Raw genomic sequence first — 55,634 nt, 5'->3', positions numbered from 1 at the left:
GGCCTGGGATCATCCGGCCGGTGAATCGGTGGTCATGGCGGCGAACCAGGTGTTGGATCACCTTCGATAAGGCATCTCAATCGGGCGGCGTCTTTCCTACCGATCCCGGACTGGAAGATATTCAACAACTGCAAACGCGTCAGCGATGTTCATGTTTCACTCGGCAGCGGGTGTCCTGTTGTTGCCTGTGCGCCGTGTTGGGCAAACTAGAAGCGTGGCAAGCGATGGGCGATACACCGGCCGGCAGGACGCCATGTCCACATGCAGGTGATAGTTCGCAAGCAGTTGGCGCATAGAGTCGGTGAAGTCGATGCCATCCCATAGTGCGGAGATTTCGCCCCGATGGGACATGACTCTTTCGTTGATGATCCGCTGGATGGCTTCGTTGCGCCCAGGGCCTGAAAGGTTCGAGATCGGGTAGACGAACGGGGGGTTGTCTGGCCATTGCGGAGCGAGGTACCCCACCGGACCGTTCACTAGATTGAGAACCAGCGACTTCTGCGGCAGCTTGGGAAGCTCGGTGGAAAAATACAGGTTCCCATCCATCGGCGTTCTTCCCCAGTTCGGGGATCTCGTCAGGATGGCGGCGGAGCCATATACCAGCACCGCAATCCAGAGTGCTTTTCGTCGGTGGCCGCTATCGATCGCTTCCCCAATTACCATACCCGCCATCAGGATCGACAGTATCTCCAGCAGGATGGCATATCGGTAAATGCCAAACATCGTCATCCAGAACAGGTACATTCCGACAAAGGTGATGCTGAGGAATAGCTTAAATTGAGATTGGCTGTCCACGGCGCGATTTCGAAGCCAGAGGGCCGCAGATTTTGAAAGCCATAGTAGGGCGATGACCCCGCCAATCAGCAGTCGCGGATCACGCATGTTCTCTTCTGTGTGAAGCCGATTCTTCTCAAACGCAGTCTTTATCGGGAACCAGAGATATTCGACCCATGTTCCCGGCAAGAACCTTGTGTCCAGCATGGTCGCCTCATCGAGGAGTGGCGAGCGAAACAAACTGTTGAAGAACGGGAATAGCGGGTTCTGATAGTCCCGATACAAAACCCACATCCACGGCCCGGCGACTGCGGCGAATGAAACGCATCCACTTACGGCGTAGAGCGCCAAGTCGTTAGCGGTCGCGCGCGGGCTCCGCCACGACAGGGAGCAAAGCAACGCAAGTGTGATTGCCAGGGTTGGAATGGCTGCCGTGAGTTTGAGTCCTGTAGCCATCCCGAGCGAAAGGCCGGCAATGACCAGCGCCATTCTGGTAGTCAGGTTCCCTCGATGCGAGGCGAAGATCGCCCAGATCGCCAGCAATGCAAGCGCGGTTGTCGTCCACTCGCCCGAAGTGGTATTGGCCTGGGAATACCCTGCAGCGCCGACCAGCGCAAGGAAGCAAGCCAACCCGCGATTGATTCTCGGGGCCCAGCCAGGCGCTCGATGGGCGACGCCTATGGTCCCAATGATGTTCCATGTGACAAAGACAGCCAGCCCGAATGGGATCCCCATGAGCAGCACCGAAACGTAGTCAGGGAACGTCGTGGCACAGTAGTAAAACGGAAGGTCAATTACTGGGTTGAAGAATGTTTGCAGTTGGGCTGGATACAGATCGACGCTCAGCCGATCGTTGAGCAGCGCCCATGGTGCATAGTAGTGATAGTTCAGCAGATCCCAGCTGAGGTCCTTGCCGCGAATCATGGAAATGATGCAGCCCAGAAGGATGCTTGCTCCCAGCTTGGTTATTCTGCAGGACGGGTGAATCCTTTGCTCATACCAGTTTGCGGCTACGGTCAGGCTTCTTCTCATGTTCGCTGTGCACATCCTCATCTCCTGGCAAGGGCGTGAGCGGCAGCACCCGCCGCGCCTTCTCGGCAACACGCCGGTGCTTGTCCTGCGCATCTTGCCACGTCGCGGAGGTGAATATCTTGTCGATGCCGGGGGCGATCAGGTGGGTCAGGAAAACTGGTTTGTCGGTCATCGTGTCCGACCATGGGCAGAAGCATGTCCAGACGCGGGCATCCTGCTCGGGAAGGTCAGTGCGCAGCACGAAACGTTTGAACCAGCCCCTCAGAAATTCATGATGGGCGTTCCCGTCCAGCGTATGGGCCGGCTGGCCGTAAGGGTTCAGGACGTACAGCCGCATGCTGAACGGATCGCCATAGGCATCCGGCGTGCCGCCACGCACGGCGTGGCGTAGCGCGCGAACCCAATTCTCTGGGGTGTAGGGGGGCATGGCGGTGCGCGGTACGGCTATTCAGCGGCGGGGGAACCGCGCGCGCAGCAGTGTCTTGACCGCCGGGCGGGCCACCTTGATCCGGTGGTGCTGGCCGTCCTGCTCGAAAGACAGGTAGTCGGCCGTCCACATCATCTTCTCAATGTGCCGCGTCTCGATGCCGTGCACGGTGACGGCGCTGGCCGTGACCGTGACGTGTTCGCAGTCGAGGCGCAGCTCGGCCGTGTCGCCGGGCAGGAACTGGGTTTCCAGAAAGATCGAGGCAGCCTGGTAGGTCACAGGGAACATGCCATCTCCTGACGGGTGGCGTAGTGGCGCTCGCCGCGAGCTGGAAGCTGAGCGAAGTGCCCTGGTAATGGAACGCCAGGCGGTCAATGGTCCACGGCAGCGCCATGATCGCCGAGGCATCGACCCCCGTCAGCGTGAGGGTGGCGCCCGCGGCCTGCGCGGCGGCCTCGACCTCCGGGTTCCAGGTGTCAGCGGTGAGCAGCGGATCGTCTATGGGCAGGTGGGAGCAGCGGATGGCCAAACGCGCCGCCCCATGGGACTGGCTGTACAGGTAGACTGTGTCCGGATCGCAGGTGAACATGGGCGCACTCTGAAAGTACTGTATGGATATCCAGTATAAGAGTCGTCCGAATGCGGGTGCCGAAAGTTGAGTTAACTGTATGGATATACAGTGTCGCGAGATGGTGTCGTGTCCATCAAAATATTTTCGTGGCACTGGACGTGGCACCAAGAGAATCATATTCGGAGAAATCGGCTTCCAGTAATAGATATAGCCGAATTTATGATTCCTGCTGGCGGACCATAGTACGGTTCGTAGAAGTTCTCTGAAGTCCTCCCCTCCCAAGTAGATCAAGGCCTCGCGGGCTTTCGACGTTCGCCGAAGTTCGCCGGGAGCCGTTGGCATCCGCGTGTTTTAGGGGCATTAGGGGCATCAATAAATGCCCCTATATTTGGTGCCCCTAAACGATGCCCCGTACCGTCTAGCCCTTAATCCTGAAGTACTAATCCCATTGTTGGGCGTGACTATCAAGCGTACATTTGTGCCAACTCTCCACCAAAATAGGACTCGCAATGACATATTCAGTCGCGGCAACTTGTCCGTACTGCAAGACTGTTCGTCGGTTCGGGGTAGAGATGACGGTGTTGGAACTGCCTATGACGGTGCGGCATCGGGTGAGGTGCGGCTGCTCTGAGAGCTGCGGCCAAGAATTTGACCTTGATATTCGCGTGAACTACGTCACTCAGGCTTCCAAGCTTGGGGAGGCAGTTGAGGCGGAGCAAAGTGATTCCTCGTCGCTACCGCCGCCGCCATTGCCTGGATTGCCCGAGTGCCCGACAGGTGGGGGTGTCCCTTTGGGCTAGCTTTGACGCTGGATAGGCGCTGGCTGATCCAGCCGCATATCCGCAGGGTGCAGTCGCATAAAGCTGCGCACCCGCACCCGCAACGGATCCCGGCAGGTCAGCCAGTCCTCCCATTCCGCTCGCGGCACGATGATGATCCCCCGTTCTTCCTTGCCTGGGGCGTGGAAGCGATTCATCAGCAGGTGCTTGTCCGCCGCTCGTGGGGCAGATCATGATGCCCGAGGGAAGGCCGTCGGCAGTTGGCCGTCCCGCAACACTGCTTGCATGACGCGTGAACGATTGCGRAAATCGCGAGCGTCTTTGGACGAGACCGACGAACGCGCGTCGCAATCGCAATACGCGCTCAAGAAACTACCCATGAGAAAAATAGCAACGGTCTTTCTGGCGTTTGCAGTCGCCGGCTGCGCAAGCCCGGCGGCGCCGAATTTCGTGAACGGGAGATATTACATGGCAGGCGATTCGACATGCGAACGATACAGGGTCCTTTCGCCAAGTCGAATCATGTGCTTTAACTCGGACGGTCAGGCAACTGGATACAGAGATGCAATGACCGATCAGCAGTTGCAGATGTATCAGTTCAATCAGCAGATGGCTGCCCAGCAAATTCAGCAGACCAATGCGCAATTGCAGCAGCAAAACCAGCAACTGCGGCAACAGCAGAACGCATGGCTTCAAACGCCGCAGTACGTGGCGCCGCAAGCTGCGCCTCTGACACCACAAGCCGGCAATCAGATCCGATGCATCAACACTGGCCCGGTTACTAACTGCCGATACTAGTGAAGGCGGAAAAGGCCAAGCGAGCCCAAGAGCGCCACCGCGGGCGGATCGACGCCATAGACGACGCGCAGCAGTTGGCGTTCTTTGGGGGGGGCGTGGTGGCGCGGCGCAGCTATTCAGCGGCGGGGGAACCGCGCGCGTAGCGGCGTTTTCACCGCTGGCCGGGCAACCTTGATCCGGTGGTGCTGGCCGTCCTGCTCGAACAACAGGCAGTCGGCCGTCCACACCATCTTCTCGATGTGGCGGGTCTCGATACCGTGACACCTTCGCGGTCGAGGCGCTGCTCGACCGTGTCGCCGGGCAGGAACCGGGTTTCGAGGAAGCTGGAGCCAGCCTGGTAGGTCACAGAGAACATGCCACCTCCTGACGGGTGGCATAGTGGCGCTCGCCGCGGGTGCGCAGGCAAATCGAGCGAGGACCTGTGAACTGGATGCTGTAGGCCAGCAGGAAGCTTAGCCAGGCGCCACGGTAATTGAACTCCAGGCGATCGATTGTCCACGGCAGCGCCATGATTGCTGCGGTGTCGATGCCGTTCAGGACGAGCGTGGCGCCGGTGGCTTGTGCCGCTGCTTCTGCCTCGGGATTCCATGTGTCGGCGGTCAGCAGCGGATCGTCCACGGTGATTCGCTCGCAAGGGAAGGGTGCGGCGACCGCATCGGCTGCGCGGCGGAACAGGAAGACGGTCTCGATATCGCAGGCGAACATGTCTCTCTCACTGGTACTGTATGGATATCCAGTATAAGAGCCGCCTGAATGTAGATGCTGAAAGTTGAGTTAACTGTATGGATATACAGTGCCTCAAGGCGGCGACGTATCCATCAAGATCATCTACATTCGTGGCACCACGAAAATCGTATTCTGGTAAATCGGCTTCCAGTATTGGTTACAGCCGGTTTTATGAATCCTGCCGACGGGGCATAGCCTGGTTCTGGTTCGCGAAAGTTCTCCGAAATCCCCCATTCCCAAGTCAATCAAGGCCTCCTTCGGCCGGTGGCGCTAGCGGCCCTGGGCGGGCAACGCCTTGATCGTGGCGGTGCCATCTTTCTGGACGTCGGCGCGTGCCAGGGTTTTGAGGGCGATCGTCCTGTTTGGCATCCTCAGCACGACGATGATCGCGTCGCCGTGGATGTTCTTCGCCCAGCAGCCGGTATCCCAGGTGCCGCGATTGGACGCATCGCTACGATAAGACGCATAGAAGCGCATGTGCGCGGCATCGACGAACGGCAGGTCGCACTTCTTGTTGATGAACAGGACGGTCGGAGATTGCAGCTGGACAGTTTCCCCGACTTTCATGTTCTCCGTCGGGTAGATGTACGCGTCCTCGGCTGACGCTGCGGCGCACAGCAGTGCTGTTGTGGCGGCCAGTATCATCTTCTTCATGTCGACTCCATGGGGAGAGCAGAGCGAGTTGACGATCCCGAAGCAACGCTTCGGGCAGCATATGAACTGTCAGGTGCACATCCCTTCTTGCAGAAATTGTACGGCTGACGTTTCCGGTCGGCCAGAGGCTTGCTTGGCTGCGGCCATCGCCTCGCCGCGCAACGGCGGCGGGCTTGCGCGACGCCGTTGCCTCAGTGCGCCGCCCCCATCTTCGAAAAGAGCTGGATCACCGCAACCCCCGCGATGATCAGCCCGATTCCTGCCCATGCCGCCAGGTCCGGTACCTGGCGATAGAGCACGCTGGCGATCAGCGTGACCAGCACGATGCCGGCGCCGCACCAGATGGCGTAGGCAATGCCTACCGGCACGGTCTTCATGACCTGCATCAGCAGGAAAAAGGCGCCGACGTATCCGGCTACCACCAGCAAGCTTGGCCACAGGCGCGTAAAGCTCTCGGACGCCTTGAGGCTGCTGGTGGCGATGACTTCGGCCGCGATGGCGAGGGCCAGGAGCACATAAGCGTTCATCGGTAAGTCCTTCTTTTTGGCTGCCGTTGGGGCCACATTTTCCCATACCATTACTGGCCCGCCGGATGCGCGGCAACCGCTGCGGGTGCCTGCGGTGTACAGTACAAACCACAGTCGGTGCGCGCGCACACGTTGGCGATCCCTCCTTTCGGGTGGTTGTCCGGCACCGTGATGCGCACTTCAATCGGTGTTGGGTGCTTCATTGCAGAAGCACCGGYGATCCGGTTGATCGCCTGCGGGGTGTTCGCGGTAGTCCCGACCAGTTGGCAGACGTCATAAAGCCAACGGCGGGGGAGTCAGGTTCTCAGGGGGGGGCGCCATGAATGGCGAGGATGAGGTACAGACCGTGTGGCCGCAGGTGGAGGGTCACGCGACGGGTCAGGGAGTATGGCGGAACACGATTGCGGCGGCGGATGTCGCGCTGGAAGAAGCCTCGCGCATCCAGCGCGGCGTGCAACATAACCTGAAGCTCCAGCAGGAGGTGAGGGCGCTGCGAGAGGAGCTGCGCAAGGCGCATGGCGAACTGGACCGCTATCGTGGCATGCATGCGCGCGTGGTGGTGGGCATGCGGCAGCTGGAAGAGGATAACGGCGCCGAAATCAGCCGCTTGCGCGCCGAGAGCGAAATGCTGATGGTGCGCCACCGCGTCTACAAGCTGCTCGCCGAACACTACGCGCTGACCGCATTGCGTTTCGAGCCGTCCACATTTGCAGAGCACCGCGACCGGGTGCTTCAGCACATCCTGTTCCAGCGGCGCAAGGGCACGCCGCTATCCGGCATCGGTTCGGCGGACATCGCCTTCCTGCTGCTTTAAGCGTTATCCGGCCCGGGGAGCGGTGCGCGGGCGCAGCACCAGCAGCGCCAGCATGCCACCCACCACGCCCCAGAAGGCCGAACCCACGCCGGCCAGCGTCATGCCGGAGGCGGTGATCATGAACGTGAGCAGGGCCGACTCGCGCTCCGCCGGGGTCTGCATGGCCGTGGTCAGGCCGCTGGCGATCGAGCCAAGCAAGGCGAAGGCGGCTACCGCGACCACCAGCGCCTTGGGAAAGGCGGCGAATAGCGCGGCAATACTGGCGGCCAGCACGCCCGCCACCAGATAGCCGAGTCCGCAAACCACCGCRGCCGTATAGCGCCGGTTGCGGTCCGGATCCGCTTCCGCGCCGGTGCAGATGGCTGCCGTGATCGCCGCGAGGTTGATGCCATGCGAGCCGAACGGCGCGAGCAGGACCGAAGCGATGCCGGTCACGGTGATCAGCGGTGACGCCGCTACGTGATAGCCGTCGGCGCGCAGCACCGCCAATCCGGGAATATTCTGCGAAGCCAGCGCGACGATAAACAGTGGCACGGCGATGCTGACGAAAGCCTGCAGCGAGAATGCCGGCGTGGTCCACACCGGCCGGGCCAGCGCGAAATGGAACGATTCGAAATGCAGCTGGCCAAGCGCGCCGGCCAGCGCCACGCCCACCAGCAGCACGCCCGGCACCGCGTAGCGCGCCCAGAAGCGCTTGCCCGCCAGGTACAACGCGAACATCACCAGCAGCAACAGGGTTTGCTGCTGGGCTTGCACGAACACGTCGACGCTGATGCGGAACAGGATGCCGGCCAGCAGGGCGGAGGCAATACTGGCCGGCAACGCGCGCATCAGTTTGTCGAACCAGCCCGTCAGGCCCGCCGCCGTCATCAGCAGCGCCGCCATCACGAAGGCGCCGATCGCCTCCGGATAGGGCACGCCGGGCAGGCTGGCGATCAGCAGGGCGGCGCCGGGCGTGGACCAGGCAATGACAATGGGAGCACGTGTCAGCAGCGTGAGCCCGATGGTGGTGACGCCCATGCCGATGGATAACGCCCAGATCCAGGAGGCAACCTGCGCATCCGACAGGTGGGCCGCCTGGCCCGCCTGGATCATCAGCACCAGCGAACTGGTATAGCCGGTCAGCATGGCAATCAGCCCGGCTACCAGGGCGGAGACGGAGAGGTCGGTCAGCTTCAGGGGGGCGGTGGCAGTGGACATGGAACGGGGACTTGGCTTGACGAGGCGGGCGCTCGAAAGCGGCCGGGCCGTCATCTTCGCACGAGTTGCGCMGTTCTTGCCCTGCCCTGGAGCATTGCAGGCTCCCCGCAGCCGCATGCGATGCTAGTCGGCAACCTTGTCGCTGGGGAACTTGAAGGAGTCGCGCAGCAGGTAGCTCATCGGGATGTCGAGGTTGACGCCGTGCGGCGGGATCGGCGACTGGAACCACTTCTTGTAGAGCTTTTGGGTCTCGAGCGAATAGATGGCCGAGACCAGCGTCTTGTCCACCAGCCGCTTGAACTCGGCGTCCTGCTTCGACAGCATGATGGCGTAGGGCTCGATCGTCAGCAGTTCGCTGGTGACGGTGTAGCTGGCCGGGTTGCGCGAGTTCGCGCGCAGGCCGTAGAGCAGCACATCGTCCATGACGAAGGCGTCGGCCTTGCCTTGCTCGACCATGGCGAAGGCTTCGGCGTGGTCCCTGGCTTCCACCACGCGGATCTGCATGGCGCCGGAGCCGTTGATCTGGCGAACCACGGCCAGCGATGTCGTGCCCGCCGTGGAGACCACCGTCTTGCCGCGCAGGTCGCCCAGCTTGCGAATGCCGGAGTCGGTCCTCACCAGCATGCGGCTGCCGGCGATGTAGTGCGGGATGGTGAAGGCCACCTGTTCGCGCCGTTCGCGGTTATTGGTGGTGGACCCGCATTCGAGATCGGCTTTGCCGTCGACGATCGCGGTGATGCGGCTGGCCGGCGTGACGGGCACGAATTCCACCTTGAGGGCGGGCAGTGTGAGTGCGCCGCGTAGCGCATCGGCTACCCGCAGGCAGAGGTCGACGGCATAGCCGTGCGGCTTGCCGTCGGCCACGAAGGAAAACGGTACCGAGCTCTCGCGGTGGGCGATGCGCAGCACCCCGGTCTGGGCAATGCGATGCAGCACCGGTGAGCCGTCGGACTGCGCCGCGGCAGGCCTGGCACCGGCGGACAGCCAGAATGTGAGCAAGGTTGATAGCAGGAGCAGCAGCGGCAGGCGGACCGGGCTGGGCGAAATCGCCAGCCCGGCGCCGCGCAGGCGCCGGCAAACCGGATGGATCATGGATGTCCCCGTACAAAGAAGCGAAAAAGGCGTCGAGCGGAAATGGCGTTGGGTCGCCTGCACCGGTTCGGACCGGTTTTTATGCTGCTACTGCCGTTGTGCTGCGGCCTGCTGGCCGGCAAGCATTGTTCCACGACGGCAAGCAGCCGGACAACGGTCGCGGCGTGGGGTGTTGCGTGGCGAGCAACAGGCCCGGAAGGATGCGGCCGGCCGCGGGCGTTGACGGGACTTTCCCTTACGGACTTGTCCGACTAGAGCCGGGCGGAGGCGCTTGCTATGCTCCGTTCGTGCCTTGCGAGCAGGGCACCGAGGAGAGACTCTTGGGCCCGCGCAAGCGCGGGCCCTTCTTTTTTTGGGCCGCGGCTCCGGGCGAGGGCGCACGGAGGTGGTCTACAATGCCGGCTACCTGGCACCCTGCCGCCTGCTTGCCGGCCGACGCCGGCGGGTGGCTGCGCGTTCAAGCCGCTTGAGTCGCCTTCCTTTCGCTGTCTCCTTTCGTATTGCTCCCATGGCCCTGTTTTCGATTTCCGACGCCCAGCTCGCCTTCGGGCACGTGGCCTTGCTCGACCATGCCGACTTCTCCCTCGAAGCCGGCGAGCGCGTCGGCCTGATTGGCCGCAACGGCACCGGCAAGTCGTCGCTGCTCAAGATCGTGGCCGGCCTGTCCGCGCCGGACGATGGCCTGATCGCGCGTCAGAGTGGCGTGACCTCGGCATATGTGCCGCAGGAGCCTCAGTTCGAGCCGGGCCAGACCGTGTTCGACGCCGTGTCCCTGGGTCTGGGCAAGGTTCACGACCTGCTGGTCGCCTATGAGGCGGCGCTGGCGGCGCTCGACGATAGCCACGATGAGGACTCGCTGGCCGAATTGCACCGCCTGCAGTCCGAAGTCGACGCCGCCGGGGCATGGGGCTTGCGTACGCGGGTGGAAACCACGCTGGCGCAACTCAGCCTTACTGCCGATGTGCGCGTGGATTCGCTGTCCGGCGGCATGCAAAAGCGCGTGGCGCTGGCGCAGGGACTGGTGGCAGAGCCCGACATCCTGCTGCTCGACGAACCCACCAACCACCTGGACGTGGAAGCGATCCGCTGGCTCGAAGACCTGCTGCTGGCTTTCCGCGGCAGCGTGCTGCTGATTACCCACGATCGCGCCTTCCTCGATCGCGTGGCCACCCGCATCGTCGAACTGGACCGCGGCCGGCTCGTTTCCTTCCCCGGCAACTTTGCCGCCTACCAGACGCGCAAGGCCGAGCAACTGGCCGCCGAGCAGGTCGAGCAGGCCAAGTTCGACAAGCTGCTGGCGCAGGAAGAAGTCTGGATCCGCAAGGGCGTGGAAGCGCGCCGCACGCGCAGCGTGGCCCGCATCCAGCGCCTGGTGACGATGCGCAACGAACGCGCGTCGCGGCGCGACGTGCAGGGCAACGTCAAGCTGGAGGTGTCGCAAGGCGAGCGCTCCGGCAAGATCGTCGCCGAGCTGACCAATGTCAGCAAGGCCTTCGGCGACAAGATGGTGGTGCGCGATTTCACCGGCGCCATCATGCGCGGCGACAAGGTCGGCCTGATCGGCTCCAATGGCGCGGGCAAGACCACGCTGCTGCGGCTGATCCTGGGCGAACTGGCGCCGGATACTGGCGAGGTCAAGAACGGCAGCAATATGCAGGTGGCGTATTTTGACCAGATGCGCACGCAGCTGGACCTGGAGCGCTCGCTGGCCGATACCATCAGCCCGGGCAGCGACTGGGTCGAAATCAACGGCCAGCGCAAGCACGTGATGAGCTACCTGGGCGACTTCCTGTTCGCGCCGGAGCGCGCGCGTTCGCCGGTCAAGTCGCTGTCCGGCGGCGAGCGCAACCGGCTGCTGCTGGCGCGCCTGTTCGCGCGCCCGGCCAATGTGCTGGTGCTCGACGAACCCACCAACGATCTGGACATCGACACGCTGGAACTGCTGGAGGAACTGCTGCAGGACTACAGCGGCACTGTTTTCCTGGTCTCGCACGACCGGGCCTTCCTGGACAACGTGGTGACTTCGACCATCGCCGCCGAAGGCGACGGGCGCTGGCGCGAGTATGTGGGCGGCTACTCCGACTGGCAGGTGCAGTCGGCGCGCAGCGCGGCCATGCAGGAAGCGCGCGCGGGCGAGCGCAAGGCAGCGGAAGCGCCGAAGCCGCGCGAAGCGCGAGCCCCCGGCCGCGTGGTCAAGCTGTCGTACAAGGAGCAACGCGAACTCGATACGCTGCCCGAGCGCATTGCCTCGCTGGAAAATGAGCAGAAGGCCGTCAGCGCGCAGTTGGCGGATGGCTCGCTCTATGTCAGCGACGCGGGCAAGGCCGCGCAGCTTGCGGCGCGSCACGATGAGATCGACATGGAACTGCTGGAGGCGCTGGAGCGCTGGGAAGTGCTGGAGGCGAAGACCAAGGCCGAGGCGCAGTAACGGGGCAGGGCGGTCGGGCGGGGGCGTCCCATGTGCCATGGGACGCCCGCCGTCCTTACCCGCACCAGGCCAGCACCATGTTAGTCAGATCCACCATGAACGCCGGCCGCAGGTAGGACATGAAGCCCAGCACCATCAACGCGGCCAGCGCCGCGAAGCCGCCGGCCCGCAAGGCAGCGGCGCGCGCGGCGCTCATGCCACTGCCGCCTGCGGGCGCGCGATCGCGTGCTCGCGTATCGGCAGGTTGACCAGCGCGGCGACGACGCCCAGCCCGATTGCGATCATCCACACCATGTCGTACGTGCCGGTGCGGTCGTACAGGAAGCCCCCCAGCCAGGCGCCCAGGAAGCTGCCGATCTGGTGCGAGAAGAACACCACCCCTGACAGCATCGACAGATACTGCACGCCGAATACCTGGGCAATGATGCCGTTGGTCAGCGGCACCGTGGACAGCCACAGGAAGCCCATCATGGCGGCGAACACCCAGGTGCTGGCGGCCGTCAGCGGCAGCAGCAGGTAGGCGGCGATCACCACCGAGCGGGTGATGTAGATCATCGACAGCAGGTGGCGCTTGGGCATGCGCTGGCCGAGCGCGCCGGCGCTATAGGTGCCGAACACATTGAACAGGCCGATCAGCGCCAGCGCCACGGTGGCGATCTTGGGATCGGTCAGGCCGCGGTCCTTGAGGTAGGGCGCCAGGTGCACGCCGATGAACACCACCTGGAAGCCGCACACGAAATAGCCCAGCGTCAGCAACTGGAAGTTGCGGTTGCCGAACGCTTCGCGCACGGCCTGGCCGATGGTCTGCTGGAAGCCGCTCCCGTGCCCCTCGCTTTGCGGCTCGCGCAGGCTGAAGGCCAGCGGCAGCATCAGGCAAGCCAGCACCGCCAGCACGAACAAGGCGTTCTGCCAGCCTGCCACCGAGATCAGCGTCTGCTCGACGGGGATCATCAGGAACTGGCCGAAGGAGCCCGCGGCGGCTGCGATGCCCATGGCCCAGACGCGTTTCTCTGGGCTGGCTACGCGCCCGATCACGCCGTACACCACGCTGTACGTGGTGCCGGATTGCGCAATGCCGATCAGGATGCCGGCGCCCGAGGCAAAGGCGGTGCCCGAGGTGGCCATCGCCATGACTACCAGGCCCCCGACATAAAGTGCAATGCCGATCAGCATGATGCGGAACGCGCCGAACTTGTCGGCCAGGGCGCCGGTGAACGGCTGGGTCACGCCCCACATCAGGTTCTGCAGCGCCAGCGCGAAGGCGAAAGTCTCGCGGCTCCAGCCGTGCGTCTGCGTGATGGGAAGGTTGAACAGGCCGAAACCGTGCCGGATACCCATTGACAGGGTGACGAGCAAGCCACCGCACATAAGGACTGTTGTGAGGGAAAGTGCCTTTTTCGGCGTGCTTTGAATGTTGTTCTGCATGGCGTCCTGCATCCTGGCTCGGTGTGCGTAGTGCTGTTTTTAGTTTTGCCGGCGCGGTCCGGGCCCGTCTGGGCTGCGCCTGTGCGAGCGAGTGTACCCCGCATCGGCTCGTGGCGTCGGGCGCCGCTCCGGGGCAGGGTTAGTGCCGAATATGCTGCATTGATCACTGTAACGCGCAGTCACGATTGGCACCAAGACGGCTGCGCGCTTCCATTACAATGCAGGCTGCCCGGCCCCCCCTGGCTGGCGTGCGGCAAGCGCCCCCCGCCAAGGCTGGCCGAGAATCCTACTAAGCAAGCGACTCCATGGCGAGCAAAACCAGTCAGTACAGCGAATCTTCCATCCGGGTCCTGAAGGGCCTGGAGCCGGTCAAGCAACGGCCCGGCATGTACACCCGTACCGACAACCCCCTGCATATCGTGCAGGAGGTGATCGATAACGCCTCCGACGAAGCGCTCGGCGGCCACGGGTCCGAAATCATGGTCACCCTGCACCGCGACGGCAGCGTCAGCGTGGAGGACGATGGCCGCGGCATCCCGGTCGGCATCCACCCCGAAGAGCAGGTCCCGGTGGTGGAAATCGTATTTACCCGCCTGCACGCGGGCGGCAAGTTCGACAAGGGCAAGGGCGGCGCGTACGCCTTCTCGGGCGGCCTGCACGGGGTGGGCGTTTCCGTCACCAATGCGCTGTCGACCCAGCTCGACGTGACCGTCTGGCGCGACGGTAACTGTTCCACGCTGACCTTCTCCGGCGGCGACGTCACCGTGCCGCTGGCCACGCGCAAGCTCGAGCGCGGCGAGAAGAAGAGCGGCACGCGGGTGCAGGTGTGGCCCGACGCGAAATACTTCGATTCGGCCACGATCCCGATGGCCGAGTTGCAGCGCCTGCTGCGCAGCAAGGCCGTGCTGCTGCCCGGCGTCAAGGTCACGCTGCTGCACGAGAAAAATGGCGAACGCCAGACCTGGCAGTATGACCAGGGCCTGAAGGGCTACCTGGTGGAAGCGCTGGCACAGGGCAGCGGCGCCGAACTGGTGGTGCCGATGTTCGAGGGCGAGCACTTCGCCGACCCCGACGCCAACCCGGCCGAGGAAGGCTTCGCGGAAGGCGAGGGCGCTTCCTGGGTGGTGGCCTGGACCGAGGACGGCGCGCCGGTGCGCGAATCCTACGTCAACCTGATCCCCACCCCCGCCGGCGGCACGCACGAGTCCGGCCTGCGCGAAGGCCTGTTCCAGGCGGTCAAGAGCTTTATCGAGATGCACGCGCTGCAGCCCAAGGGCGTCAAGCTGATGAGCGAAGACGTTTTCGCGCGCGCGTCCTTCGTGCTGTCCGCCAAGGTGCTGGACCCGCAGTTCCAGGGCCAGATCAAGGAGCGCCTGAACAGCCGCGACGCGGTGAAGCTGGTGTCCGCCTTCAGCCGCCCCGCGCTGGAGCTGTGGCTGAACCATCATGTGGAATACGGCAAGAAGCTGGCCGAGCTGGTGATCCGCCAGGCGCAGGCGCGTACGCGCGCCGCGCAAAAAGTGGAAAAGAAGAAGGGCTCCGGCGTGGCCGTGCTGCCGGGCAAGCTGACCGACTGCGAATCCACCGACGTCACCCGCAACGAACTGTTCCTGGTCGAGGGCGATTCCGCCGGCGGTTCCGCCAAGATGGGGCGCGACAAGGAGTTCCAGGCCATCCTGCCGCTGCGCGGCAAGGTGCTCAACACCTGGGAGACCGAGCGCGACCGCCTGTTCGCCAACAACGAAGTGCACGATATCGCGGTGGCCATCGGCGTGGACCCGCACAGTGCCAATGACGAGCCCGACCTGTCCAACCTGCGCTATGGCAAGATCTGCATCCTGTCCGACGCGGACGTGGACGGCGCGCACATCCAGGTGCTGTTGCTGACCTTGTTCTTCAAGCATTTCCCCAAGCTGATCGACAACGGCAATGTGTGCGTGGCGCGCCCGCCGCTGTACCGCGTGGATGCGCCGGCGCGCGGCAAGAAGCCGGCCCAGAAGCTCTATGCGCTGGACGATGGCGAACTGGTGGCGATCCAGGACAAGCTGATGAAGGACGGCATCAAGGAAGGCGGCTGGCAGATCTCCCGCTTCAAGGGGTTGGGCGAGATGAATGCCGAGCAGCTTTGGGAAACCACCATGAATCCCGACACGCGCCGCCTGTTGCCGGTCGCGCTGGGCCATTTCGACCTGCCCCAGACCGTGGGCGTGATGAATATGCTGATGGGCAAGGGCGAGGCCGCGCAGCGGCGTACCTGGCTCGAAGAGCGTGGCAACGAGGTGGTTGCCGATATCTGATATCTGATGGCCAGGCAGCCGGCGTTCGTGACGTCCGGTGCCTGCATGACGCGAGGAATCCCGATGGCAAAGACCAGACCTACCAGCAACCGGCCGCGGCAGTGGATTGCCGCCGGCATGCTGCTGGCCGGCCTGGCCCTGGCGCCGGCGGCCCACGCGGCGCTGTATGGCTACATCGACGACGACGGCGTGGCGCATTTCTCGGATGAGAAGCTGGACGAGCGCTATACGCTGTTCATGAAGAACGGCGGCGAGCTCAAGAGCCCCTCGGTGGGCCGCGCCGGCGCCGGCGGCCAGATCGACCTGGAAACGCACAAGCTTTACCGCTACGTCGTCAACCATCCCAATATCGCCACGGTCGAACCCATCATCCGCCAGGTCGCGCAGGCGCAGAATGTGGATCCGGCGCTGGTCAAGGCGGTGATGGCGGTGGAGTCGGGCTTCAACGCCGGCGCGGTGTCGCCCAAGGGCGCGATCGGGCTGATGCAGGTGATTCCCGACACCGGCGCGCGCTTCGGCGTGAGCGCTGACGCGCGGCGCACGGTCGGGCAGAAGCTGGCCGACCCGCATACCAATATCTCGGCCGGCGTGCGTTATTTGCGCTGGCTGATGGAGCTGTTCCCCAACAACCTCGAACTGGTGCTGGCAGCGTACAACGCCGGCGAGGGCGCGGTACAGCGCTACAACAACAAGATTCCGCCTTATCCCGAGACCCAGCAGTACGTCAGCACGGTGCTGCAGTTCTATCGCTTCTACCGTCCGGGTGGCGCGCCCGCGGGGGTCGCGGGTGGGGGCATCAATCGCGTCAAGATGGTGATCGGCGGCCGCCGCAACATGCCCTGATCCGATCACGGACAACACGACGAACCGCATAACGAACAACTTGCAACCGGCGCACCGGCCAACGATGCGATGCGCCGTATTCTTGCCAATCCATGGAACAACAAGACATTCCGTTTGACCCAGGTTCACCCGACGAGGGAGCGGACTCGCTGACGCTTGCGCACTACGCCGAGCGCGCCTATCTCGACTACGCCATCAGTGTGGTCAAGGGCCGCGCGCTGCCGGAAGTCGCCGACGGCCAGAAGCCGGTGCAGCGCCGCATCCTGTTCGCCATGCACGAGATGGGCTTGCGCGCCGACGCCAAGCCGGTCAAGTCGGCGCGCGTGGTGGGCGACGTGCTCGGTAAATTCCACCCGCACGGCGACCAGTCCGCCTACGATGCGCTGGTGCGGCTGGCGCAGGACTTCTCGCTGCGCTACCCGCTGATCGATGGGCAGGGCAACTTCGGCTCGCGCGATGGCGATGGCGCCGCCGCGATGCGGTACACCGAGGCCCGCCTCACGCCGATCTCGCGCCTGCTGCTCGACGAGATCGACCAGGGCACGGTGGACTTCGTGCCCAACTACGACGGCTCGATGGAAGAGCCCAAGCTGATGCCGGCGCGGCTGCCGTTCGTGCTGCTCAACGGCGCTTCCGGCATTGCCGTGGGCATGGCCACCGAAGTCCCGCCGCACAACCTGCGCGAAGTCGCGGCGGCCACCGTGGCGATGATCCGCAACCCCAACATCACGCTGGCCGAACTGCTGGCGCTGATGCCCGGGCCGGACTATCCCGGCGGCGGCCAGATCATTTCACCGGCTTCGGATATCGCCGCGATCTACGAGAACGGCCGTGGCAGCCTGAAGGTGCGCGCGCGCTGGACCATCGAGGAAATGGCGCGCGGCCAGTGGCAACTGGTGGTGACCGAACTGCCGCCGAGCACGTCGTCGCAGAAGGTGCTGGAGGAGATCGAGGAGATCACCAACCCCAAGGTGCGTGCCGGCAAGAAGTCGCTCACGCCCGAGCAGTTGCAGCTCAAGCAGGGCATGCTGGCCGTGCTCGACGCGGTGCGCGACGAGTCCGGCAAGGACGCGCCGGTGCGGCTGGTGTTCGAGCCCAAGAGCAAGAACATCGAGCAGCAGGAATTCATCCAGACGCTGCTGGCGCATACCAGCCTGGAATCCGGCGCCTCGATCAACCTGGTGATGATCGGCACCGATGGCCGGCCGCGACAAAAGGGCCTTGCCGATATCCTGCGCGAGTGGATCGCCTTCCGCTTCGCCACTGTCACCCGCCGTACCCGCCATCGGCTGGGCAAGGTCGAGGACCGCATCCACATCCTGGAAGGCCGGATGCTGGTGCTGCTCAATATCGACGAGGTGATCCGCATCATCCGCGAGAGCGACGAGCCCAAGCCGGCGCTGATGCAGGCCTTCAGCCTGTCCGACCGCCAGGCCGAGGACATCCTGGAAATCCGCCTGCGTCAGCTGGCCAGGCTGGAAGCCATCCGCATCGAGCAGGAGCTGAAGACCCTGCGCGACGAGCAAGCCGAGCTGGACGTGCTGCTCAAGTCCGAGACCATGATGCGCCGCCGCATCATCAAGGAAATCGAGACCGACGCCAAGCAGTACAGCCCCGAAGACAAGGACCCGCGCCGCACGCTGATCCAGGAAGAGCGCCGCGCCGCCGCCGAAGTGCGCGTGGTTGACGAGCCCGTCACCGTGGTGGTGTCGCAAAAGGGCTGGGTGCGCACGCGCCAGGGCCACGGCCACGATGCGCAGCAGTTCACCTTCAAGGCGGGCGATGCACTGTACGGCACCTTCGAGTGCCGCACCGTGGACGTCATGCTGGTGTTCGGCACCAATGGCCGCGCGTACACCGTGCCGGTCGCCGGCCTGCCCGGCGGGCGGGGCGACGGCGTGCCGGTGACGACGCTGATCGAGTTGCAGCCCGGCAGCCAGATCGCCCACACCTTCGCCGGCAGCGTCGACCAGCGCATGCTAGTCGCCACGCGCGGCGGTAACGGCTTCCAGACCAAGGTGGGTGATATGGTCAGCCGGCAGAAGGGCGGTCGCGCCTACCTCACGCTGGACGAGGGCGACGCGCCGCTGGTGCCCGCGCCGATCGGCGAGGAAGCCACGCACGTGGCCTGCTTGTCGGCCAACGGCCGCATGCTGCTGGTGTCGCTCGACGAGATCAAGTCGCTGTCGGCCGGTGGCCGTGGCGTGATCCTGATGGAGCTGGAGCCCAAGGAGACGCTGTTGCAGGCGATCGCCGTGGGCGCGCCGGGCCTGTTGGTGTCCGGCGCCGGGCGCGGCGGCAAGCCAAGCTCGCAGAAGCTCTACGGCCAGCTGCTGCTGCCTTATGTGGGCAAGCGCGCCCGCAAGGGCCGCGCGCTGGATCTCAGGCTCAAGGAGCCGAGCATCGAGCCGGTACGGATCGTCCCCCCGGCAAGCGGCAACTAAGCCGCGTCAACCCAAACTGGCCCTGCGCGACAATGCGCGGGGCTTTTTTCTTTACCGCGCATGGCGGAACGCTCGGGTGCCATCCCGTCAGGCCATGTCTCTCCCGTTTACACGCGATGCCAGTTACTCCTTCCCCCGCCGGCGACGATCCGATGGTAGCGCTAGCACCCCCGCCCACGCCGCGGCGCCTGTTCATCGAATTTGCCCGCATGGGGCTCTCAGGCTTCGGCGGCGTGCTGCCGTTCGTGCGGCGCGCCGTGGTGGATCGCAACCGCTGGCTTGGCGACCGCGACTTCGTCGAGCTGCTCAGCCTCGGGCAGGTGCTGCCTGGCCCCAACGTGATCAACCTCGCGCTGATGCTGGGCCTGCGCTTTGCCGGGCTGCGCGGCGCGCTCGCGGCCTTCGCGGGGCTGGTGATGGTGCCAATGGTGGGCGTGCTGGCGCTGATGCTGCTGTACGAGCACTACCGCGACGTGGCGGCGGTGCAGCGCATGCTGACGGGCATGACGGCGGTGTCGGCGGGCCTGGTGCTGTCGACCGGCTTCAAGCTGGCGCAAAGCCAGCCGCGCACCGTGCGGGGGTTGATGATCGGCGGTGCGGCGTTTGTCGGCATCGGGCTGCTGCGCTGGCCGCTCGTGCCGGTGATGGCGGTGCTGGTGCCGATGGGCCTGGTGCTGGAGTGGCGCAGCGAGCAACTGGCGCGGCGCGCGCATGCGCCACTGGCGCCGACTGCGATCGACGCGCCCGGCATGCCGTCCAGCGATGATGGCATCGATGCCGTGCCGCCCGAGGCCAAGGAGCCGCGCCAATGAGCTCGCCCAACGTGCTTTCCAGCCTGCTCACGCATTTTCTGATGCTGTCATTCCTTGCCATCGGCGGGGCCAGCACCACCATCCCCGACATGCATCGCTTCCTGGTGGAGTCGAACGCCTGGATGAGCGACGCGCAGTTCTCCGCCATGTACGCCATCTCGCAGGCCGCGCCTGGGCCGAACATCTTGTTCGTTGCCCTGTTCGGCTGGCAGGTGGCGGGTCTGGCCGGCGCCATCGTCGGCATGATTGGCATTTGCGGGCCGTCCAGCGTGATCGCGCTCGGTTTCGAGTATTTCGCCGGCCGCTCGCCGCAGGCGCGCTGGCCCGGCCTGATCCGGCGCGGCCTTGCCACGCTGACCATCGGCCTGCTGTTCTCCACCGGCTGGATTCTTGCCGCGAGCGTGGATCACCGCTGGACTGCGGTGGCGGTGACGGTGGTTACCATCGGGTTGATGTTGAAGACCAAGGTGCATCCGTTGGTGTTGGTGGGGGTGGGGGCTGGGGCGGGGGTATTGGGGTGGGTTTGAGGGGGTGGTTGTTGTTGGTTGTTGGGGGAAAGGGCCTCTCTGTGTAGGTGGTTGCTGTTCTTTTAGCGGCGATGGTTTTTGCACCCAAGTGCGTACGGCGTCCCCCGCAGGGGGATGTCGTACGCCCTTGGGTGCAAGATGCCAACGCCGCCTACATCAATCCCCCAACTATTCCACCCCCACAAACCCCCCAGTCTGATGCGCCCACAACCGCGCATAAAGCCCCCCACGCGCCAGCAACTCCGCATGCGTCCCGCTCTCGGCAATCCGCCCATCCTGCAGCACCACCAGCCGGTCCATGCGCGCGATGGTGGAGAGCCTGTGCGCGATGGCGATCACGGTCTTGCCCTGCATCAGCGTCTCCAGGTTCTCCTGGATGGCAGCTTCCACCTCGGAGTCCAGTGCCGAGGTGGCTTCGTCCAGGATCAGGATTGGGGCATTCTTCAGCAGCACGCGCGCCACCGCGATACGCTGGCGTTGCCCGCCCGATAGCTTCACGCCGCGCTCGCCCACCTGCGCATCCAGTCCCGTCGCCCCATGCGCATCGCGCAAACGCGGAATGAACTCGCCGGCATGCGCGTCGTCCGCTGCCGCAAGCAGTTCGGCCTCGCTGGCGCCGGGCCGGCCGTAGCGCAGGTTGTCGCGGATCGAGCGGTGCAGCAGCGACGTATCCTGCGTCACCATGCCGATCTGCGCGCGCAGGCTTTCCTGCGTGACGCCGGCGATGTCCTGGCCGTCGATCAGGATGCGTCCTCGCTCCACGTCGTACAGCCGCAGCAGCAGGTTGACCAGCGTCGACTTGCCGGCCCCGGACGGGCCGACCAGGCCGATCTTCTCGCCAGGGCGCACCACCAGATCGATGTTTTCGATCACGCCCGAGCCCTTGCCGTAGTGAAAGCCCACGCCTTCGAAGCGCACCTCTGCGCGCGTGACGCGCAGCGCCTGCGCGTCGCCGCGATCGCCGATCGTGCGTGGCACGGCGATGGTCTGCAGGCCATCCTGCACCTGGCCGATATTCTCGAAGATGCCGCTGATCACCCACATGATCCAGCCCGACATGCTGACGATGCGGATTACCAGTCCGGTCGACAGCGCAATCGCGCCGACGCTGACATGGCCCTGGCTCCAGAGCCACAGCGCCAGCCCGGTGGTGCCGGCGATCAGCAGGCCATTGAGCGAGGTCACCGTGAAATCCATGGCGCTGACCATGCGGCCGGACAGGCGCGCCTTGTCGGTCAGGTCGGCCATGGCTTCGCGCGCGTAGTCTTCTTCATGGCGCGTGTGGGCGAACAGCTTGAGTGTGGTGATATTGGTATAGCCGTCGACGATGCGCCCCATCAGCCGCGAGCGCGCGCCGGTGGCGGCTACCGAGCGCGCCTTCACGCGTGGCGTGAAGTACAGCATGGCGCTCACGTAGCAGCCGATCCACGCCACGAGCGGAATCATCAGGCGCCAGTCGGCTTGCGCGAACAGGTAGAGGGAGCTGGCCGCGTAGATCAACACATGCCAGATTGCATCCACGGCCTGCACCGCTGAATCGCGCAGCGAGAAGCCGGTCTGCATGATGCGCTGCGCGATGCGCCCGGCAAAGTCGTTCTGGAAAAACGACAGGCTCTGCTTGAGCACGTAGCGGTGGTTCTGCCAGCGCACCAGGTTGCCCAGGTTCGGGTTGATGACCTGGTGCACGAGGATGTCGTGCAGGCCGTTGAAGAACGGACGCAGCAGCAGCGCCACCACCGCCATCCACACCAGCTCGACACGGTGGCGCGCGAAGAAGTCGGCGGGCGGCGTTGCTTGCGCCAGGTCGACCAGGCGGCCGAGAAAGCCGAACAGCGAGACTTCGATCAGCGCGCCAGCCAGCCCCACGCCCAGCAGCAGCGCAAAGACCGGCCACACCTCCCGCAGGTAATAGGCGTAGAAGCGCCAGATCTGGCCGGGCGGCTGGGTGTCGGGGAGGGCGCGGAACGGGTCGATCAGCCGTTCGAGGAAACGCATCAGCATGGGAGTCCAGGGGTTCTGCGGCGGCCGCCTCGTCCGGGTCGCCGGCGTGCTCGCAAGGCCGTATCGATGCCATGGGCATGCGGCGGGTCAGGAGCATGATACCGCGCTTGCGTATCGCGGATTTCGTACCCGTGGCAGGGGGCGTCCATGTCGCGGTACTTGGCGGCGTGCTCGAAGCGGCAAGCACTCTCCGTCACCCTCGTCATTCAAGCACTTACAAAGGCACTTTTTCGTCATGTGTGGGGCGTACCTCCGGGAATACCCCAATTTTCCTCTACTTGTCTATACAACACTATACATACCTAGCATGGCTGAACAGAGCGGTTCGAGCCAGCCTTATTCACCAAGGAGTTCCCGTGAGCAATACCTCCCGCTTTCGCGATGTAGAGATCCGCGCCCCGCGCGGCAGCCAGCTGAATGCCAAGAGCTGGCAGACCGAAGCGCCGCTGCGCATGTTGATGAACAATCTCGACCCGGAAGTGGCGGAGAACCCCAAGGAGCTGGTGGTGTACGGCGGCATTGGCCGTGCCGCGCGCAACTGGGAGTGCTATGACAAGATCGTCGAGACGCTCAAGACGCTGAACGACGACGAGACCCTGCTGGTGCAGTCCGGCAAGCCGGTCGGCGTGTTCAAGACCCACAGCAATGCCCCGCGCGTATTGATCGCCAATTCCAACCTGGTGCCGCACTGGGCCACCTGGGAACACTTCAACGAACTGGATGCCAAGGGCCTGGCCATGTACGGTCAGATGACCGCGGGCAGCTGGATCTATATCGGCAGCCAGGGCATCGTCCAGGGCACCTACGAGACCTTCGTGGAAGCCGGCCGCCAGCACTACAACGGCAACCTCAAGGGCCGCTGGGTGCTGACCGCGGGCCTGGGCGGCATGGGCGGTGCGCAGCCGCTGGCCGCCACGCTGGCCGGCGCCTGCTCGCTGAACATCGAATGCCAGCAGGCCAGCATCGATTTCCGCCTGCGCACGCGCTATGTCGACGAACAGGCTACCGACCTCGATGACGCGCTGGCGCGCATCGCCAGGTACACCGCCGAAGGCCGCGCCGTTTCCATCGCGCTGTGCGCCAACGCCGCCGAAGTGCTGCCCGAACTGGTGCGCCGCGGCGTGCGCCCGGACATGGTCACCGACCAGACCAGCGCCCATGACCCGCTAAACGGCTACCTGCCGGTGGGCTGGACCTGGGGCCAGTACCGCGACCGCGCGCAGACCGACCCGGCAGCGGTGGTCAAGGCCGCCAAGCAATCGATGGCGCTGCACGTGCGGGCCATGCTGGACTTCCAGAAGATGGGCGTGCCCACCTTCGACTACGGCAACAACATCCGCCAGATGGCCAAGGAAGAGGGCGTGGCGAACGCCTTCGATTTCCCGGGTTTCGTGCCGGCCTACATCCGCCCGCTGTTCTGCCGCGGCATCGGCCCGTTCCGCTGGGCCGCGCTGTCGGGCGATCCGCAGGACATCTACAAGACCGATGCCAAGGTCAAGGAACTGATCCCGGACGATGCCCACCTGCACCGCTGGCTGGACATGGCGCGCGAGCGCATCAGCTTCCAGGGCCTGCCGGCGCGTATCTGCTGGGTCGGCCTGGGCCTGCGTGCCAAGCTTGGCCTGGCGTTCAACGAGATGGTGCGCAGTGGCGAACTGTCGGCGCCGGTAGTGATCGGCCGCGACCACCTCGATTCCGGCTCGGTGGCCAGCCCCAACCGTGAAACGGAAAGCATGAAGGATGGCTCCGACGCGGTGTCCGACTGGCCGCTGCTGAACGCGCTGCTCAATACCGCCAGCGGCGCSACCTGGGTCTCGCTGCATCACGGCGGCGGCGTGGGCATGGGCTTCTCGCAGCATTCGGGCGTGGTGATCGTGTGCGACGGCACCGACGAAGCCGCCGCCCGCATCGCGCGCGTGCTGCACAACGATCCCGCCACCGGCGTGATGCGCCATGCTGATGCCGGCTATGACATCGCCATCGACTGTGCTCGCGAGCAGGGCCTGAACCTGCCGATGCTCAACCACAAGAAGGAAGCCTGAACGTGAACGCGCTGAACCTGAAACCTGGTCAACTGAGCCTGGCGCAGCTGCGCCAGGCCTATCTGCAGCCGCTGCGCGTGAGCCTGGACAGCGAGGCCGCCGAGGCGATCGCCGCGAGCGTGGCCTGTGTCGAGAACATCGTTGCCGAAGGCCGGACCGCCTACGGCATCAATACCGGCTTCGGCTTGCTGGCGCAGACGCGCATCGCCCGCGAAGACCTGGAGAACCTGCAGCGCTCGCTGGTGCTGTCGCACGCCGCCGGCGTGGGCGAACCGCTCGACGACGCCATGGTGCGGCTGATCATGCTGCTCAAGATCAATAGCCTGGCGCGCGGCTTCTCCGGCATCCGCCGCAAGGTGATTGATGCGCTGATTGCCCTGGTCAATGCCGAAGTCTATCCGCATATCCCGCTCAAGGGCTCGGTGGGCGCCTCCGGCGACCTGGCGCCGCTGGCGCATATGTCCCTGGTGCTGCTGGGCGAAAGCCGCGCCCGCTACCAGGGCGAATGGCTGCCTGCGCGTCAGGCCCTGGCCCGCGCCGGCCTCGAGCCGCTGACCCTGGCCGCCAAGGAGGGCCTGGCCCTGCTCAACGGCACCCAGGTATCGACCGCCTACGCGCTGCGCGGCCTGTTCGAGGCCGAGGATCTGTTTGCCGCCGCCACGGTATGCGGCAGTCTCAGCGTAGAGGCCATGCTCGGCTCGCGCGCTCCCTTTGACGCGCGCATTCATGCGGTGCGCGGCCAGCGCGGCCAGATCGATGCGGCCGCCACCTATCGCGATCTGCTGACCGATACCAGCGAGCTGGCGCGTTCGCATGCGCAGTGCGACAAGGTGCAGGATCCCTACTCGTTGCGCTGCCAGCCGCAGGTGATGGGCGCTTGCCTGACGCAATTGCGGCAGGCCGCCGAGGTCCTGGAAGTGGAGGCCAACGCGGTCTCGGATAACCCCTTGGTGTTTGCCGCCGAAGGCGACGTGATCTCGGGCGGCAATTTCCACGCTGAACCGGTGGCGATGGCTGCCGATAACCTGGCACTGGCCATCGCCGAGATCGGCTCGCTGTCGGAGCGCCGCATTTCGCTGATGATGGACCGGCACATGTCGCAGCTGCCGCCTTTCCTGGTGGCCAACGGGGGCGTCAACTCGGGCTTCATGATTGCCCAGGTCACCGCTGCGGCGCTGGCCAGCGACAACAAGGCGCTGGCCCATCCGCACAGCGTCGACAGCCTGCCTACCTCGGCCAACCAGGAGGACCACGTGTCGATGGCGCCGAATGCCGGCAAGCGCCTGTGGGCCATGGCCGAGAACGTGCGCGGCATCCTTGCCGTGGAGTGGCTGGGCGCCTGCCAGGGCCTGGACTTCCGCGAAGGCCTGAAGAGTTCGCCCAAGCTGGAGCAGGCACGCAGCCTGCTGCGCGCCGAGGTGGCCTACTACGAGAAGGACCGCTTCTTTGCGCCGGATATCGAGTCCGCGAGCAAGCTGCTGGCAGGCGGCATCCTGAATGCACTGCTGCCGGCGCGGCTGCTGCCCAGCCTCTGAGCCAGGGGCATGACGCCCGGGACGGCGCAGCGGCCGCGCAGAGGATTGCGTGGCAGGCTGCCGCCGGCACCCGGGCGCGACAGAACAACGATTCGGAGACAAAGAGATGCAAGAGCAGTCGCAAGGCCTGCAGCGTAGCCTCAGCGCCCGTCATATCCGCTTCATGGCGCTCGGGTCGGCCATCGGCACAGGACTCTTCTACGGCTCGGCCTCGGCCATCCAGGCCGCGGGACCGGCGGTGCTGCTGGCCTACCTGATCGGTGGCGCGGCGGTCTACATGGTGATGCGTGCGCTGGGGGAGATGGCCGTGCGCAACCCGGTGTCGGGTTCGTTCGGGCAGTACGCCAGCACTGGACTGGGACCGCTGGCGGGCTTCCTGCTTGGCTGGACCTACGCTTTCGAGATGATCATCGTTTGCCTGGCTGACGTGACTGCCTTCGGTATCTACATGGGCTTCTGGTTCCCGGACGTGCCGCGCTGGATCTGGGTGCTGGGCATCGTGTTCCTGATCGGCGGGCTCAACCTGCTCAGCGTCAAGGTGTTCGGCGAACTGGAGTTCTGGCTGTCGCTGCTCAAGGTCGGCGCCATCGCCGCGATGATCTGCGGCGGCGTTGCCATCATGCTGTTCGGCCTGGGCATGGCCGATGGCGGGGTCGCCACCGGCATTCACAATCTCTGGGAGCACGGGGGCTTCATGCCCAACGGTATCGGCGGCATCATCGCCTCGCTCGCCGTGGTGATGTTCGCCTTTGGCGGCATCGAGATCATCGGGATCACGGCCGGCGAGGCGCGCGATCCGGAGCGCGTGATTCCGCGTGCCATCAACGCGGTACCCCTGCGCATCCTGCTGTTCTATGTGCTGACGCTGGCGGTACTGATGTCTCTCTATCCATGGCATCGCATCGGCAGCGAGGGCAGCCCCTTTGTGCAGATCTTCAGCCGGCTGGGCATTGGCTCGGCCGCCGCGCTGCTGAATGTCGTGGTGATCTCCGCGGCGGTATCCGCCATCAACAGCGACATCTTCGGCGCCGGGCGCATGCTGTACGGCATGGCGGTGCAGCGGCAGGCGCCGCGCATTTTCGCGAGCGTATCGCGCAAGGGCGTGCCCTGGATGACGGTGGTGGTGATGGCCTTCGCCCTGCTGGCCGGCGTGGTGCTCAACTACGTGATGCCCGAGGACGTATTCACGTTGATCGCTTCCATCGCCACCTTTGCCACTGTCTGGGTGTGGCTGATGATCTTGCTGTCGCAGGTCGCCTTGCGCAGGCGCATGAGCCGCACCGAAGTGGCGGCGCTGAAATTCCCCGTGCCGTTCTGGCCGGTGGCGCCGCTCGCAGCCATTGCCTTCATGCTGTTCATCTTCGGCGTGCTTGGCTGGTTCCCGCAGACCCGCGTCGCGCTGCTGGTGGGCGCGGTGTGGCTGCTGCTGCTGGTGGTGGCATGGTGGTGCTGGGGACGGCCGCGCGGCGGGGCGGGCGTATCTGCGCCCTACCTGGCAGCGGACTGATACATGCACATGCGCTGACCAGGCCTCGGCAGGGTCAGCGTTGMCCGGCATCCGTCCAGCCGGATGCCAGGGCGAACGGCAGCGCACGCCAGCCCCGCGCGCTACCGCTGCGGCGCGAATCGTGCCGTCCCCCCCTGGGTTGCGCCCGTCGCCCGCTTGCGGGCGGCCAGGATTTTCTTGCTTCGGAGTTACCTAATGTCCATTGACAACACCATCCCCGGCATAGCGGCCCGGCATGCCGCCACGGCCCAGCCGCTGTCCAAGATCCAGGCCATCGCCGCCATCACCGTCGGCAATGGCCTGGAGTTCTACGACTTCGTGGTCTACAGCTTCTTCGCCACGCTGATTGGCCGCCTGTATTTCCCTGTTTCCGACCCCACCGGACAGTTGCTGCTGTCGTTTGCCACCTTCGGCGTTGGCTTCCTGATGCGCCCGCTGGGCGGCTTGCTGATCGGCATGTACGCCGACCGCGTCGGCCGCAAGCCGGCAGTGGCGCTGACGCTCTGGCTGATGGGCCTGAGCTCGGTGATTTTCGTGGTGACCCCGACCTATGCCCAGATCGGCATGCTCGCGCCGATCATGATCCTGCTCGCGCGGCTGGTGCAGGGCTTTGCCATCGGCGGCGAGATGGGCGCTTCCACGGCCCTGCTGCTGGAATATGCCGACAACCGCTCGCGTGGCTTCTATACCAGCTGGCAACCGTTCAGCCAGGGCCTGGCGGCGCTGTTCGGCGCGCTGGTCGGCCTGCTGCTCAGCAATGTGCTGGAGCAGCAAGCGCTGGAAGCCTGGGGCTGGCGCCTGGCATTCGTGATCGGCATCCTGGTGATTCCGGTAGGCCTGGTGATTCGCCGCCGCCTGGAAGAAACCGCGCCGGCCGCTGGCGAGTCGGAGCGCGGCTCCACCCTGCAGTTGCTGCGTGAACACGGCCGTGCGCTGGTGGCCTGCATCCTGCTGATGATCGGCGTGGCATCGTCGACCTATATCGTCGTGTACTACCTGAGCAACTACGCCGTCAGCCAGCTGCACATGCCGCTGTCGCTGGGCATCTGGGCCGCCTGCGTGGCCGCCGCCGTGCAAGTGGTGTTGTCGCCGTTCGCGGGCTGGCTGAGTGATCGCCTGGGCCGCCGTCCGGTGGTGCTGTGGTCGCGCGTGGCATTGCTGCTGATGATCTATCCCGCCTTTGTGCTGATCAACGCCGAGCCAAGCCTGACGCGTCTGCTGCTGGTGGTGGGCTGCCTCTCGGTGCCGATGTCGATGACCTCGCCGGCTTCGATGGTGCTGGTCAGCGAGGTGCTGCCGCAGCGCCTGCGCGCTACGGGCCTGTCGATTGCCTACTGCGTGGCGATCGCCATCTTCGGTGGCTTCGCGCAGTTCTTCTCGACCGAGCTGATCCATCTCACCGCCAATCCCAATGCGCCTGCGTTTTACGTGATTGGCTGCGGCCTGGTCTCGCTGATCGGCCTGGCGATGGTGCCGGAAACCCTGGGCCGCCGCCTGTCATGAGCGAACTGGATCCCGCGGCCGGCACCGTCTGGCGCGGCCGCACCGATAGCAACGAGACTGGCGATACCCGTCGCCTGTTCAATGTGGCGCGCACCGAAGGTTCCGCTCGCGAACCCGGCGCGCCGGTGCTGCTGGGCTTTTGCTGCGATGCCGGCGTGCTGCGCAACCAGGGCCGTCCCGGCGCCGCTGGCGGCCCGCGCGAAATCCGCCGCGCGCTGGCGGGCGTCCCTGCGCATGGCCTGGCTGCCTTCCACGATGCCGGCGACGTGGCCTGCAACGATGGCGATCTCGAAGCGGCGCAGCAGGCGTTGGCGCAAGCGGTCGCCGCGGAGTTGGGGCAGGGCGCATTCACGCTGGTGCTGGGCGGCGGCCACGAGATTGCCTGGGGCACCTGGCAGGGCCTGCGCGCGCATCTCGATGCCCGTGGCGACCAGGGCCGCGTGCTGGTGATCAATCTCGATGCGCACTTCGATTTGCGCACCGGCCGCYCCGGCAGTTCGGGCACGCCGTTCGACCAGATCGCGCAGGCGTGCCGGGAGCGTGGCCAGCGCTTCGAATACGCGTGCCTGGGCGTCAGCCGCCYCGGCAATACCGCCGCGCTGTTCGCGCATGCGGATGGGCTTGGCGTGCACTATGTCGAGGATGTGCAGATGCAGGAACGGCACCTCGACGCGCGGCTTGCCGAATTGCAGGCCTTGATGGACGAGGTCGACCATGTCTACCTCACCATCGACCTGGACGTGCTGCCGGCGGCGGTGATGCCGGCGGTGTCGGCGCCGGCAGCCTATGGCGTGCCGCTGCCGGTGGTGGAGGCGATCGTCATGCTGGTGCGCGCCAGCGGCAAGCTGCGCGTGGCGGACCTGGCGGAGTTCAATCCGCTCTACGATCGCGATGGCTGCGGGGCGCGTGCAGCGGCGCGGCTGGCCTACCGGCTGATGGCCTGAGCGTCGCAAACACGGCGCGCGCAGCTAGAGAAAAACCCGCCGGCAGTGGCGGGTTTTTTCTTCGAGTTTCAACGGCTGGCGTGCGGCGGCCAGCGCTCACGAGTGACCAGTTGCCGATTCGAGCCGTAAGCCGACGCTCGGTGGCTTGCTCTTGTACAATTGAATTGTACATTTCAAGTAAGGGGCAACGCTATGCAAACCATTCCATTCTCGGAGGCACGAGCGCATCTCGCTGATGTGCTTCGGGACGCGGAAAGTGGGCAGGAACCGCTCCTGATCTCCCGGCGCGGTCAGCCGGCTGCCGTTTTGATGTCGTGGTCGCAATACCGGCTGCTTGTCGGTTCCCCGTCTGGATTCTTTGGGCGTTTGAGCGAATGGCGCAGCGAGCACGTGCAAACGGAAGACGAGGCAGACCCATTCGAGCATGTGCGTCAACCCGGCGACGGGCGTGATTTCACATGGTGAGCGCCGTGAGTTGGCTGCTGGACACCAACATTGTCTCGGAGACAATGCGGCCAAGGCCGGATGCAGGGGTAATGGCGAATCTGGCCCGATTCGATGGCGAACTGGCTATTCCGGCGACGGTTTGGCATGAACTACGTTATGGCTGGCTGCGTATGCCGGATGGCCAGCGCAAGGACGCAGTTGGCCGTTTCGTGCAGGCAGTGGCGGGCAGCTTGCCGGTCTTGCCCTATGACAGCGCCGCGGCACGGATCCATGCCGAGCTACGCAATTCGCGGGAGCGGGCTGGGCTGAGCCTGCCCTTTGTGGACGGACAGATCGCATCCGTCGCGATGGCGCACGGCCTGACGCTGGTGACGCGCAATACCAGGGATTTTGCCGGGCTGGCGGGCTTGCGGCTGGCCAACTGGTTCGGGGGCTGAGCGCGGCTTCCGGCACCCGGCTCCCGTTTCTCCTTCGGTCTGGCCCCGCCCATGCACGGGCGGGGCCTCTTTCATGGCCGCTGGTTTGCCCACTCAGTGAATCACCATCTGCGTGAACGGGTGCACGTACGCCTGCAGCGTGATGAACAGTCCGACCAAAACCGCCAGCGCTACCGAGTGGAAGAACACATAGCGCAGGATGTCGCCCTCGTGGCCATACCACTTGGTGGCGGTCGATGCCACCACGATGGACTGCGCGTCGATCATCTTGCCCATCACGCCGCCGGAGCTGTTGGCCGATGCCATCAGGATCGGCGACAGCCCGAGTTGCTCGGCCGTGGTCTTTTGCAAGCCGCCAAACAGCACGTTGGAGGCGGTGTCGGAACCGGTCAGCGCCACGCCCAGCCAGCCCAGCATGGTGCCGAACAGCGGGTAGAACACGCYGGTGTGGGCAAACGCCAGTCCCATGGTGGCGTCCAGGCCCGAGTAGCGGGTCAGGTAGCCAATGCCGAACATGGCGCAGATGGTCAGCAGCGAATATTTCACCAGCTTGATGGTTTCCCAGTATTCCCTGACGAGGCGCGGTACCGAGTAACCCATCAGCAAGCCGCCCAGCAAGGCCGAGGCCAGGATGCCGGTGCCCGCCATCGACAGCACGTTGAAGTTGAACACCGCGCCTTCGGCGATGGCCTTGGGCACCACCGGCGGCACCTTGAGCACGGCCTTGTCGAGTCCGGGAATCGGAAACTTGAATTGCCACAGGCCATCCATCAGCTTCTTGAATTCCGGAATGCCCCAGACGAAGACGAAGACCGTCAGGATCACCCACGGCATCCAGGCCTTGACCACCGAGATGCTGGCGGAGGCGGCGCTGGCGCGTGCTTCGGCGGCCACGGCCGCAGGGTCGTCGACCTTGGAGTCATCGTGGCGGCCCAGGATCTTGGTGGAGGTCCAGATTTCCTTGGGCTTCCACACTTTCAGGAACAGCGTGAGGCAGCCCATCGAGACCAGCGCGGCGATCACGTCGACCAGCCAGGGGCCGTGGTAGTTGGAGACCAGGAACTGCGGCACGGCGAAGGTCACGCCSGCSACCAGGATKGCYGGCCAGATCGCCAGCATGCCGCGGAAGCCCGCGAACGCCCAGATCAGCCAGAACGGCACCAGCACCGAGAAGAACGGCAACTGGCGGCCGACCATGGCCGAGAGGTGCAGCAGGTCGAGGCCGGTGACCGAGGCCAGCCCGATCAGCGGTGCGCCCAGCGCGCCGTATGCCACCGGCGCGGTATTGGCGATCAGCGCCAGGCCGGAGGCGGCCAGCGGCGAAAAGCCAAGCCCGATCAGGATCGCACCCGTGACCGCCACCGGCGTACCGAAGCCGGCCGCGCCCTCGAAGAAGGCGCCGAAGCTGAACGCCACCAGCAGCAGTTGCAGGCGGCGGTCTTCGGTGATGCCCGAGATCGAGTTCTGCAGCACCTTGAAGGAGCCGTTCAGGGTGGTCAGCCGGTGCAGGAAGATGATGTTCAGCACGATCCAGCCGATCGGGAACAGTCCCGACACGATGCCCAGGCCGGCGGCCTTGCCCGCCATCTCGGCAGGCATGCCGAATACGGCGGCAGCGATGACCACGCCCACCACCAGCGCCAGGCCGGCGGCCAAGTGGGCCTGCATATGGAAGAATGCCAGCGAAGCCAGCAGTACGGCGACAGGAATGCCGGCAGCTAGCGTTGATAACGCCATGCTGCCTAGCGGGTCATAGACTTGACTCCACACGATGAATCTCCTCGGGTTGGGCGGCAGGTTCTTTTCTGATTGCACCGGCCTGCCGTTTTGGCTCTTGTTCCGACGTGCCATGCCAGCCACGCGTCCGACAGACTTCGCGATTTTAAGGATGGGTTCCCGCCACGACGCCCTAAATTGAATCACCATCGTCGTGAGCCGGATTCAGGGATCAGGGTTTGCCTGGGGGCAGGCTGGTGCACTCTCTGTGCCATTGGCAGAGTACTCCAAACCACTCGATACGCAAATGTATGCTGGCCAGGCCCGTGGTGGCAGAATGCACTGGTTGTCTTTCGTGCCCTGGCGCTCGCGGAGGCTGGGCGGACCGGCATGACAGGGCGGCGTTCGAACTTGCGGGGGAGTCTCGTCATGCATCACATCATTCCCGGCGGTCCCATGCTGGCCGCTTTCCTGTTGTCCAGCCTGTTGCTCGCGGTGACGCCGGGGCCCGCCGTGATCTACATCGTGGCGCGCACCCTTGGGCAGGGCCGGCTTGCCGGCCTGGCTTCGGTGGTGGCAGTAGTGCTGGGCAATCTGGTCAATGTACTGGCGGCCGCGCTGGGGCTGGCGGCGCTGTTCGCGGTGTCGGCGCTGGCTTTTGCCGTGATCAAGTATGCAGGCGCTGCCTACCTCGTGTATCTCGGGCTGCGCGCACTGCGTGCGCGTCCGGCGGCCGCCGGCGAAGCAGGGCCGGAAGCCGGAGGCGCCGGCCTGCGGCGCGTGTTTCGCGATGGCTTCGTCGTGGCCTTGTTCAACCCCAAGACCACCTTGTTCTTCGCAGCCTTCCTGCCGCAATTCATGGATCCGGCCATCTCGGCGCTGCCACAGAGCATTGCCCTTGGCGGCATCTTCGTGCTGGTCGCCTCCATCACCGATTGCTGCTATGTGCTGGCTGCGGCGGCCGTGTTGCCGTATCTGTCCCGTGCAAGAGGCGTGCAGTCCGCAGGCCGTTACCTGACCGCCGGCGCATTGATCGGTCTGGGCGTGCTCGCGGCAGTGTCGGGCGGACGCAACAGCAAGTAGCCGCCGGCAGGTACGTTGGCCGTTGAGGCGGGGAGGATGGGCGGGCTGCGTTTCAGGTGAGCGGCAGCGCCAGGATCCCCGTGGCGGCCGGCCGGGCGCGCATCGCGGCAAGCCAGCGTTCGAGATGCGCACGGGGCTGGTGCGTCACCGGCAGGCCCAGCCAGCGGTGCGCGGCGCAGGCCAGCGGGATGTCGGCCATGGTGAAGCGGTCGCCGCAGATGAACTCGCGCTGGGCCAGGGCTTCGTCGAGCCGGGCCGCCAGCGGTTCGGTGCGTTCCAGGGAGCGGGCGATCAGGTCGGGGTCGCGCTGTCCGGCGGGCACCCGTACCAGCTGGCGAAACGCGTCGACCATGGCGGGACTGAAGGCGTTGGTCTGCCAGTCCATCCAGCGGTCAGCCAGCGCGCGCGCCTTGACGTTGCCGGGCCACAGAGTGTCCTCGCCATCATGCGCGCAAAGATAGCGCACGATGGCGTTGGACTCCCACAGCACAAAAGGCTCGCCGCCGACGTCGGTGCCGCGGAAATCCTCGATCACCGGAATGCTGCGGTCGGGGTTGAGCCGGACATAGGCTTCGGTATCGAGGTCGCCCTCGCTGACGCCGATGTCGATGCGTTCGTGGTCCAGGTGCAGCTCGCGCGCGCACCAGACAACTTTCTGCACATTGATCGATGAGAGCCGACCCCAGATACGCAGCACGACAATCTTCTCCTGATGGCTTGGGCCGMTCCATGCGCTATGTGGCGCAGGGCCCGGGCTGACGGGTGATGTTGTTATCTTGCCATGAAGCCCGCCGCCGAGGAATCAGCCGGGAGATGTATGCGTTGTATCGGCACGGCAGCCGGGCCGGCCGTCAGACTGGCCCGGTTCGCGCAGGCGTTGCCTGCGCGATGCCTCAGGCTGCCTTGGCCTGCGGCGCGTGCTTGGCGATGGCTTCGCGGAACAGCGTGCCGAGGATGGCCACGCCCTGTTCGATGCGCTCCGGCGCCACCGTGACGAAAGCCAGCCGCAGCGCGTTGCGGCGCGGGTTGCTGGCGTAGAACGGCGCGCCCGGCACATAGGCCACGTTGCGCTTGACCGCTTCCTGCAGGATCTCCATGCTGTCCAGCCCTTCGGGCAGCTCCATCCAGATGAACATGCCGCCCTCCGGCGCGTTCCAGGTCACGCCTTCGGGCATGTGGCGCCCAAGCGAATCCAGCATGGCCTGGCACTGCGCGGCGTAGAGCGTGCGGATGGTCGGGATGTGCGTGTCCAGCAGGCCGTCGCGCACCACCTCGTAAGCCAGGCGCTGGGTGAAGCTGGGCGTGTGCAGGTCCGATGCCTGCTTGGCCTGGCACAGCTTGAAGTGCAGCTCGGGCGGGGCGATCACGAAGCCCAGGCGCAGGCCGGGTGCGAGGATCTTGGAGAACGAGCCCATGTAGATCACGCCGTCGGGATTCATCGACAGCAGGCTGGGCAACTGGTCGCCGTGGTAGCTCAGTTCACCGTAGGGATCGTCCTCGACCAGCAGCACGCCAAGTTCGCGCGCGCGCGCCACCAGCGCCTGGCGGCGTTCCAGCGGCATGCGCCGTCCGGTGGGATTCTGGAAGTTGGGCAGGGCGTAGAGGAAGCGCGCGCCGGCGGTCAGCTCGGGCGTGAGGGCTTCGGGCAGCAGGCTCTTGTCGTCGCCCGGCACCGAGACGAATTCCGGCTCGAACAGCGAGAAGGCCTGCAGCGCGCCGAGGTAGCTGGGCGTTTCCACCAGCACCGGGCTGCCCGGATCGATCATCACCTTGGCGATCAGGTCCAGCGCCTGTTGCGAGCCGGTGGTGATCAGCACGCGCTCCACGTCCACGTTATGACGCTTGGCAATGAATTCGCGCAGCGGCATGTAGCCTTCGGTCGCGGCGTATTGCAGCGCTGCCTGCGGATTGTCGGCGAAGATCCGGGCCACCGCCTGTTCCATGGCCGCTACCGGGAATGTGGCCGGGGAGGGCAGGCCACCAGCGAAGGAAATGACTTCCGGACGCTCGGTGACTTTCAGGATTTCGCGGATAGCCGAGCTGGTCAGCTGTTGCGCCCGGCGGGAGATGGCCCAGTTCATGATGTTCTCTTGGTATGTGGGGAGTCGAACGGGATCGACTCAGTCAACGATAAAAAGCCGGGCGCCGGTCGGGGTGGACGAACGGTGCGGTTCGGCGTGGTCGGCAACCTGGTAGCTCGTGCCCGCGGCGAGCACGAAATGCCGGCCGTCTTCCAGCTCGGTATGCAGCTCGCCTTCCAGCACAAACAGGATGTGCCCTTTGGTGCACCAGTGATCGGCGAGGTACCCGGCGGAATACTCCACCATGCGAACGCGGATATCGCCGAACTGGCGGGTGCGCCAGAGGGCTTCCCCGGTGTCGCCGGGATGGCGGGTCGGGGTGATCTCGGACCAGTCGGTGGTGCCGAAGGGCAGGTTGTCGATGCGCATGTGTGGGACAGGATTCCTCTTGCTGTTCGGGGATGGGGGGCGGGACGCACCGGCACGGGTGCATCCTGCCTCCCGGATCAAGCCCTCTTACTTCACTTCAACGATCATCTCGATCTCGACGCAGGCGCCCAGCGGGATCTGCGCCACGCCGAAGGCGCTGCGGGCATGCTTGCCGGCGTCGCCAAAGATTTCCGCCAGCAGCTCCGAGGCGCCGTTGGTCACCAGGTGCTGCTCGGTGAACTCCTGCGTGGAGTTGACCAGGCTCATCACCTTGACGATGCGGGTGACACGGTTCAGGTCGCCGCCCAGGTGGGTGTGCAGCGTGGCCAGCAGGTCCACGGCGATCGAGCGCGCGGCGGCCTTGCCGTCTTCGGTGCCCAGGTCCTTGCCCAGCTTGCCTGCCCAGGGCTTGCCGTCCTTGCGGGCGATGTGGCCTGAAAGGAACACGGTGTTGCCGGTTTGCGCGGCCATCACGTAGGCGGCGGCCGGGGCGCCGGCGGTGGGCAGTTCGATGCCGAGGCGGGCAAGAGTGTTGTAGACGGACATAGGGTCTCCAGTCAGTGGGATCGTCCCGTTGGAATGGGGTGGGGTTCTTCGACGGCGGGTGCGGGCACAGGGCCCGCGGGGGCGCTGCGCACCGCAGTCCGGCGGCCCAGGGCCACCACGGCGATCACCGCCACCGCAAAAGCGAGGGTGGCGGCATCGAGCGGCTCGGCCAGCATCAGGGCGCCGCCCGCCAGCGTGAGGAACGGCTGCAGCAATTGTATCTGGCCCACGCGCGCCACACCGCCTTTTGYGAGCCCGGCGTACCAGAACAGGAAGCCGATGAACATCGAGAACACGGACACGTAGCCCATGCCGAGCCACGCGCGCGGCGAGGCAGCGGCGATCTGATCGGGATGTTGCAGCCCCAGCCAGGCCACCACCGGCAGCAGCAGGGGCAGCGCCACCACCAGCGCCCAGCTGATGGTTTCCAGCCCGCCGAGTTCGCGTGACAGCTTGCCGCCTTCGGCGTAGCCCAGCGCGCCCAGCACCATGGCCGCGAACAGCAGCCAGTCGGCGTGCTGCAGCCCGCCCGCGCCCTGCCASAGSGCGAAGGCGATCACCAGCGCGCTGCCGACMGCGGCCGASAGCCAGAACGCGGGCGAGGGCCGCTCGCCCCCGAACCAGGCGGCAAAGACCGCGGTGGCCAGCGGCAGCAGGCCGGTGATGATGGCGCCATGGCCGGCCGGCACTTCGCGCATGGCCAGCGAGGAAAACAGCGGAAAGCCCACCACCACGCCCAGCGCCGTCACCGCCAGGCGCCACCACTGGCCGCCCTGGGGCCGGCGCATGCGCGCGAAGGCACCGCGCTGCCATAGCAGCACCAGCGCCAGCAATGCCGCCACCACCGCGCGGCCGAGCGCCACGAAGGTGGCGTCCAGTTCGGCCACCGCCATGCGGGTGAAGGGCAAGGTCTGGCTGAATATGGCCACGCCGGTAAAGCCGAGCAGCATGCCGCCGCTATGCGTGGCGCCGGGGGCGTTGTTGACGTTGGGGAGGGAGGCGGGTCCGGCGGCCATCTTGGATGCTCAGTGAAGGGTGGGCAGGCTGGCAAGCGCGATCCACAGCGCGGTCAGTGCGAGGGCCAGGCCCATGCCGCGGTTGAACCAGCGGATACGATGGCCCGCCTGCAGCCATTGCCGCAGCGAGGCGCCGAGCACGCCGTACAGGCCATTGCTGACGAAGCCAAGCACGCCGAACACGGTGCACACCAGGAAGGCCCGGTGCAGCGGCGACTGGGCGTCGGCCATGTACGACGCGGCCGTCGCCAGCGCCAGCATCCACGCCTTGATATTGGCGTATTGCAGCGCTGCCGATTGCCACACCGACAGCGGGCGCAGTACCTGCTTGTCCGACAGCACGGTGCTGCGCGCCAGCTTGAGCGCCAGCCATAACAGGTAGAGCACGCCGGCCGCGCGCACCAGCAGCGCCAGCGCCGGGCTGGCCAGGATCAGCGCGCCCACGCCGGCCGCGCACAGCGCCAGGATGCTGGCGAAGCCGAACGCCACGCCCACGCAGTGGGGCAGCGTGGCGCGCAAGCCGAAGTTGGCGCCAGTGACGGCGGCGATGGTGGTGTTGGGGCCCGGCGTGAACAAGCCCACCGTCATCAGCGACAGCAGCGCGGCGAACTGGGCCGCCGACAACCCGGTCAGCAGGGCAGGGTCCATGATCATGGTCGTCGTGCCCTTGTCACGCCGCGAACTGCACGACCACACGGCGGTTGGTGCGGCTCTTCTTCTCGATCTTGGTCACCACCACCGCGCCGATCTCGCCGGTAGCCGCCACATGGGTGCCACCGCAGGGCTGGCGGTCCACGCCGGGGATGTCGATGATGCGGATCGCGTCGCTGCCGGCCGGTGGCGCGGCGCCCACGGTGCGTACCAGTTCCGGTTGCGCGGCCAGCTCCTCGGGCGTGATGCGTTCGATACCGACCTGGCTGTCGGTGCCGATCAGCGCGTTGAGCTGTTCGGTGAGCACGGCTTTGTCGAGCGTGGACTCCGGCAGGTCGAAATCAATGCGCGCCGAGTCGGGCGAGATGCCGCAGCCGGTCACCGGCACCGGGATCAGCGAACCCAGCAGGTGCAGGCAGGTATGCAGCCGCATCAGCCGGTGACGGCGCTCCCAGTCGATGGTGACGGCGACGATGTCGCCCGGCTCCGGCAGCGCGGCGCCGGGCTCRGGCACGTGCAGGATATGGCTGCGGTCCGGGGTGTACACCGTTTCCAGCAGGGCAATGGTGGCGCCGTTGGCCAGCCTGAGCGTGCCGGTATCCCCCGCCTGGCCGCCGCTGCGTGCGTAGCACACGGTCTGGTCGAGTTCGATGCCGTCAGCGTGCACGGCCACCACGGTGGCGGTGCAGCTGCCGAGATAAGCGTCGTCGTCGAAGCGTTTGCGGGTGGCGGACATCGGTCGGGCCTCCTTCATTGTTGTTGTGGTTGTTGTGTTTATTGCTTTGCGCCTGGTTCAGCGCAGCGTGCGCACGCCGTCTGGCGTTTCTATCTCCGCGGTCAGCTCCGCGACGGTTGACGCCTCCAGGGCGATCGGGCCGCCGCCCAGCCATTGCATGGCCTCGGCAAGCCGGGCCGCCTGCGGATGCCGGCCGCGCAGCGCGCGCAGCGCCAGGCCCTGGTTCGGCAGCCGGGACGAGGGATGGGTCGGCACATCCCACTGGATCAGCGTGGGGAGGATGCCTGCGCCCTGGATCGACGCGCCATCCCCATCGTCAGCCGGCCACGACGGCAGGCTGCCGTCCTCGGGCACGGTGATACGCCAGCGCAGGTCGCCACGGGTCATCGGGATGACCGGCGGGATGCGCCCGGGGTACTGCGCTTGCCACAGGGACAGGTCGGTTGGCCGCTCCACACGCGCCGCCCAGTGCAGCAGGAAGGGGCCATAGCGCAGCCGCGCCTGTACCGCCTCGGTGTCCAGGCCAAACCAGCGTGGCCGGGCGGGGGGCGGCGCCTCGGGATCGATGGCGATCACCTCGATGTAGGCCCCGCCGAACAGGCCGAGCAGACCATTGTGCGTGCCCATGCCCGGATGGGCGCCGCCCGGCTGGGGCGTCACGCCAAGCGCATCGGCGACGTGCTGCGCCCCCTCGGCAAGCGTGGGAGCGGCGATCACGAGATGGTCGAGGGCAATTGTCATGGTGTGTTGATGGTAGACAAGGTTGTCGGTACAGTACCGATACAGTTATGCAGAACATTCTCAGTACAGTGGCGGGAGCAAGGCATGAACAGCAGGGACCCGATTGCGCCAGGGCACAAGGATAAAGGAGCCGGGGCAGGCAAGCGCGACGGCGCGGTCTCCGGCGCCGGCGAACAGGCGCGGTCATTGCGCCTGGTGCTGCCGCCCCCCACCGAACGCATGCCCGACCCGGTGCCCTCGGTGCAGATGACGCTGGTGGAACAACTGACCGAATGGGCGCGGATGCGTATCGACGAGCGGGTGTTCCGCGCCGGCATGCGGATGCCTTCGATCCGCCAGCTCGCGCAGGAAAAGGGCATCTCGCGCTTCACCGTGGTCGAGGCCTACGAGCGGCTGGTGGCGCTGGGCTACCTGGAATCGCGTCGCGGCTCGGGCTTCTATGTGCGCGAGCGCACGCCGCAGGTGGCGGCGGTAGCGCCCGTGGCTACCGGCGCGCGCAATATCGACGTGACCTGGCTGCTGCGCAGCATGTTCCACTCCACCGAGCCGCATAAGTCCCCGGGGATGGGCTTCCTGCCCAACGACTGGCTGGACGGCGAGCTGATCGCCAGCGCGCTGCGCGGCCTGGGCCGCCAGCCGGGCAGCCATTTCCTGGCCAGCGGCACGCCGCAGGGCTTCCTGCCCCTGCGCCAGCAACTGCGCAACCGCCTGGCCGAGCTGGAGATCGGCGCCACCCCGGACCAGATCGTGCTGACCTCCGGCATCACCCAGGCACTCGACCTGATCGCCCGGCTCTACCTGCGTCCGGGCGACGCCGTACTGGTGGGTGATCCGGCCTGGTTCGTCATGTTCGGCCGCTTTGCCGCCCAGGGCGCCCAGCTGATCGGCATGCCCTACACCGCCGAAGGCCCCGACCTGGAAGCACTGGAGCGCATCCTGCAGGCGCGCCGGCCGCGCCTGATGGTGATCAACTCGGTACTGCACAACCCGACCGGCACCTCGCTGTCGGCCGCCAAGGCCTTCCAGCTGCTGCGGCTGGCCGAGCAGTATGACCTGCTGATCGTCGAGGACGACATCTATTGCGACCTGTGCCCGCCCGGCCACGCCGCCACCCGGCTGGCCAGCCTGGACCAGTTGCGCCGCGTGATCTACCTGGGCAGCTTCTCCAAGACGCTGGCCGCCAACCTGCGGGTGGGTTTTATCGCGGCGCACTCCGAACTGGCCGCCAGCCTGACCGACAGCAAGCTGCTGGCGGGGCTGGCCTCGCCGGAGATCAACGAGCGAGTGCTCTATAAGGTGCTGACGGAAGGCCACTACCGCAAGCATGTGGAGCGGGTGCGCAACCGGCTCGACCGCGCCCGCGACGACACCCGCCGTACCATCGAACGGCTAGGCTTGACGCTGTTTCCCGGGCAGCATGCCGGCATGTACCTGTGGGCGGACACCGGGCGGGACACCAACGCCATCGCCACCGCCGGCCACGAAGAAGGCTACCTGTTCGCGCCGGGCAGCCTGTTTTCGCCCTCCCAGATGCCTTCGGGCTGGATGCGCTTCAACGTGGCCAGCAGCCAGGATCCCGATATGCTGGCCTTCCTGGCGCGCCAGCTGGACCGGCGCTAGCGGCGCAGCCGCCTGCGCGCCGCATCTTGAAAACGGCGCCGCCGCCCCTATGTTTGCGGACATTGGCGTAATGCCGGGCCGGCACCAGGAGGGGGCGGCCCGGCGTTGCCAGAAGTTCGCGCGGACCGGACCCGGTAGCTTTCGGGTCCGGTCCGCCACATGACCCAGATTCCCAAGTTAGCCAAGTTTGAAGAGGAGAACCATGACCGCACCGCACGAGACGATGAGCTTCCAGGCGGAAGTGAAGCAACTGCTGCACCTGATGATCCACTCGCTGTACAGCAACAAGGAAATTTTCCTGCGCGAGCTGGTTTCGAATGCTTCCGACGCCACCGACAAGCTGCGCTTCGAGGCGATTGCCAACCCGGCCCTGCTCGAGAACGATGCCGACCTGGCGATCCGCATCGAGGCCGATCCCGCGGCGCGCACGCTGAAGATCACCGACAACGGTATCGGCATGAGCCGCGATGAGGCGATCCGCAACCTCGGCACCATCGCCCGTTCGGGCACCAAGGAATTCTTCCAGCAACTCTCCGGCGACCAGCAAAAGGACGCCGCCCTGATCGGCCAGTTCGGCGTGGGTTTCTACTCGGCCTTTATCGTGGCCGACAAGGTGACGGTGGAGACCCGCCGCGCCGGCCTGCCCGCGAGCGAAGCCGTACGCTGGGAAAGCGCCGGCGACGGCGAGTTCAGCGTGGACGCCATCGACCGCGCCGAGCGCGGTTCCACCATCACGCTGCACCTGCGCGAAGGCGAGGCCGATTTCCTCTCGGCCTGGAAGCTCAAGGGCATCATCCAGAAGTACTCCGACCATATCTCGCTGCCGATCCGCATGCCCAAGGAAGTGTGGGATGCCGAGGCCAGCGCCTACAAAGCCACCGGCGAGTGGGAAAGCGTGAACCAGGCAAGCGCGCTGTGGACCCGCTCCAAGTCGGACATCACCGAAGAGCAGTACACCACCTTCTACCAGCACATCGCGCACGACAACGAAGCGCCGCTGGCCTACACCCACAACCGCGTCGAAGGCCGCAGCGAGTACACGCAGTTGCTGTACGTGCCGGCGCGCGCGCCGTTCGACCTGTGGGACCGCAACCACAAGGGCGGCCTCAAGCTCTATGTGAAGCGCGTCTTCATCATGGACGACGCCGACCAGCTGCTGCCGGCCTACCTGCGCTTCGTCAAGGGCGTGGTGGATTCGGCCGACCTGCCGCTCAACGTCTCGCGTGAATTGCTGCAGGAAAGCCGCGACGTCAAGGCCATCCGCGAAGGCTGCACCAAGCGCGTGCTGTCGATGCTGGAAACGCTGGCCGACAGCGACGACGAAGCCGAACGCGCCAAGTACACCACCTTCTGGCAGCAGTTCGGCCAGGCACTCAAGGAAGGCCTGGGCGAAGACGCCGGCAACCTGGAGCGCATCGCCAAGCTGCTGCGCTTTGCTTCCACGCAGCAGGACACCGCCGAGCAGAGCGTGGCGCTCGCCGCCTACGTGAGCCGCATGAAGGAAGGCCAGGACAAGATCTACTATGTCACGGCCGACAGCTGGTCCGCGGCCAAGTCCAGCCCGCACCTGGAAGTGTTCCGCAAGAAGGGCATCGAAGTGCTGCTGCTCACCGACCGCGTGGACGAGTGGATGCTGTCCTTCCTGCGCGAGTTCGATGGCAAGGAACTGGTCTCGGTGGCACGTGGCGACCTGGAACTCGGCGCGCTGGCCGATGCCGATGAAAAGGCCGAGCAGGAAAAGGCGGAAGGCGACTGGAAGGACGTGCTGGAACGCGCCAAGACCGTGCTGGAAGGCAAGGCCAAGGACGTTCGCGTGACGCTGCGCCTGACCGAGTCCGCGTCCTGCCTGGTGTCGGACGAAGGCGACATGAGCGGCTACCTGCAACGCCTGCTGAAGCAGGCGGGCCAGAAGGCGCCGGACGCCCAGCCCATCCTGGAGCTGAACCCGGACCACGCGCTGGTGCGCAAGCTGCGCGCGCTGGCGGAAGCTGGCCCCAGGGACGAAGCCTTCGGCGATCGCGTGCATGTGCTGTTCGACCAGGCCCTGCTGGCCGAGGGCGGCACGCTCGAGGATCCGTCGGCCTACGTGCACCGCATCAACAAGCTGCTGGCGTAACCCAAGCGGCGGTTTGCTCCCCTTTCCCCCGCGCACCGGTGGAGAGGGGGGGCGGGCGCTGGCAGCAAGTCGCGCAAGCGCTTGTCCGCCACCGGGCGTGCCAGTTCCCGCGCGGTACACTCCCCCCATGCAAGTTCCTTCCTCCGCATCCCTCCCGGTTCTCCCTCCCGATCTCCAGCAAGGCCTGCCCCCGGTCATCGACCGGCACACCCGCGTGCTGGTGCTGGGCAGTTTTCCCGGCGCCGCCTCTTTGGCGGCGCGGCAGTATTACGCCCACCCGCGCAACCAGTTCTGGCCGCTCCTGGGGGCGCTGACCGGCGAGCCGCTGGCGGAGCTGCCCTACGCGGAGCGGCTGGTGCGGCTGCTGTCCCACCGCATCGGCGTGTGGGACGTGCTCGGCGCCTGCGTGCGCGAGGGCAGCCTGGACAGCAATATCCGCCACCCGCAGGCCAACGACTTCGTGCGGCTGATGGCACTGGCGCCAGAGTTGCGGCGGGTGGGCTTCAACGGCGGCACCTCGGGACGCTTCGCGCAGCAGTTCGCGGCGGCCGGCTATGAGACGGTAGTGCTGCCATCGTCCAGCCCCGCCCATGCGGCGCGCAACTTCGCGCAGAAGCTGGAGTTGTGGCGGGCGCTTCTGTCACAATCGCGGCCATGAATCACGGTGGCACGCCACCGTCCCACGTTATGCAGGTAGACCGACAATGCCATACCTAGGAATTGGTTTTCACGTCATCGTCGCGGTGTTCTTTGCCGTGCATGCGGTGCGCACGCAGCAGAACATGTACTGGCTGCTGATCCTGTTTGCCTTCCCGGGGCTGGGCAGCGTGGTGTATTTCTTCGCCATCTACCTGCCCGGACTGCGCCAGACGCGCGGTGCGCGGGCCGCCACGCGCGCCATCGGCCAGCTGGTCGACCCCAACCGCGCGGTGCGCGAGGCGCGCGACGCATTTGACCGGGCGCCCACCGTCGATCATCGCATGCGCCTGGGCGCCGCCTTGCTGGATGCCGGCGACCCCAAGGCCGCGCTGGAACACTACGAGGCCGCCGCCAGCGGCCCGTTTGCCACCGACCCGGCGCTGCTGCTGGGCCTGGCGCGCGCGCAGTTCGCCACCGGCGGCCATGCCGCCGCCGTGGCAGCGCTGGAACGCCTGTTCGCCGCCCAGCCGCAGGGCCGCCAGCAAGCCGATCCCGCCTTGTTGTATGCGCGCGCGCTGGCCGCCTCGAACGCGCCGGGCACGCGCGCCGCATTCGAGCAGGCGCTCACCTGCGCCAGCGACGCCGCCGCGCGCTGCCTGTTCGCCGACTGGCTGACGGCGCAGGGCACGCCGGCCGACCGCGAGCGCGCCCAGGCGCTGTACGCCGAGATCGTGCACGACGGCAAGCACTGGCCGCGCCACGCCCGCGAGCACAACAGCGAATGGCTGCGGCGCGCCCAGAGCGCGCTCGGCAAAGCGTGAGCTGAACGAACCGGCGCGGGCCTTCGCATCGCGGGGCCATCGCCCGCCGCCGTATTACGTGCCGCCTATGCGGGCGTCACATCGACTTGTTTTTTCCTGACCACCATGACTCTTCTCAAACGCAAATCGATCGAAGCCGAGGCCTCGCGCCGTCCCGCACGCGGCACGCGCAGCCGCGACGGCGCGCAGGCGGCGCCGCGCGAGGAAAAGCGCATGACGCCGCGCTTCGCGCCGGTGACGTTCTCCGAAATGGAAGGCGTGCGCTACCTGCATTTCGGTACCGAATGGGTGCAGGGCGCGATGCGCCTGCGCAAGCCCGATGCCATCGAGCTGGAGTACGCGCAGCAAATGATGGCGTGGCTGCTGTTCCTGTCGCCGTCGGCGCCGGATTTCCACGTGGCGCAACTGGGTCTGGGCGCGGCCGCGCTGACCAAGTTCTGCCATCGCCAGTTCAGCCGAGCGCGCGTTACCGCGGTGGAGCTGAATCCGTCCGTGATCGTGGCCGGGCGCAGCATGTTTGGCCTGCGCGAGGACGACGAGCGCCTTAGCGTGCGTGAGCAGGATGCCTGGGACTACGTGATGGACGGCGCCCACACCGGCGCTCTCGATGTCCTGCAGGTCGATCTCTACGACGCCACCGCGCGCGGACCGGTCCTGGACACGACAGCCTTCTACAAGGCCTGCCGCCGCGTGCTGAAAGCACCGGGCGTGATGACCATCAACCTGTTCGGCGACCACGACAGCTTTCCCAAAAACATCGTGCGGATCTGCGAAGCCTTCGATAACCGCGTGCTGGTGTTCCCAGAGGTGCACGACGGCAATGTCATTGCCCTGGCCTTCAACGGCCCGGCGATCGATGTGTCGTGGGATGTGCTGGAAGCGCGCGCCAAGGTGGTGGAGGACAGCACCGGCCTGCCCGCGCGCGACTGGGTGAAGAAACTGCGGGCGGCGAATGCGCGGCAGGAGGACGGTTTGCGGATCTGAGGCGGCTGGCTTGCCGCTTGCGGCGCCGGCCCTCGCCGCCGGCGCCGCAAGCAGGGAGCGCTTCGGCGCTCTGCCTTACTGCTTGTGGAAGAACTGGGCGAGCGACCATTCGTCGGTACGCGCTTCATACTTCAGATCCTTGCGCATCGCCCACATCGCCAACTGGCTATGGGAAGGAACAATGGCATGATCCGCCAKCGCAAACTTGGCCGCGATCCGCGCATTTTCCTCCCGCGACTTGTCGCTGCTCACCGTGGTCAGCGATTTCTCAATCAGCAGGTCAAGCTGCGTATTGCTGTACTTGCCCCAGTTCCACGTTCCGTATCCCGTCTTGGGATTCGGCGTCCCGGTGATCGAGCGCAGCGCCACGTCGGCCGCCGCCGACCCCCAGCCCAGCATCTCGAACGCAAAGTCTCCCTGGCGCGCGCGCGTGAAGTACGCGGCCACCGGCAGTGTCTCCACCTTGGTCTGAATGCCGATGCGCGTCAGCATGCTGGCGGTAGCCTGCGCCACCGCGGCATCGTTCAGGTAGCGGTTATTGGTCGCGTGCAGCGTCAGGCCAAAGCCATCCGGATAGCCCGCCGCGGCCAGCAGCTTCTTCGCGCCTTCGGGATCATAGGCCTCGGGCTTGGTGCCGGGATGGCCAAAGATCTGCGGCGAGACGATCGAGGAGGCCGGCACGGCCAGCCCTTCCATGATGCGGTCGACGATGGCGTCGCGGTTCAGCGCCTTGCTGATCGCGGCGCGCACGCGTGCGTCCTTGAACGGGTTCTTGCCGAGCGGCTTGCCGGCCTTGTCGGTGACGAAGGGCGGGTTGTCGCGCGACTGGTCCATCTGCCAGAAGATGGTGCGCCACGAGACCTGCTGCTCGATGCGGAACTTGGGGTTCTGCCTGAGCCTGGCCACGTCGGCGGAGGGCACGCTTTCGATCACGTCCACGTCGCCGGACAGCAGCGCCGCGCTGCGCGCGCCGTTGTCGGTGATGATGCGGAAGATCGCCCGATCCCAATCGACCTTGGGACCCCAGTAGTCGGGGTTCCTGGCCATCACGATTTCCTGCCCGCGCGCGAAGCGCACGAATTTGAAGGGGCCGGTGCCGATCATCGCCTTGCCCGAATCGAAATCGGCCTGGGTCAGCGTGGCCGCGATCTTCTTCGGCATGATCGGCACGCTGTTGAGGTCGTTGGCCAGGTTGGCGTAGTTGGGCACGCTCATGGTGAGGCGCACGGTGAGCGGGTCGGGCGTGTCGATGCGCGCGATCGGCTTGGTGTAGCTGGTGAAGGAGCCTGGGCTATTGGTGAGTTTGTCCGGGCGCTCCAGCGAGGCCTTGACGTCTTCGCTGGTGAACGGCGTCCCGTCGTGCCATTTCACGTTGGGGCGCAGCTTGATTTCCCAGGTGATGGCGTTGACCGGCTTCCATGACAGCGCCAGGCCCGGGATGTAGCGGGCGTTCTTGTCCATGAACACCAGCGACTCGAAGATGTGCAGGGCGATGGCGTTGTTCGGTCCGGCGTTGTTCCACTGCGGGTCCATCGAGGTCACGTCGGCGGACAGGCCGATGCGCAGGTCTTCGGCCTGCGCCGCGCCGGCGGGCAGCAGCATCAGCGCGGCGCCGCCGAGCACGAGTGCGGCGCCGGCTTGCAGCATCGCGCGGCGCGGCATCAGGGCGGCAAGGACGTCAGGCGGGCTTGACGGAGCGCCGGCAGGGCGATCCGCGGTGCGGGCTGGAAGGCTGCGGCTAAGGCGTGTTGCGGGCATCGGGATGCGCTCCTCGTACGGGCCGGCCCTCGGGAGGGGAGGGCGTCGGCGGGTTCTCAGATGGGGTGGCGGCTCCGGCTTGCTTGCCTGAATCTCCACCCGGCTGCCCGCATTGTGCCGCCAAAACGACATCGGTGTGCGATACGGGCGTCATATGCTTATGCTCCCAGCAAGGGGTGGCACATGTCCATGGCTTGCGCCGCCTGCTTGTCCCCGGGCCCGCCCGCAGCCGGTAGAATCCCGCCCATGTTCGCCAACTCCCGCACCATCACCTCGGCCCAGGCCGATGTCCACGACCACCTCGCGGCGCGTGTCGCCCGCCACCTGGCTGAGCCCTTTCGCAAGCCGATCGGCGAGCCCAGCCGGCGCGCGCTCGATCTTGCGCTGCAGCAATGGCAGCAGGCCGGCGTCGCGCCGCTGATCCTCGACGCAGGCTGCGGCGTGGGGGAGAGCACCTTGCGCCTGGCCACGGCGTTTCCCGGTCATTTCGTGATCGGCGTGGACCAGTCGGAGAAACGGCTGACCGGCGGCAAGGACTGGTGGGAAGGGCCGATGCCGGCCAATTTCGCCTGGGCCCGTGCCGACCTGGTCGATGTCTGGCGGATGCTGCAGGCGGATCGCATCCCTATTGCGCGCCATTACGTGCTGTATCCCAACCCCTGGCCCAAGATCGGCCACCTGGGGCGGCGCTGGCAGGGCCATGCGGTGTTCCCGGCGCTGGCTGCGTGCGGAGACTATCTGGAGTGCCGCAGCAACTGGYAGGTCTATATCGATGAATTTGCCCAGGCGCTGGCGCTGGTTGGCCGGCCGGCGCGGGTCGAGTCCTGGCGGCCGGCCGAGGCTATCACGCCGTTCGAGCGCAAGTACGCCGCCTCCGGTCATGCGCTGTGGCGCTGCGTGAGCGAGCCCGCGGCAACCTGACACCGGGAGCCGGGAAACAAAACGGCCCGCGCAAGGCGGGCCGTCGGTGAGGCGGGTGGGGTAACGCTCAGTGGAACAGCGGCTGCTGCGTGGGCGCGTCTTCGGGCAGTTCGGCGTGCACGATCTCACCCGAGCGGTCCGCGTAGAGCGGCGTGCCGCAGTCTTCGCAATACTCGGGGTCGAACAGCGCGGCGTGACGGAATATGTCTTCGACCCCCGCGTTGCGCAGTTCCTCGCAGATCTGCTCCAGCGGGTTGTCCTTCTCGCTGGCGTCGATCTCGCCGGACTCGCGGCCATACACCGGCCAGACGATGCCGTAGATCACATCCTTCTCGCCGCGCATGGTAAAGCCGACGCGGTACTCCTCGACTTCCTCCTCGCCGAAGGCCGCCACCACGGCGGCCATCTGGCCGGCGGGCACGTCCAGCGTGCCGCACAGGTAGTTGACGGCGGCGCGCACGGTGAGCGGGCGGATGCTCTTGTCGGACTCGCGGCAGGACAGGAAGAAGGCGTCGGGCAGCAGCAGCTCGAACTCGCAGCCGGGCATCAGCAGCGCGATCGAAGGCTGGACCTGGGTGCGCCATTGCTCCAGGCACACCGTGCGCTCGGCATGGTGTTCCTTGGCGTCCTCCTGCCAGCGGAACAGTGCCTGCTCGTGCGGCGCCACCACCACGGCCAGCAGGTAGCGCGGATCGGCCAGGATCGGCGCGGTCTCCGGCAGGTCGCGCAGATCGACCTTGGGCGTGGTGCCGGCCATGGCGGCCGAAACCAGCTTGTAGGTCAGGGCAAAGGTATCGCTGTGCGTGCGCGGCAACTGGTCGATGCTGTACAGGTAGGGCGATAGCGCCATCTTGGTATTGGTCGCCAGCACATGCGCCTGCATGTGCACCGCCAGGGTCTGCGACAGCTCGGGCTTGAGCGCGCCGGACGGGATGGCGTAGCGGGTGTGGGCCAGGATGGGGGCGGCGATCAGCAGGGCGTCGTAGCTGACGCCGTCGATTTCGACGGTGGCCGACTCGGCCAGGGTCTCGGCTTGTTCGGCGAGCACGTCGGAGGCGTCGGCGTTGTGCTTGAACAGGTGTTCGAGCGCGGCGTCGAGGGCGGACTGGCTGCCGTTTTTCAGGAGCCGGCCCAGGCGTTGCGAGAGCCGCCGCTCCCAATACCCATCCTCCATGCGGCTGCCCGAGGCATCGAGCGCGAGCGCATCGGCCACCAGACGCTCGGCGTCAGGCGAAAGACGTTGGGAAGCCTTGGGGCGAAAACCTGCCATAAGTCGAAATCATCCGTTTTTCGGTAAAACGGTATTCTACTCGCTGCGTTGACAAAAAAAGCCGCCAGGTGCAGGGCGGCTGTTCTGCGTGATGCCGGACAGGCTTGCGCGGTGCCTCGAAGCGCCGGGGCTGTTACTTCTGCGCGGGCGCTTGCGGGGTCTCCGGCGCGTGGGTTTCCACGCCGTGCTGCTCGCCGCCCATCGAAATCTCGCCGCCCTTGGACAACATATAGAGTGCCGCGCCGGCGATGACGACGAATGCGATGAAAATCTTTGCCATGGTGTCTCCTGTGCGTTTGAGGCGGGCAGGCCGACGTGGCTGCCCTGCGCAATGCTTTGTTCTTGTTGATGCATCGGAGTGTGGCAGGGCAGGCTTGCGTGGAACTTACACGGGGGCATGCTTGGGGTAAGCCTGGGTCAAGCGGTGGTGGCTGCGCTTTTAGCCCGGCTGCCGGGCTCGCCGGGCGCTATGGCAGGTAAACGCCGCCGCAAAGAAAAACGCCGCTGGCCATGTCCTCCATAGAGGCGCACGGCCAGCGGCGTCGCCCCAAAGCCCCTGAGGGCCCCGGGCTAGCCGGTCAGGCGGCCAGCAACTGACGCAGCACGAACGGCAGGATGCCGCCGTGGTTGTAGTAGTCGACTTCGATCGGGGTGTCGATGCGCAGCAGCACCGGCACGCGCTGCACGTCGCCATTGGCGCGCTTGATCACCAGCGTCACGTCCTGCTGCGGCTTCAGGTCGCCTTCGATGCCTTCGATGTCGAACGTCTCGTTGCCGATGATGCCCAGCGTCTGCACGCTGTCGCTGCCTTTGAACTGCAGGGGCAGCACGCCCATGCCGACCAGGTTGGAGCGGTGGATGCGCTCGAAGCTGCGCGTGATCACGGCCTTCACGCCAAGCAACTGGGTGCCCTTGGCGGCCCAGTCGCGCGACGAGCCGGTGCCGTACTCTTCGCCGCCGAACACCACGGTGGGCGTGCCTTCGGCGATGTATTTCATGGCGGCGTCGTAGATCGACATTTCGTCGCCGGTGGGCTGGTGCAGCGTGACGCCGCCTTCCACGCGCGAGCCATCGGCCTTGACCGGCAGCATCAGGTTCTTGATGCGCACGTTGGCAAAGGTGCCGCGCATCATGACCTCATGGTTGCCGCGGCGCGAGCCGTAGCTGTTGAAGTCCGCCTTGAGCACGCCGTTGGCCAGCAGGTACTTGCCCGCGGGCGACGATTCCTTGATCGAACCAGCCGGCGAGATGTGGTCGGTGGTCACGGAGTCGCCAAAGACGCCGAGCGCGCGCGCATTGCGCACGCTGGTCTGGGTCGCGGCCGGTTCCATGCCGAAGCCTTCGAAGAAGGGCGGCTCGGCGATATAGGTGGACTTCGGCCAGTCGTAGACCTGGCCCTTGGTGCCCTTGACCTTGGCCCACAGCTTGCTCGGCTTCTTGACCTGCTCGTAGTTGACCTTGAAGACCTTGGCGTCCATGGCGTACTTCATCAGCGCATGGATTTCTTCCGAGGTCGGCCAGATGTCGCCAAGGTAGATCTCGCGGCCGCCCTTGCCCGTGCCCACCGGCTCGGTCATCAGGTCGCGCGTCACGTTGCCGGCGATGGCGTAGGCCACCACCAGCGGCGGCGAGGCCAGGAAGTTGGCGCGGATATTCGGGTGGATGCGTGCCTCGAAGTTGCGGTTGCCCGACAGCACGGCGGCCGCAATCAGGTCATTCTTGGTGATCGCCTCGTTCAGTTCCGGCGTCAGGTCGCCGGCGTTGCCGATACAGGTGGTGCAGCCGTAGGCGGTCACGCCGAAACCCAGCTTTTCCAGGTAAGGCAGCAGGCCGGCGGCCTCCAGGTACTCCGTGACCACGCGGCTGCCGGGGGCGAGCGACGTCTTGATGTGCGGCGCAACCTTGAGGCCGGCTTCCACCGCCTTCTTGGCCAGCAGGCCAGCGGCCAGCAGCACGCTCGGGTTGGAGGTATTGGTGCAGGACGTGATGGCGGCGATCAGCACATCGCCGCTCTTCACGTTGACGCCGTCCGTCGTGGTGTAGGTCTTGTCCAGTTCGGCGATGTCCTTGTTGAACCCGTTCTCGGCGGTCGGCTTGGCGAACAGCGAGGCAAAGGTGGACTTGACGTTGCCGATCTCGATGCGGTCCTGCGGGCGCTTCGGGCCGGCCAGCGAGGGGGCCACGGTGCCGAGGTCCAGCGTGACCACGTTGGTGTAGTCGATCTCCCCGGCCTTGGGGATGCCGAACATCTTCTGGGCGCGGAAATAGCCTTCGAAGGCGGCGATTTCTTCTTCGGTGCGGCCGGTGCCCTTGAAATAGTCGATGGTCTTCTCGTCAACCGGGAAGAAGCCCATGGTGGCGCCRTATTCCGGCGCCATGTTGCCGATGGTGGCGCGGTCAGGCAGCGCCAGGCTGGCGGTGCCTTCGCCGAAGAACTCGACGAACTTGCCGACCACTTTCTCGCGGCGCAGCATTTCGGTGATGGTGAGCACCAGGTCGGTCGCGGTCACGCCTTCGCGCAGGCGGCCCTTCAGTTCCACGCCGACCACGTCGGGCGTCAGGAAATAGACCGGCTGGCCCAGCATGCCGGCTTCCGCCTCGATGCCGCCCACGCCCCAGCCCACTACGCCGATGCCGTTGATCATGGTGGTGTGGCTGTCGGTGCCGACCAGGGTGTCCGGGTAGTACACGCCGTCCTTCTTGTGCACGCCGCGCGCCAGGTACTCCAGGTTGACCTGGTGCACGATGCCGAAGCCCGGCTGCACCACACCGAAGGTGTCGAAGGCCTGCATGCCCCACTTCATGAACTGGTAGCGCTCGTTATTGCGCTGGAATTCCAGTTTCATGTTCAGGTCCAGCGCATTCTTTTCGCGGAAGTGGTCGATCTGCACGGAGTGGTCGACCACCAGGTCCACCGGCACCAGGGGCTCGATCTTCTTCGGGTTCTGGCCCATCTTCTCGGCCACGTTGCGCATGGCCGCCAGGTCGGCCAGCAATGGCACGCCGGTGAAATCCTGCAGCACCACGCGCGCCACGACGAAGGGGATCTCGTCGACGCGCTCGGCGACGGGCTTCCAGTTGGCAAGCTGCCTGACGTGTTCTTCAGTGACCTTCTTGCCGTCGCAGTTGCGCAGCACCGATTCCAGCACGATGCGAATCGATACCGGCAGGCGCTCGACCGCTACGCCGAGTGCCTTGCCCAGTTGCGGCAAGGAATAGAACTGACCCTTGCCGGACGGGCCGGTCTTGAATTCTTTCAGAGTCTTATTGAGATTGTGGGGCATTGCCTTACTCCAATCGAAGGATGGTGCGGACTAGCTTGTGGACTCGTAAATCTGCGTTTCGCCGCCGGCGGCCGGTGAAACAAGCCTGCCTCGCGGCGCCCGGCGCCGTGACGGCGCCGTTGTTCATGCCTACTGCCTGCTGCTTGCGTTGTGCATTCTTGCTTTTCTTGCTGATGGATTCTTGCTGATCTGCTTTGCTGCTGCGTGGCATTACCAATGTACGCGCCGCGTGGATTTTAGGGCAAGCCGGCGGGCCCCGTCAGCCTGCCAGGCCCGGTTCATCCGTTTTTTTCCGCGGCTCAGATCACGTACAGGTCGACGTACTCGTTGACCGGCATCGCTTCCAGGCGGGCCTGGTCCAGCGACACGGCCAGGATGGCCTGCTGCTGCCTGGCCGGGAAGCGGCGCGCCAGGTTGGTCTTGAACTTTTCCACCAGCAACGGGATGCCATCGTCGCGGCGGCGCTTGTGGCCGATCGGGTATTCCACCACCACTTCCGGGAGCACCGTGCCGTCGCTCAGTTCCACGGTCAGCGCATTGGCGATCGAGCGCTTTTCCGGATCGTGGTAGTCGGCCGTGAACTGCGGGTCCTCCACGCACACGATCTTGTCGCGCAGCGCGTCGATGCGCGGGTCCGCCGCGACCTTGTCTTCATAATCCTCCGCGGTCAGGCGGCCGAACAGCAGCGGCACGGCCACCATGTACTGGATGCAGTGATCGCGGTCGGCCGGGTTGGCCAGCGGGCCTTTCTTGTCGATGATGCGGATGCAGGCCTCATGGGTGCGGATGGTGACCTTCCCGACGTCGGCTGCCGTCTTGCCCGCGGCGGCCAACTGGCCGTTCAGGGTCATGGCGGCTTCCACTGCGGTCTGCGAGTGGAATTCAGCGGGAAAGGATATTTTGAATAGCACGTTCTCCATCACGTAGGAGCCGTACGGGCGCTGGAACCTGAAGGGCTGGCCCTTGAAGAGCACGTCGTAGAAGCCCCAGCCCCCGGCACTGAGTACCGAGGGATAGCCCATCTCGCCGGTCCTGGCGATCAGCGCCAGGCGCACGGCGCGGCTGGTGGCGTCTCCCGCGGCCCAGCTTTTGCGGCTGCCGGTGTTGGGGGCGTGGCGGTAGGTGCGCAGCGACTGGCCATCGACCCAGGCGAGGGACACGGCGTTGATGATCTCGTCGCGGCTCAGGCCCAGCATCTGCGCGACGACGGCGGTGGAGGCCACCTTGACCAGCACCACGTGGTCCAGGCCGACCTTGTTGAAGGAGTTTTCCAGCGCGATGCAGCCCTGGATCTCGTGGGCCTTGATCATGCCGGTGAGCACGTCCCTCATGGTCAGCGGCTTGCGCCCGGCGGCCACATTGTTGCGCGAGAGCCAGTCGGCGGTGGCGAGGATGCCGCCGAGGTTGTCCGAGGGATGGCCCCATTCGGCGGCCAGCCAGGTGTCGTTGAAATCGAGCCAGCGGATCATGGCTCCGATATTGAAGGCCGCCTGGACCGGGTCGAGCTGGAATTGCGTGCCGGGCACCTTGGCGCCGTTGGGGACCATCGTGCCGGGCACGATCGGGCCCATCAGCTTGGTGCAGGCCGGGTATGACAGGGCTTCCAGGCCGCAGCCGAGGGTATCGATCAGGCAGTTGCGGGCCGTGTCGTAGGCAAGCGCGCTCTCGATCTGATAGCGGGTGACGTAGTCGACAATGTCGACCAATACCTTGTCAGGTTCCGGACGAACGTTTGGAACGTGTGCAGACATGGGGTCCCCTCGGGTATTTGTGCTTCCTGGTGCCCATGGACATGGCCGGGCGATGCCCGGCTATGTCACCTGGTTACGGCTTCGGCGCGGCATCGGCTGCCGGGGCCGGCGGGGCGACCAGCAGGGGGGTGGCTACCGGGGCACGCAGTGCGCCTGCCTGGGTCGGCGCCGAGCCGCCAGCCTGCATGTCCGCGGTCTGGCACTCATCGGCCAGGCGCTGGCCGGCGTTCTTGTTGAACAGCATGGCCTTGCTCGGGATCACGACCAGGTCCAGGCCGGAGCGGGCGTCGAAATAGCGGTCGGCGCCGGTCACGGTGGACAGGCGCGGCAGGCGGTATTCCTTGCCCTCCCAGTTCACGGTGATGACTTCGTCACGCTGCATATTGCCGCCGATGTACAGGACATGGCCCAGTTCGCACTGCCATTTTTCGCCATGCGGCACGGCTGCGGTTTCCGTGGTTGCCGCCTTCTTGGCCGGGGCCTTCTTGGCAGGAGCCTTCTTGGCGGGAGCAGCCTTCGTGGCCGGATCCTGGGCCGTCGCGACGCCGGCGGTGGTCAGCGTGAATGCGCCGATACAGGCGGCGAGGACAAGATGCTTCATTCTGTGGGTTCCTTCTGGAGTTGGGTCAAAGGCGGTGGATTGCCGGCTGAGGCCGACAGACACATGTCCGCCGCTATTCTCTACGATTTGAAAGTCAGGGCGTAGTACCCCTACCATCGGTTACACAATTGGGCATCGCGGCGGGCCCGGTCAAGCCTGTTTTGCTTCATGGTAGGACGATTTTCCGCTTATTTACGCTTGCCGATCGGCACGAACTTCAGGTTCTCCGGCCCGGTGTAGTTGGCGCTGGGGCGGATGATCTTGTTGTCGATGCGCTGCTCGACGATGTGGGCAGCCCAGCCGGAGGTCCGCGAGATCACGAACAGCGGCGTGAACATGGCGGT

49 protein-coding genes and 1 pseudogene are annotated in these 55,634 nt (G+C 65.8%); 22 read left to right on the top strand and 28 right to left on the bottom strand.

Annotated elements, in window-relative coordinates; all coding sequences use genetic code 11:
- Window positions 1–156 precede the first annotated feature (156 nt).
- From AC1DN0_RS23535 to AC1DN0_RS23520, 4 genes are all read right to left on the bottom strand, one after another.
- Window positions 157–1,806 (bottom strand): hypothetical protein, encoded by a 1,650-nt coding sequence (locus AC1DN0_RS23535; protein ID WP_441626864.1) that lies wholly within the window; start codon window positions 1,804–1,806, stop codon window positions 157–159.
- A complete protein-coding gene (locus AC1DN0_RS23530; protein WP_441626862.1) occupies window positions 1,769–2,233 on the bottom strand; it encodes a hypothetical protein in 465 nt (154 codons plus the stop codon). Before AC1DN0_RS23530 ends, AC1DN0_RS23535 begins: the two co-directional genes overlap by 38 nt.
- A 21-nt stretch (window positions 2,234–2,254) precedes the next feature.
- Window positions 2,255–2,521 (bottom strand): hypothetical protein, encoded by a 267-nt coding sequence (locus AC1DN0_RS23525; RefSeq protein WP_441626861.1) that lies wholly within the window; start codon window positions 2,519–2,521, stop codon window positions 2,255–2,257.
- Between the two features lie 1,079 nt (window positions 2,522–3,600).
- The gene (locus AC1DN0_RS23520; protein WP_441626859.1) at window positions 3,601–3,780 is read right to left on the bottom strand and encodes a hypothetical protein; all 180 of its coding nucleotides are present in this window, start codon (window positions 3,778–3,780) and stop codon (window positions 3,601–3,603) included.
- 124 nt (window positions 3,781–3,904) lie between these two features.
- Here AC1DN0_RS23520 and AC1DN0_RS23515 point away from each other — a divergent pair, with 124 nt between their 5' ends.
- On the top strand, window positions 3,905–4,381 hold the full coding sequence (locus AC1DN0_RS23515; RefSeq protein WP_441626857.1) for a hypothetical protein: 477 nt from the start codon (window positions 3,905–3,907) through the stop codon (window positions 4,379–4,381).
- A 342-nt stretch (window positions 4,382–4,723) separates the two neighbouring features.
- Here the strand turns inward: AC1DN0_RS23515 and AC1DN0_RS23510 are convergent, their stop codons facing one another.
- The 3 genes from AC1DN0_RS23510 to AC1DN0_RS23500 all read right to left on the bottom strand — a co-directional run bounded on the left by AC1DN0_RS23510 (window position 4,724) and on the right by AC1DN0_RS23500 (window position 6,288).
- Window positions 4,724–5,086: a hypothetical protein gene (locus AC1DN0_RS23510; protein WP_428178902.1), complete on the bottom strand. Its 363-nt coding sequence runs from the start codon at window positions 5,084–5,086 to the stop codon at window positions 4,724–4,726.
- Window positions 5,087–5,377: 291 nt separating this feature from the next.
- On the bottom strand, window positions 5,378–5,761 hold the full coding sequence (locus tag AC1DN0_RS23505; protein WP_441626855.1) for a hypothetical protein: 384 nt from the start codon (window positions 5,759–5,761) through the stop codon (window positions 5,378–5,380).
- Between the two features lie 191 nt (window positions 5,762–5,952).
- Entirely contained in the window at window positions 5,953–6,288 is a 336-nt protein-coding gene (locus AC1DN0_RS23500; RefSeq protein ID WP_441626853.1) for a DMT family transporter, read from the bottom strand.
- A gap of 319 nt (window positions 6,289–6,607) precedes the next feature.
- Between AC1DN0_RS23500 and AC1DN0_RS23495 the strand changes: the two genes are divergently transcribed.
- A complete protein-coding gene (locus AC1DN0_RS23495) occupies window positions 6,608–7,102 on the top strand; it encodes a hypothetical protein (RefSeq protein ID WP_276286667.1) in 495 nt (164 codons plus the stop codon).
- Window positions 7,103–7,105: 3 nt separating this feature from the next.
- On the opposite strand, the gene AC1DN0_RS23490 is transcribed toward AC1DN0_RS23495, so the two are convergent.
- Together AC1DN0_RS23490 and AC1DN0_RS23485 are read right to left on the bottom strand one after the other, a co-directional pair.
- Window positions 7,106–8,302, bottom strand: a complete 1,197-nt coding sequence (locus AC1DN0_RS23490) for a benzoate/H(+) symporter BenE family transporter (RefSeq protein ID WP_441626851.1) — start codon at window positions 8,300–8,302, stop codon at window positions 7,106–7,108.
- A 123-nt stretch (window positions 8,303–8,425) separates the two neighbouring features.
- Window positions 8,426–9,394, bottom strand: coding sequence for an amino acid ABC transporter substrate-binding protein (locus tag AC1DN0_RS23485; protein WP_441626849.1), 969 nt, complete (start codon window positions 9,392–9,394; stop codon window positions 8,426–8,428).
- A 508-nt stretch (window positions 9,395–9,902) separates the two neighbouring features.
- Between AC1DN0_RS23485 and AC1DN0_RS23480 the strand changes: the two genes are divergently transcribed.
- On the top strand, window positions 9,903–11,822 hold the full coding sequence (locus AC1DN0_RS23480) for an ATP-binding cassette domain-containing protein (protein WP_441626847.1): 1,920 nt from the start codon (window positions 9,903–9,905) through the stop codon (window positions 11,820–11,822).
- A 55-nt stretch (window positions 11,823–11,877) separates the two neighbouring features.
- On the opposite strand, the gene AC1DN0_RS23475 is transcribed toward AC1DN0_RS23480, so the two are convergent.
- Together AC1DN0_RS23475 and AC1DN0_RS23470 are read right to left on the bottom strand one after the other, a co-directional pair.
- Complete coding sequence (locus AC1DN0_RS23475; RefSeq protein WP_441626845.1) at window positions 11,878–12,018, bottom strand: hypothetical protein; 141 nt, start codon at window positions 12,016–12,018, stop codon at window positions 11,878–11,880.
- Window positions 12,015–13,247, bottom strand: a complete 1,233-nt coding sequence (locus tag AC1DN0_RS23470; protein WP_441626843.1) for an MFS transporter — start codon at window positions 13,245–13,247, stop codon at window positions 12,015–12,017. Before AC1DN0_RS23470 ends, AC1DN0_RS23475 begins: the two co-directional genes overlap by 4 nt.
- Before the next feature lie 305 nt (window positions 13,248–13,552).
- On the opposite strand from AC1DN0_RS23470, the gene AC1DN0_RS23465 reads away from it, so the two are divergent.
- From AC1DN0_RS23465 to AC1DN0_RS23445, 5 genes and pseudogenes are all read left to right on the top strand, one after another.
- Window positions 13,553–15,544: a DNA topoisomerase IV subunit B gene (locus AC1DN0_RS23465; protein ID WP_045239668.1), complete on the top strand. Its 1,992-nt coding sequence runs from the start codon at window positions 13,553–13,555 to the stop codon at window positions 15,542–15,544.
- 63 nt (window positions 15,545–15,607) lie between these two features.
- The gene (locus AC1DN0_RS23460; protein WP_441626840.1) at window positions 15,608–16,387 is read left to right on the top strand and encodes a lytic transglycosylase domain-containing protein; all 780 of its coding nucleotides are present in this window, start codon (window positions 15,608–15,610) and stop codon (window positions 16,385–16,387) included.
- A gap of 92 nt (window positions 16,388–16,479) precedes the next feature.
- Entirely contained in the window at window positions 16,480–18,831 is a 2,352-nt protein-coding gene (gene parC / locus AC1DN0_RS23455) for a DNA topoisomerase IV subunit A (protein ID WP_441626838.1), read from the top strand.
- 116 nt (window positions 18,832–18,947) lie between these two features.
- Window positions 18,948–19,520: pseudogene (locus AC1DN0_RS23450) on the top strand (chromate transporter); the annotation flags it as partial.
- A 119-nt stretch (window positions 19,521–19,639) separates the two neighbouring features.
- Window positions 19,640–20,170, top strand: coding sequence for a chromate transporter (locus AC1DN0_RS23445; protein WP_441626836.1), 531 nt, complete (start codon window positions 19,640–19,642; stop codon window positions 20,168–20,170).
- A 168-nt stretch (window positions 20,171–20,338) separates the two neighbouring features.
- Here the strand turns inward: AC1DN0_RS23445 and AC1DN0_RS23440 are convergent, their stop codons facing one another.
- Window positions 20,339–22,171 (bottom strand): ABC transporter ATP-binding protein, encoded by a 1,833-nt coding sequence (locus AC1DN0_RS23440; protein WP_441626834.1) that lies wholly within the window; start codon window positions 22,169–22,171, stop codon window positions 20,339–20,341.
- Window positions 22,172–22,527: 356 nt separating this feature from the next.
- On the opposite strand from AC1DN0_RS23440, the gene hutU reads away from it, so the two are divergent.
- The 7 genes from hutU (at window position 22,528) to AC1DN0_RS23405 (ending at window position 30,586) form a co-directional block, all read left to right on the top strand.
- Window positions 22,528–24,213 carry a urocanate hydratase gene (gene hutU, locus AC1DN0_RS23435; protein ID WP_035873839.1) on the top strand — a complete coding sequence of 562 codons (1,686 nt, stop codon included), beginning with the start codon at window positions 22,528–22,530 and terminating at the stop codon, window positions 24,211–24,213.
- Window positions 24,214–24,215: 2 nt separating this feature from the next.
- The gene (gene hutH / locus AC1DN0_RS23430) at window positions 24,216–25,748 is read left to right on the top strand and encodes a histidine ammonia-lyase (protein WP_477104282.1); all 1,533 of its coding nucleotides are present in this window, start codon (window positions 24,216–24,218) and stop codon (window positions 25,746–25,748) included.
- A 106-nt stretch (window positions 25,749–25,854) separates the two neighbouring features.
- The gene (locus AC1DN0_RS23425) at window positions 25,855–27,255 is read left to right on the top strand and encodes an amino acid permease (protein WP_477111511.1); all 1,401 of its coding nucleotides are present in this window, start codon (window positions 25,855–25,857) and stop codon (window positions 27,253–27,255) included.
- A 195-nt stretch (window positions 27,256–27,450) separates the two neighbouring features.
- Window positions 27,451–28,758 (top strand): MFS transporter, encoded by a 1,308-nt coding sequence (locus tag AC1DN0_RS23420; RefSeq protein ID WP_441626826.1) that lies wholly within the window; start codon window positions 27,451–27,453, stop codon window positions 28,756–28,758.
- A complete protein-coding gene (hutG, locus tag AC1DN0_RS23415; protein WP_477146041.1) occupies window positions 28,755–29,702 on the top strand; it encodes a formimidoylglutamase in 948 nt (315 codons plus the stop codon). Before AC1DN0_RS23420 ends, hutG begins: the two co-directional genes overlap by 4 nt.
- Window positions 29,703–29,894: 192 nt before the next feature.
- Window positions 29,895–30,167, top strand: coding sequence for a type II toxin-antitoxin system Phd/YefM family antitoxin (locus AC1DN0_RS23410; RefSeq protein ID WP_441626822.1), 273 nt, complete (start codon window positions 29,895–29,897; stop codon window positions 30,165–30,167).
- A complete protein-coding gene (locus AC1DN0_RS23405) occupies window positions 30,161–30,586 on the top strand; it encodes a type II toxin-antitoxin system VapC family toxin (protein WP_441626820.1) in 426 nt (141 codons plus the stop codon). Before AC1DN0_RS23410 ends, AC1DN0_RS23405 begins: the two co-directional genes overlap by 7 nt.
- A gap of 93 nt (window positions 30,587–30,679) precedes the next feature.
- Here AC1DN0_RS23405 and AC1DN0_RS23400 read toward each other — a convergent pair whose 3' ends face one another.
- The gene (locus AC1DN0_RS23400) at window positions 30,680–32,356 is read right to left on the bottom strand and encodes an L-lactate permease (RefSeq protein ID WP_477146040.1); all 1,677 of its coding nucleotides are present in this window, start codon (window positions 32,354–32,356) and stop codon (window positions 30,680–30,682) included.
- A 375-nt stretch (window positions 32,357–32,731) separates the two neighbouring features.
- Here AC1DN0_RS23400 and AC1DN0_RS23395 point away from each other — a divergent pair, with 375 nt between their 5' ends.
- The gene (locus AC1DN0_RS23395) at window positions 32,732–33,385 is read left to right on the top strand and encodes a LysE family translocator (RefSeq protein ID WP_477104278.1); all 654 of its coding nucleotides are present in this window, start codon (window positions 32,732–32,734) and stop codon (window positions 33,383–33,385) included.
- A gap of 52 nt (window positions 33,386–33,437) precedes the next feature.
- Here AC1DN0_RS23395 and AC1DN0_RS23390 read toward each other — a convergent pair whose 3' ends face one another.
- From AC1DN0_RS23390 to AC1DN0_RS23355, 8 genes are all read right to left on the bottom strand, one after another.
- Complete coding sequence (locus AC1DN0_RS23390; protein ID WP_441626814.1) at window positions 33,438–34,082, bottom strand: glutathione S-transferase family protein; 645 nt, start codon at window positions 34,080–34,082, stop codon at window positions 33,438–33,440.
- Window positions 34,083–34,278: 196 nt separating this feature from the next.
- A complete protein-coding gene (locus AC1DN0_RS23385; RefSeq protein WP_441626812.1) occupies window positions 34,279–35,466 on the bottom strand; it encodes an aminotransferase-like domain-containing protein in 1,188 nt (395 codons plus the stop codon).
- A gap of 39 nt (window positions 35,467–35,505) precedes the next feature.
- Window positions 35,506–35,835: a DHCW motif cupin fold protein gene (locus tag AC1DN0_RS23380; protein ID WP_441626809.1), complete on the bottom strand. Its 330-nt coding sequence runs from the start codon at window positions 35,833–35,835 to the stop codon at window positions 35,506–35,508.
- Between the two features lie 87 nt (window positions 35,836–35,922).
- Complete coding sequence (locus AC1DN0_RS23375; RefSeq protein ID WP_441626807.1) at window positions 35,923–36,381, bottom strand: RidA family protein; 459 nt, start codon at window positions 36,379–36,381, stop codon at window positions 35,923–35,925.
- Between the two features lie 11 nt (window positions 36,382–36,392).
- On the bottom strand, window positions 36,393–37,331 hold the full coding sequence (locus AC1DN0_RS23370; protein WP_477146044.1) for a DMT family transporter: 939 nt from the start codon (window positions 37,329–37,331) through the stop codon (window positions 36,393–36,395).
- Window positions 37,332–37,406: 75 nt separating this feature from the next.
- Window positions 37,407–38,045, bottom strand: a complete 639-nt coding sequence (locus tag AC1DN0_RS23365) for a LysE family translocator (protein WP_441626805.1) — start codon at window positions 38,043–38,045, stop codon at window positions 37,407–37,409.
- Between the two features lie 22 nt (window positions 38,046–38,067).
- The gene (locus AC1DN0_RS23360; RefSeq protein ID WP_441626803.1) at window positions 38,068–38,784 is read right to left on the bottom strand and encodes an alanyl-tRNA editing protein; all 717 of its coding nucleotides are present in this window, start codon (window positions 38,782–38,784) and stop codon (window positions 38,068–38,070) included.
- 57 nt (window positions 38,785–38,841) lie between these two features.
- Window positions 38,842–39,525, bottom strand: a complete 684-nt coding sequence (locus AC1DN0_RS23355) for a VOC family protein (RefSeq protein ID WP_441626801.1) — start codon at window positions 39,523–39,525, stop codon at window positions 38,842–38,844.
- Window positions 39,526–39,609: 84 nt separating this feature from the next.
- Here AC1DN0_RS23355 and AC1DN0_RS23350 point away from each other — a divergent pair, with 84 nt between their 5' ends.
- From AC1DN0_RS23350 to AC1DN0_RS23330, 5 genes are all read left to right on the top strand, one after another.
- On the top strand, window positions 39,610–41,145 hold the full coding sequence (locus tag AC1DN0_RS23350) for an aminotransferase-like domain-containing protein (RefSeq protein WP_441626799.1): 1,536 nt from the start codon (window positions 39,610–39,612) through the stop codon (window positions 41,143–41,145).
- A gap of 202 nt (window positions 41,146–41,347) precedes the next feature.
- A complete protein-coding gene (gene htpG / locus AC1DN0_RS23345; RefSeq protein WP_441626797.1) occupies window positions 41,348–43,261 on the top strand; it encodes a molecular chaperone HtpG in 1,914 nt (637 codons plus the stop codon).
- A 127-nt stretch (window positions 43,262–43,388) separates the two neighbouring features.
- On the top strand, window positions 43,389–43,919 hold the full coding sequence (locus AC1DN0_RS23340; protein ID WP_441626795.1) for a DNA-deoxyinosine glycosylase: 531 nt from the start codon (window positions 43,389–43,391) through the stop codon (window positions 43,917–43,919).
- A gap of 46 nt (window positions 43,920–43,965) precedes the next feature.
- Entirely contained in the window at window positions 43,966–44,721 is a 756-nt protein-coding gene (locus tag AC1DN0_RS23335) for a tetratricopeptide repeat protein (protein ID WP_045237423.1), read from the top strand.
- 105 nt (window positions 44,722–44,826) lie between these two features.
- Entirely contained in the window at window positions 44,827–45,705 is an 879-nt protein-coding gene (locus AC1DN0_RS23330; RefSeq protein ID WP_045237422.1) for a class I SAM-dependent methyltransferase, read from the top strand.
- Between the two features lie 75 nt (window positions 45,706–45,780).
- On the opposite strand, the gene AC1DN0_RS23325 is transcribed toward AC1DN0_RS23330, so the two are convergent.
- On the bottom strand, window positions 45,781–47,367 hold the full coding sequence (locus tag AC1DN0_RS23325; RefSeq protein WP_477146043.1) for an ABC transporter substrate-binding protein: 1,587 nt from the start codon (window positions 47,365–47,367) through the stop codon (window positions 45,781–45,783).
- A 342-nt stretch (window positions 47,368–47,709) separates the two neighbouring features.
- On the opposite strand from AC1DN0_RS23325, the gene trmB reads away from it, so the two are divergent.
- Window positions 47,710–48,384, top strand: a complete 675-nt coding sequence (trmB, locus tag AC1DN0_RS23320; RefSeq protein ID WP_477146039.1) for a tRNA (guanine(46)-N(7))-methyltransferase TrmB — start codon at window positions 47,710–47,712, stop codon at window positions 48,382–48,384.
- Between the two features lie 67 nt (window positions 48,385–48,451).
- Here the strand turns inward: trmB and AC1DN0_RS23315 are convergent, their stop codons facing one another.
- The 6 genes from AC1DN0_RS23315 to AC1DN0_RS23290 all read right to left on the bottom strand — a co-directional run.
- On the bottom strand, window positions 48,452–49,654 hold the full coding sequence (locus tag AC1DN0_RS23315; RefSeq protein WP_045237420.1) for a DUF2863 family protein: 1,203 nt from the start codon (window positions 49,652–49,654) through the stop codon (window positions 48,452–48,454).
- Window positions 49,655–49,787: 133 nt separating this feature from the next.
- Complete coding sequence (locus tag AC1DN0_RS23310) at window positions 49,788–49,934, bottom strand: hypothetical protein (protein WP_441626790.1); 147 nt, start codon at window positions 49,932–49,934, stop codon at window positions 49,788–49,790.
- 298 nt (window positions 49,935–50,232) lie between these two features.
- Window positions 50,233–52,938 carry an aconitate hydratase AcnA gene (gene acnA / locus AC1DN0_RS23305; RefSeq protein ID WP_441626788.1) on the bottom strand — a complete coding sequence of 902 codons (2,706 nt, stop codon included), beginning with the start codon at window positions 52,936–52,938 and terminating at the stop codon, window positions 50,233–50,235.
- A gap of 299 nt (window positions 52,939–53,237) precedes the next feature.
- The gene (locus AC1DN0_RS23300; RefSeq protein ID WP_441626786.1) at window positions 53,238–54,689 is read right to left on the bottom strand and encodes a bifunctional 2-methylcitrate dehydratase/aconitate hydratase; all 1,452 of its coding nucleotides are present in this window, start codon (window positions 54,687–54,689) and stop codon (window positions 53,238–53,240) included.
- A 73-nt stretch (window positions 54,690–54,762) separates the two neighbouring features.
- On the bottom strand, window positions 54,763–55,290 hold the full coding sequence (locus AC1DN0_RS23295) for a hypothetical protein (RefSeq protein ID WP_441626784.1): 528 nt from the start codon (window positions 55,288–55,290) through the stop codon (window positions 54,763–54,765).
- 188 nt (window positions 55,291–55,478) lie between these two features.
- Window positions 55,479–55,634: citrate/2-methylcitrate synthase (locus AC1DN0_RS23290; protein ID WP_477146042.1), on the bottom strand; the 156-nt coding region annotated here is incomplete at its 5' end.

This window comes from Cupriavidus sp. 05N39 (assembly GCF_056397325.1).
Note: the sequence above shows the minus strand (reverse complement) of the source record. Positions and strands in the feature narration are given on the sequence as shown.

Excerpts from the sequence above, each read along its gene's own strand:
- AC1DN0_RS23535 (WP_441626864.1), bottom strand. The coding sequence starts at position 1,806 with ATGAGAAGAAGCCTGACCGTAGCCGCAAACTGGTATGAGCAAAGGATT.
- AC1DN0_RS23530 (WP_441626862.1), bottom strand. The coding sequence starts at position 2,233 with ATGCCCCCCTACACCCCAGAGAATTGGGTTCGCGCGCTACGCCACGCC.
- AC1DN0_RS23525 (WP_441626861.1), bottom strand. The coding sequence starts at position 2,521 with ATGTTCCCTGTGACCTACCAGGCTGCCTCGATCTTTCTGGAAACCCAG.
- AC1DN0_RS23520 (WP_441626859.1), bottom strand. The coding sequence starts at position 3,780 with ATGAATCGCTTCCACGCCCCAGGCAAGGAAGAACGGGGGATCATCATC.
- AC1DN0_RS23510 (WP_428178902.1), bottom strand. The coding sequence starts at position 5,086 with ATGTTCGCCTGCGATATCGAGACCGTCTTCCTGTTCCGCCGCGCAGCC.
- AC1DN0_RS23505 (WP_441626855.1), bottom strand. The coding sequence starts at position 5,761 with ATGAAGAAGATGATACTGGCCGCCACAACAGCACTGCTGTGCGCCGCA.
- AC1DN0_RS23500 (WP_441626853.1), bottom strand. The coding sequence starts at position 6,288 with ATGAACGCTTATGTGCTCCTGGCCCTCGCCATCGCGGCCGAAGTCATC.
- AC1DN0_RS23495 (WP_276286667.1), top strand. The coding sequence starts at position 6,608 with ATGAATGGCGAGGATGAGGTACAGACCGTGTGGCCGCAGGTGGAGGGT.
- AC1DN0_RS23485 (WP_441626849.1), bottom strand. The coding sequence starts at position 9,394 with ATGATCCATCCGGTTTGCCGGCGCCTGCGCGGCGCCGGGCTGGCGATT.
- AC1DN0_RS23475 (WP_441626845.1), bottom strand. The coding sequence starts at position 12,018 with ATGAGCGCCGCGCGCGCCGCTGCCTTGCGGGCCGGCGGCTTCGCGGCG.
- AC1DN0_RS23470 (WP_441626843.1), bottom strand. The coding sequence starts at position 13,247 with ATGCAGAACAACATTCAAAGCACGCCGAAAAAGGCACTTTCCCTCACA.
- AC1DN0_RS23465 (WP_045239668.1), top strand. The coding sequence starts at position 13,553 with ATGGCGAGCAAAACCAGTCAGTACAGCGAATCTTCCATCCGGGTCCTG.
- AC1DN0_RS23460 (WP_441626840.1), top strand. The coding sequence starts at position 15,608 with ATGGCAAAGACCAGACCTACCAGCAACCGGCCGCGGCAGTGGATTGCC.
- parC (WP_441626838.1), top strand. The coding sequence starts at position 16,480 with ATGGAACAACAAGACATTCCGTTTGACCCAGGTTCACCCGACGAGGGA.
- AC1DN0_RS23445 (WP_441626836.1), top strand. The coding sequence starts at position 19,640 with ATGAGCTCGCCCAACGTGCTTTCCAGCCTGCTCACGCATTTTCTGATG.
- AC1DN0_RS23440 (WP_441626834.1), bottom strand. The coding sequence starts at position 22,171 with ATGCTGATGCGTTTCCTCGAACGGCTGATCGACCCGTTCCGCGCCCTC.
- AC1DN0_RS23425 (WP_477111511.1), top strand. The coding sequence starts at position 25,855 with ATGCAAGAGCAGTCGCAAGGCCTGCAGCGTAGCCTCAGCGCCCGTCAT.
- AC1DN0_RS23420 (WP_441626826.1), top strand. The coding sequence starts at position 27,451 with ATGTCCATTGACAACACCATCCCCGGCATAGCGGCCCGGCATGCCGCC.
- AC1DN0_RS23410 (WP_441626822.1), top strand. The coding sequence starts at position 29,895 with ATGCAAACCATTCCATTCTCGGAGGCACGAGCGCATCTCGCTGATGTG.
- AC1DN0_RS23405 (WP_441626820.1), top strand. The coding sequence starts at position 30,161 with ATGGTGAGCGCCGTGAGTTGGCTGCTGGACACCAACATTGTCTCGGAG.
- AC1DN0_RS23395 (WP_477104278.1), top strand. The coding sequence starts at position 32,732 with ATGCATCACATCATTCCCGGCGGTCCCATGCTGGCCGCTTTCCTGTTG.
- AC1DN0_RS23385 (WP_441626812.1), bottom strand. The coding sequence starts at position 35,466 with ATGAACTGGGCCATCTCCCGCCGGGCGCAACAGCTGACCAGCTCGGCT.
- AC1DN0_RS23380 (WP_441626809.1), bottom strand. The coding sequence starts at position 35,835 with ATGCGCATCGACAACCTGCCCTTCGGCACCACCGACTGGTCCGAGATC.
- AC1DN0_RS23375 (WP_441626807.1), bottom strand. The coding sequence starts at position 36,381 with ATGTCCGTCTACAACACTCTTGCCCGCCTCGGCATCGAACTGCCCACC.
- AC1DN0_RS23365 (WP_441626805.1), bottom strand. The coding sequence starts at position 38,045 with ATGGACCCTGCCCTGCTGACCGGGTTGTCGGCGGCCCAGTTCGCCGCG.
- AC1DN0_RS23355 (WP_441626801.1), bottom strand. The coding sequence starts at position 39,525 with ATGACAATTGCCCTCGACCATCTCGTGATCGCCGCTCCCACGCTTGCC.
- AC1DN0_RS23350 (WP_441626799.1), top strand. The coding sequence starts at position 39,610 with ATGAACAGCAGGGACCCGATTGCGCCAGGGCACAAGGATAAAGGAGCC.
- htpG (WP_441626797.1), top strand. The coding sequence starts at position 41,348 with ATGACCGCACCGCACGAGACGATGAGCTTCCAGGCGGAAGTGAAGCAA.
- AC1DN0_RS23340 (WP_441626795.1), top strand. The coding sequence starts at position 43,389 with ATGCAAGTTCCTTCCTCCGCATCCCTCCCGGTTCTCCCTCCCGATCTC.
- AC1DN0_RS23335 (WP_045237423.1), top strand. The coding sequence starts at position 43,966 with ATGCCATACCTAGGAATTGGTTTTCACGTCATCGTCGCGGTGTTCTTT.
- AC1DN0_RS23330 (WP_045237422.1), top strand. The coding sequence starts at position 44,827 with ATGACTCTTCTCAAACGCAAATCGATCGAAGCCGAGGCCTCGCGCCGT.
- AC1DN0_RS23315 (WP_045237420.1), bottom strand. The coding sequence starts at position 49,654 with ATGGCAGGTTTTCGCCCCAAGGCTTCCCAACGTCTTTCGCCTGACGCC.
- AC1DN0_RS23310 (WP_441626790.1), bottom strand. The coding sequence starts at position 49,934 with ATGGCAAAGATTTTCATCGCATTCGTCGTCATCGCCGGCGCGGCACTC.
- AC1DN0_RS23300 (WP_441626786.1), bottom strand. The coding sequence starts at position 54,689 with ATGTCTGCACACGTTCCAAACGTTCGTCCGGAACCTGACAAGGTATTG.
- AC1DN0_RS23295 (WP_441626784.1), bottom strand. The coding sequence starts at position 55,290 with ATGAAGCATCTTGTCCTCGCCGCCTGTATCGGCGCATTCACGCTGACC.